Genomic DNA, 57,671 nt, shown 5'->3' with positions numbered 1-57,671 from the left:
TTCTGTGTTTGATCCCTGGTATCTATGAGCAATAGCTGGGCATACCCCATGATGGGAGAAAGGATATTATTAAAATCATGGGCAATGCCTCCGGCAAGAATACCCAATGCTTCCATTTTCTGGGCCTTAAGCAGCTGTTGTTCAAGTTCATGGCGCTGGGCTTCCAGACGAATTCGTTCCGAGATATCGGCAATGACCCATATCTGTTCCCCGGGACGTTCATCTACCGGACAGCACCGGACCGAACAATACAGGATACTTCCGTCTTTGCAGATCCATCGGTCCTGGGAACGGAAGAAGCCCTGGCTTCCCGAGTCATTCCTTTGGTTGCCGGAACGTTCAATGCTATTTTCCCCCGAAAAAAAAAGGGACAAATCCTGATCTCTCAACTCAACAGCTGAATATCCGGTCATTTTTATTAAAGAGGTATTGGCAAAACAGATCACGTGGTCCCGGGTCAGACAGATCCCCACCGGAACAGCATTTGTAATCCCGCCGGTCAGCCCAAGCTCCTCCTGTTCCGCCATGAGCAATCGTTCCCGACCACCGGATTCTTCATTTGAAGAAGTCTTCGACTTCATTGTTTACTTTCCTTTTACATCATTAACCGGTCGCAACCCTGTTCTTTTGACCCTTAAAGAAGCGCGCAAATGGCATGCCGTATTAAATAAGTAATATTTTCAGAATATTATATTTTGGTAAACAATAAAAATCTGTCATTTTTCTTTACAGAGTGTAAAAGATTAACTGTTCAGCCCGCCGGAAAACAGGCGATATTGAACTTTAAACGGTATCTGAAGCTTTTCCCAGAGCCTCATATACCTTTATGGCAAGCTCTTTCATGGAAAACGGCTTCTGAATGAAGCCCACGCCCTTGTCCAACACACCCCTCCGGGTGATCACATCAGAGGTGTAACCGGACATGAACAACAGATTAAGATTCGGTTCACTCAATATCATCGGGTCTGCCAGTTCCCGTCCGTTCATTTCCGGCATGACAACATCGGTGATCAAAAGCTGAATTTCGCCGGTATGGACTTTTGCCAGTTACATGGCTTCACCTGCTGCGCGGGCGGTCAGTACGGTATAACCTATCTTTTCGAGCATGATTTGAGTCATTTTCAAAATTCCGGTTTCATCCTCGACAACCAGGATGGTTTCTCCATGACCGGCCATTATGTTTACTGCTTCCTTGTCCGGCAAATCAACGGCGGAACCCTTATGGCAAGGCAGGTAAATCCGGAAGGATGTACCTTTGCCAGGCTCACTGTACGCATGAATAAACCCCTGGTTCTGTTTGACGATGCCATAGACCGTTGACAGCCCGAGACCTGTGCCCCGGCCCGCACCCTTTGTGGTAAAAAAAGGCTCGAAGTCTGCATGGGTTGGTATGTCATCAAATTTCTGGGGGCACAATGCAATTATTCGCACACAAGCGTTTGCAGAATCCTGTCACCTTCCGATTCTGTCCGGTAAACCGCCTTTTGGCGGCCATGTTTTAAGTCACGACTTTATTGAAGCCGCCATGCTTTGTCGTGCCGGTTGGGGGGTGCGCTTTGATACCGATATTCAGGCTTCATTTGAAGAAGCGCCACCCTCGCTCATTGATATTCTTATTCGCGATCGCAGGTGGTGTCAGGGCAATTTGCAACATTCACGTTTTATATTTGCAAAAGGTTTTGTGCTGCCAACCCGCTTGCATCTTTTTTGCGGGTTAATGTCATACCTGAGCGCAGTTTTCTGGTTATCGTTGATTATTGTGGGGCTTGGATTGCCATTCAGGCGACTTTTGTACGTCCGGAATATTTTGCCAATCCATCCCTGTTTCCCACCTGGCCGGTATTTGATTCAGAACGGGCCTTAAGTTTATTTGTCGTCTCAATGGCAATTGTGCTTGCGCCGAAAGCTTTTGGCTGGTTTGCTGCCATGATTAACATTCCCAGGTATTTACGATTTGGCGGGCCGATTCTGTTAACCCTCAGTGCCTTGTTGGAAATGGTGATGTCAGGTTTATATGCCCCGATTCTGATGGTCTCCCAATTTGGCGTAGTTTTTTCTATATTAAGAGGTAAAGATGGCGGCTCAGCAAAGAACTCTTTTACTGGTTGTTACCGATTTCGGCTGGGTTGATCTTATCGATTCCCCTGTCATGGCTGAGTGGGGGGGGGCGAGACGCACAAATTTGATTAAAAAGATCGGATTGCTGCGTGCACCTGAAGAAAAAGACCCTGTTCAAATTCTGGTTGAATTAAAGCAAAAATTTACTGAAATGCCACAACCACTAAAAATGCACACCCTAAGCAGGCTTGTTAACAACCCACAATTATTTAAATGGCACATATCTCAGCTACGTGATACGAAAGATGAGGAACTGAACTTTCATGAATCCAGCATAATTGCCGAATGGAAATTACATCACGCTGACAACTTGCAGCAATTGGAGTCATGGTTGAAGCCGGTAGAAACCTTGGCATTGTTAAGCCACCCGGATTGTCTGGATCCGTTGCAAAAATTGGGAAAAAAATGAAAAGGGAAAATGGGAGGAATATCATGAAAATCGGTATTGTCGGTCTGGGATCAGTTGGAGCCACAATCGCATATTCAATTGCTGTTTCAGGAATTGCAGAACAGCTTGTACTCGTTGATAAATTTTCAGAGAAGGCGATTGGAGAGGCCATGGACCTTCAGCATTGTGCCTCCTTTATCCCACCTGTTGAGATTTTAGCCGGTGAACCCCATATCTGCAGCAGTATGGACGTTGTTGTTATTACAGCAGGGACAAAGCGGAAGCCCGATGAACAGCGAACTGATCTTATTAAGCGAAATCTTGCTGTGATAAAAGACCTGTCAGAAGGACTGACCCAATCAAATCCGAATGCAATTTTTATTATAGTATCTAATCCCGTTGATCTACTGACCTTGTATTTAACTAAACATTCAAGCCTTGAGCCAAGGCAGATAATAGGGTCCGGTACATTACTGGATACAAGCAGGTTTCGTCACCTCATTTCTAAGAGGATTAATGTTGATCCTCGAAATGTTCATACCTATATCATCGGTGAACATGGGGCGGGATCAATCCCCGTATGGAGTCATGCACAGATAGGGACCTTGCATCTTGATGATTTTGCTGAACAATCAAATATAACGTTTGGGCCTGATGAAAAGAAGCGGGTATTTGAGGACGTACTCTCTGCCGGAAAAGAGGTCATTAAAAGAAAAGGCGCCACTTTTTATGGAATTGCACAAACTGTGCTCAGAATACTGACGGCTATCTTACGGGATGAAAAGAGCATCCTTACTGTTTCAACGAAAGTTCAGGGTTATGCAGGTGTTAATGGTTTGACATTAAGTCTTCCTGTAATTGTCGGACGCAGAGGTGTGGAAAAATCCCCTGTACCTAATCTTAATAGAGAGGAGATTGACGGATTTCAAAAGGCGGCAGAATCCCTGAAGGCCACCGCTATGGATGTGGGAATACTTTAATCCGGAGTTTAACTGGTTTTAGCCTGAAATTTCAGCACATTCCAGCATCTGAGTATCTCCTTCATGTTTTGGTGGGAGGGACTCCCTGGTGCCGATTACCCAGGCCCCCCACGGGTGTCCGCATAAACTTAATCATAAAGGTCTGTACAGGTTACACAGACTTTCATATAACAGCCATGGGCTGTTTATAAGAAACTAGAAACAAGATACAGGAAACAAGAGGGCGAAGCGCCTGGGGCGCTTATTTTAGCCCCGCATTGTCGGTGTTTTTAGTTTCATTGTTCGTTGTGGGCTTGCGGCCCATGTGGGTTATAAAAAAAGTACTGGCGGACAAATGTTTTTTAATAAAATATTCGTGATGATAAAAACAGCAGGAATACTCTGTACAAAGTACGCTGCTTTTCTTCTCCAAACAACCCGGTGTTCATCTTTAAAACAATCCATTAAAAATGAAGAGGCTGCCATGACACACAATCAGGAAACCGATCAGAAAAAACTGGGAAAGCCATTTGAAAAACGGCTGACAACGCCGGAAATAGCGTTGTCCAAAATCAAGCCTGGAGACCACATTTTTGTGGGGTCTGTATGCGCCACTCCCAGGGCGTTGATTCAAGTCCTGGAAACGTTGGAAGGCAATCTGTTCGATGTAGAGCTCTTTCATTTCCTTACAGACGGCGCTGTGGGTAAAAAAGAGGGGGATTTCAGCACCCGGTTCCGGCACCGGGTCTTTTTTGTGGGCACCGATATGCGGGAAGCCATCAAACAGGGCCAGGCCGACTATGTACCGGTTTGCATCAGTCAGGTCCCCCATATGATCAACAGCGGAGGCATGTGTGTGGATGTTGCCCTGATCCAGACATCCCTGCCGGATGAACACGGATTTGTAAGCCTGGGCGTTTCCGTTGATATTGCAAAGGCTGCTGTTAATAAGGCCGGGACCGTTATTGCCGAGATCAATCCCAATATGCCGAACACATTCGGGGACAGCCACATTCATATTGACCAGATCGATCACATGGTCATGGTTGAGACACCGGTGATCGAATACATCCACCCGCCGGCGGATGAGGTCGGTGAGCAGATAGCCAGGTATGTCGCCCGGATTATTGATGACGGCTCTACCCTCCAGGTGGGCTTAGGCCGGATCACCAACGAGATGCTCAAGTATCTGACAAACAGAAAAGATCTGGGATTCCACTCGGATGTCATCACCGAACCCATTGTGGACCTGATTGAAAAAGGTGTTGTCACGGGGAAGGCAAAAACGGTTCACCGGGAAAAGATCGTATGCAGTTACTGCATGGGCACCAGACGGCTGTATAGTCTTATCGACCGCAACCCCATGTTTTCCTTTCATCCCATTGATTATGTCTGCAGCCCTGCAGTTCTTTCGGCTATTCCAAAGTTCATCTCGGTTTCACAGGCATTTGCCGTTGACCTGACAGGCCAGGTCTGCACGGACCAGTTTAAAGGCGAATTCTATGGCGGGGTTTCGACCCAGTCGGAATTTTTAAAGGGGGCTGCCAACTCTCCCGGAGGCAAACCTATCATCTGCCTGTCTTCGACAACCGAAGACGGCAGCGAATCCCGGATCCTCTCCCTGCTCAGGGAAGGCGAGGGCGTAAGCATTCCAAGGTCTGACGTCCATTATGTGGTTACGGAGTACGGGATTGCTTATCTGTTCGGCAAGAGCATCCGCGAGCGAACCCTCTCCCTGATTGAGATTGCCCACCCCAATTTCCGTGAACCGCTTCTGGACGAGGCCAAAGAATTGGGATATGTGCGGGAGGGCCAAACCCTGAAAAGCCGTGTGGCTTATCCGGCTGAGGAGGAGCGGGAAGTCACCTTGAAAAACGGCACAAACGTTCTGATACGCCCATCCAAGGCCAGTGATGTCAAAGGATTGCAGGAAGTTTTTTACGATATGTCGAAAGAAGATATCTATACCCGGTTTTTCTCCCAACTGAAATCTCTTTCCGTATCAGCGGCCGAACATCTGTGCAATGTGGATTATGAAAATGAGATGTCATTTATGGCCATTGCAGGAGACCGGGGGAAAAACCATATTGTGGGCAGTGCCTGCTACTATCTTGACCCGTCCACCAATCTGGCGGAAGTGGCCTATATGATCCTGCCTGAATACCAGAGCGTGGGGTTGGGAGGCGCATTGCAGAAGCGGATGATGGAATATGCCAGGGAAAGAGGCCTCCAGGGATTTACAGCATATATTCTAAAAGAGAACAAAAAAATGATCCGGCTGGCCAGCAGCGGTTTTTCCAATGTGGAGATTGAAAAATCATTCAATGAATATGAAGTGACCATGTTCTTTTAAAACACAGCTGCAATATATGTACATTACAAAACCAAACAGGCTCTAAGGCCTTAATCCCTTATTTTTTCCTTCAATGCCCGGATAATCCCGGAGCAGACTTGGTTGGCATCAGCCACAATGGCCACATCCGCAAGTTTGCACAAAATGGGGGACAGACCATAAACATCTTTCTTCGGCCTGCCAGCTTTTCCCCGAAAGACCCTTCTACCCAGCATCATGCTGATTTCATCCTGAAATTGTTTCCCGCCTAATGCAAAATACCCATTGGTGGCTTTTCTGATCTGATCGAGTTCATCGTCCTCCAATTGATATCGGAATAACTCCCTGTAGGCATACAGTCTTTCTTCTTTCGTTTACCCAGTTCGCCATAAAGCAAATGGGGGGGGGTAATTAATTCTGACGCCTCTCCCTGACCGTTGTGCCGATAACTGGACCATCTGAAACGGAAGCATACTCTTCAAGCCATTGAAGATAACACTGGTAGTCTGGTTTGTCCCCCATTTTTGCTTGTCTAATTTCTAATAGTTTGTCCATTTTCCGGTTCACCTAACGTTTGAATTCACCGGCCTGCACGGCTATTCGAGCAGGTCCGGTGGAATGATGGGTTATGCGGATATTCACCGTCTTGTGCGGCTTTTCGCGTAAGACGGTATTGAAATATAAGTTAACGTTTTTTTTTGGGGGGGGGTAAGTCAGCCCCCCCCAATTAGGAGCGTCAACGAAGCGGAGATGAGTCCTCCGGCAAGGCAATCGTCGAAGTTGCTTCCGCAATCTGTTCTGGGCCTCCCTGAGGCGGCCAGAACCCAGCAGCATAAAACTTCGCGCGGAGCACCGCGCGTTGTTCCAGACTCTCGAAGCCCCCAATATGGGTAATCCGTGGTGGCCCGTCCAACGCGTACATGTTAATAACGAGATGACTGGTGTACTCACGGGCCGGCTTGATTGCCTTTTTCCAACCGGCAAGGGTTGGCGGGCAAGGGTTGGCGGCAAGCCACCTGGTTTCAGACGGTAGGTGCGAAACTCATAGATGCCGCCCATGGACTTGGGTTGAATGGGGGGTAGGAATGGGAAGAGAGCATAACTTTCCATGCTCAACGCGGTTACAATGCCACCCGCGTGGAATGGATCGACACTCAAGAGCGCACGGCGACGCTCGGCTGCCAATTCTTCTGCGGTCTCAAAGCCGCGCAACAGCAACAGTCGTCCGAGTTGACCGATCTCGGTTCGCCAGCTACCGAGAAGCTCGCCTGCCGCATCGTCCTCGCCTATGAAAGCGCGCGCGCCTGCCCATGCCTTAGACAAGGACAAGATCGGCTCTGACAAGAATATTGACTAAAGTCTGCCTTCAGGCTATCCCAATCACGCAGGTCTCATCTCCCTGACCATTTCAGCAGGGCTCTGGCCAAAATAGTGCTTGAATTCCCGGCTGAATTGGGAGGGACTTTCATACCCGACCCTATCGGCTGCCATGTCAGCTTTCATGCGCTGATGAGCCATAAAATACCCGGCCTTATTCAGTCGGATCTTTTTGAGATAGTCAAGGGAGAATCCGAGGTGATCTCCTTAAAGGTGTTATGGAAAGCGGAAGCGCCCCTATTTACGATTTGGGCCAGTTGATCAACCTCAATCTTCTTTGCGTAATCGCTTTGTATGATCCCCATTTTTTATTAACGAACAAGTAAGGCTGTGAAGATTTCCAAATAGTATTACTTGATATTCCCCCCTCTTGAAAGATAAAGTGCAAATATACCGTTTCGACTTTCAAATTTATGGGATCAGGAGATGCTTTCATGGCAAAAAAAGAAAATTTACAAAAAAAACAGGCAGCACATCCTGCCCAGGATAAAAAATTTCCTATTGTTGGAATGGGCGCATCTGCCGGCGGCCTGGAAGCCTTTGAAGCCTTTTTCAGTGCCATGCCAAAGGACAGCGGAATGGCCTTTGTCCTGATTTCTCACCTGGATCCTACCCATATCAGTCTCCTGCCGGACCTGATTCAGAAAAAAACCGAGATGGCGGTTCTGCTGATCGAAGACGGTTTGCAGATTCAACCCAATACCGCATATGTCATCCCGCCGAACAAGGATGTGGCGATTCTAAACGGCGTTCTGCATCTCATGGATCTGCCCCGCCCCAGGGGGTTTAATCTGCCCATTGATAATTTCTTTAAAAGCCTGGCCCTGGATCAGGGGGCCAATGCCGTCTGTATTATCCTGTCCGGCACCGGCAGTGACGGCAGCCTTGGATTAAAACAGATCAAGGGCGAACTCGGCATGGTTATGGTTCAGGATGAAGCTTCTGCCAAGTATGACGGCATGCCCAGAAGCGCCATCGCCACCGGATTTGCAGACTATGTGCTTCCCGTGGAAAAGATGCCGGAAGCACTGATGAAATACGCCCGGCACGCCATTATTGAACCCGGAAACAAAGTGGGTACGGATGAGGAAAAATTTCATAAAGCCCTTCAGAAAATCTATATCCTCCTGCGGTCCCACACCAATCAGGATTTTTCCCTTTATAAGAAAAATACCATCATCCGGCGGATTGAACGACGGATGAATGTCCACCAGATCAGTAATATCAATGACTATGTCACCTATCTTGCAAAAAGCGAGCGAGAAGTTCATATCCTGTTCAAGGATCTTCTAATCGGTGTGACCGGTTTTTTCAGAGACCCCGAGGCCTTTGATGTTCTTCAGGAGACGTTTTTACCAAACCTGCTCGCCGATAAATCCGAAGACGCCGGGGTCAGAATCTGGGTGCCGGGGTGCAGCACTGGCGAAGAAGCCTATTCCCTGGCCATTGTGCTGCAGGAATGCATGGAAAAAATGAACCGGCATTTTACAATCCAGATTTTTGCAACTGATCTGGATGAAGATGCCATCAATGCTGCAAGATCCGGGCTCTATCCCGTCAGTATCGCGTCTGATGTCCATCCGGAAAGAATAAAACGCTTTTTCACCAGAGAGGACAGTTTCTTCAGGGTTAAAAAGGCCATCCGGGAAATGCTGGTGTTTGCACCGCAAAACCTGATTAAGGATCCGCCCTTCACGAAGCTGGATATGCTCAGCTGCCGGAATCTTTTGATTTACCTCGGGCCCGAGTTGCAGAAAAAACTGCTCCCCATGTTTTATTACAGTCTGAAGCCGGATGGGATTTTGTTTTTGGGCTCGGCTGAATCAGTCGGCCAGGAAACCAATCTGTTTGAATGTTCCGACAAGAAATGGAAAATATTCAAACGTCAGCCTCATCAGGAAAATGCCCGTCCGGCGTTAAAATTTCCCATTTCAGCCCCCATGGAGATGGATAACTCCCTGGAGATAAAGATCCCGGAAGCCGTTAAAAGGGCCGAAGAAATAAACGCTTTCATGCTGGTGGAAACCATCCTGCAGCAGAGTGATACCCCGCCCTGTGTGATCATTGATGAAAAATCGGATATCGTTTATGTTCATGGCCGCACGGGAAAATATCTGGAGCCTGCTGCCGGCAGGATGTCCAGTAATATTCTGGAAATGGCAAGACCCGGACTCAAGATTGCATTGACGTCGGCCATCAGAAAGGCTGCCACACTCAGGCATGAAGTGATTCAGAATGGCATCGATATCGAAAACAATGGCGGATTTATCACGATCAATCTGAAGGTAAAACCGATACTGGAATATGGGGCCATTCGCGGCATGCTCATGGTTGTCTTTCATGATGTCGTCAAAACAAAACAAAAGACAACGTCCAGAGTTTCTCAAAAGAACCAGACGGTAATCCATCTTGAACAGGAGCTGCAACATACCCGGGAAAATCTCCAGACCACCATTGAAGAACTGGAAACTTCTAATGAGGAACTCAAATCCACCAATGAAGAACTTCAATCCACCAACGAAGAGCTGCAATCAACCAACGAGGAGCTTGAGACCTCAAAAGAAGAGCTTCAGTCCCTCAACGAGGAATCCGCCACGGTAAATGCCGAACTGCAGAGCCGGATCGATGAATTGTCCGACGCCAATGACGACATGAAAAACCTGCTGAATTCCACCCAGATCGGAACGATATTTTTAAATATGGATCTGAATATCCGGCGCTTCACCGACATGGCCACCCGGCTGATTCCCCTGGCTGTTACGGATATTGGTCGTCCCATCAGTCATTTTGCCTCGGAGCTGAGAGATTTTCAGCTGGCGGATCATGCACGGCAGGTTCTCAAAGATTTGATTACCCAGGAATTTGAAGTGGAAAGCCAGAGCGGCCAGTTCTTCAGGACCCGGATCATGCCCTACCGTACCATGCAGAATGTCATTGACGGGGTGGTTGTGACCTTTGAAGATATTACGGAATTCAAAAAATTCCGCTGGACTGCCCAGCGGTTGTCCGTGATGGTGAATTCATCGGAAGCCGTCATCATCCAGGATGAAGACGGTGCCATTACCTTCTGGAATACTGGGGCTGAAAAATTATATGGATTTACCGAAGCAGAGGCGCTGGCCATGAATTTTTGTCATCTGGTGCCTGAAGAACAGGAAGAATCCTTCCGTTCCTTCATGAAGACCGTAATCTCAGAGGGACGTTCTCCTGTCTTTAAAACCCAGCGACTTTCCAAAAATAAGACACGCATAAGCGTAGGGATTATCGCAGCGGCTCTCAGGGATGAAAAAAGCGGCATCAACAGCATGATCACGATTGAAAGGGATATCAAGGAATGGCCGGCCAATTCGGTGAAAAGATAAAAGCCCCCCCATTTAAAGCCGAAGGTATGCGTATGAAAAAGAACAAAAATGTCCAGGACAAGTTCAATCAACTGCGCCGGCAAGCTGAAGAATTAATCAGAGGCAAAGCGTTTGCCTCTCCGATGGTTGCTGAAGATCCCATAAAACTCATCCACGAACTCCAAACCTATCAGATCGAACTGGAGCTGCAGAATGAAGAACTGAAACGTTCCCAGCAGGACCTGATGGAGAGCCAGGTGAAATATACACGGCTGTATGATTTTTCACCTGTGGGGTATCTGTCCCTGAGTTTAAAGGGAGTGGTTTTAAATGCCAATTTAACGGTTGCCGATATGCTCTCAACCCAGAGGAGTCTCCTGCTGGGAAAGCCGCTGTCAGCCTATATCTTTTTTGAGGATCAGGATATTTTTTACCGGCACTTAAACGAACTTTCCGCGTCCCAAAAAAGACGGTTGTGCGAACTGCACATGAAAAATCCGGAGGGCGGCATATTTGATGTGCAGTTGGAAAGCACGGTTGTTAGGGATGAAGCAAAGGGATCGATTCAGATCCGGACCGTGGTCACAGATATTTGCGAACGCAGGCAGGCAGAAGAAAAACTTCAGCAGTTTAAAAACATCGTGTATAGTTCATTTGACCTGTTGGCCCTGATTGACACCCAGTTCAGATATCTTGCCGTAAATGAAACCTATTTGAATTTTCATGATAAAACCAGAGATGAGGTCATCGGGCATTTGAAATCTGAAGTTTTCAATGAAGCGTTTTTCGTGAAAACGATCAAACCCAATGCTGAAAAATGTATGAACGGATACAATGTCCGCTACAGCGAATGGTTTGAATTCCCCACCATGGGACGCCGATACCTCGATATCGAGTACTCACCGTACAGGGGGAACGACAAAAAGATCAAAGGGTTTGTTGTCAATGCCCGTGACAGTACCGATCTCAAACAGGGCCGCATCTTATTGGAAAAGAACAAGCTTCAATTGGAAACTGTCCTTAACAATATTGAATTGTCCATCTACATTACCGATATAGATTCAAATGAGATCCTTTTTATGAACAAACACCTGAAACAGCATTATCAGAAAGACCTGACCGGCGAAATCTGCTGGAAATCGTTTCATGAAAATCAAGACCGCCCCTGTGACTACTGCAAAAAGGAAAAATTGACAGACTCAGATGGAAAGCCTGTGACACCCTGTATCTCGGAGGTTTACAACAAGGAACAAAACACATGGCAGGAAAAGAGTGATTCGGCTATTCCATGGATAAACGGCACGCTTGTCCATCTCGGTATTGTAACAGACATTACGGAGCGAAAGCGGTTCGAAGAAAAGCAAAAACGGATAAAAAAAATTCTTGAAAAAAAAGTGAAGGTACGGACTGCGGAATTGGAAGATATGAATGCGGCCCTGAAGGTGCTGCTCCAAAAAAGACAGGACGATAAAGAGGAGATGGAAAATAAGATTTTTGCCAATCATAAATTATTAATTTCCCCCCTTCTTGATAATCTGAAAAAAAACCTTTTGCGGGAACACGAAAGGGAAATGATCGATATCCTGGAATCCGAGTTGAAAAACCTGATATCGCCGTTTTCAAAAAAAATGTCTGACCGGATGATAAATTTGACCCCCACGGAAATTCACGTTGCCAGTCTTATTAAAGCTGGAAAAACCAATAAAGAAATTGCATCTTTATTGAACAGCTCCGTTCATACCATCGCCCGGCATCGAGAAAATATCCGCAAAAAAACAGGCTTGAAGAATAAAAAAACAAATCTTCGAACATTTTTGCTCACCATGGAATAAATCAGTTATTCTGATTTTTATCGAATTTTGCCTGACCTGTCGAACTTGCTTTTAATAATAGGGAAGTTTCCAGTACCAGGCATTCCTGGGCCTGCAGAAGTTGTTCCATAATTCACCTCCTTGTCACATTTGAGCAGGCGCAACAGAGATTGCCTTTACCGTGTGTCTAAAATGTGACGGATTGTTTTTGCAAGATCGGATATTTCTACCGGTTTTTCAATATACCCTGCAATTCCAAGTTGCCGGGCCTTGTCTTCATCTATAAGGGAGCTATGGCCCGTGCAGAGAATGATCGGAATATCGGATCGAATATCCTGCAATGCCCGGGCCAGTGAGATGCCCGTCAGGTTCGGCATGGTCATATCGGTTACAACAATATCAAAATATCCCGGGTTCAGCTTGAATATGGCCAGCGCATCTATCGGATCGGTCATGGCTTCAATCCGGTAACCAAAAAGCTTGAAGGTTTCTTCTGCCACCGCTGTAATGTCATTTTCATCATCCACAAAAAGGATGCTCTCCGTACCATGAACAAGGTCATACGGGGGGGCTGCCTTTATTTCAGGTTTCTGGTCAATCACGGGGAAAAATATTGTGAAACAGGCCCCTTGTCCTGGTTTTCCGGTTACCGTAACCGCGCCGTCGTGATTTTTAACAATGCCGTGAACAACGGCCAGGCCTATCCCAGACCCCTTTCCAACGTCCCTGGTTGTAAAATAAGGATCAAATATCTGGCTCATGATTTCAGGATCAATGCCCGGACCAGTGTCACATACCGATATTTTGGCGTAAGCTCCGGCTTTCAGAGCCGGATAGTGTTCCACATCGCCCTGTTCTAAAAATTGAGTTTCCAATTTGATTTCAATGGAGCCTCCGGTTTCTTCCATTGCCTGGGCGGCATTGGTGCACAAGTTTATCAGAATCTGACCGAACTGAATGACGTCTGCCAGGATCATCACATCGGTATCCGGAACAATTGTGCGGATATTTATGGTAGATGGAATCAATGACCGCAATAATTTAAAGGTTTCATTTATTTTAAAGGAAACATCGATCGGTCTTTTTTCCTGATCAGTCTTAAAACTGAAACTGAGGAGCATCTTCACAATGCCTGCGGCCCTTAAGGCGGCGGTTTGAATGGTGTTAAGCTTAGAATATAACGGTTCCCATTCCGGGAGGTCTTCCATGAGAAATTCAACATTCCCGATAATGATGAACAGGATATTATTGAAATCATGGGCAATGCCCCCGGCCATAGTTGCGATGGCTGTCATCTTGTGGACCTGGAAAAGCTGTTTCTGTATGTATTCCTGCTCTTTTTCCATTGTTTTTCGTTCGCTGATGTCAATGACCACGGTTCGATATCGTCCGGGGGTGCCGATCTGATATGACATAACCGTGCTTTCCAGTTGTGCATCAAAGGGGGCGGCGTCTGTTTTTTTCATGCGCAGTTCGCAGACCTGTCTTGTTTTTTCATCGGCAAGGCGTCTTAGGTGCTGATAGAAAATGTCCTGATCTTCAGAAACGATATGGACGGATAACGACTGGTCAATCAGAGAACTCCTTTCGATTGCCAACATATCTGCGAGAGTCAGGTTGGCATTCAGGATCATGCCGTTGACGCCGATGGTAAGGTACCCCACGGGTGCAAAATCATAAAGCCGGGTGTATTTTATCTGGGTTTCCACCAATTCCTGCTGCGACCGTTGCAGCTCTTCATTCTGCAGTTCCAGTTCAATCTGGAAGGTCTGAAGTTCATGGATTAATTTGAGCGGATCATCCACAACAGGTGGCGTGCTGGGAAAAGTCTTATTGGCCATCATGATTTCAGCCTGTTTGCGCAATCGATGAAATTTTTCCTGTGCATTTGTTTTATGATTCATTTAAGATCCCTGAACGGTGGCAGCCCTGTTGCCCCCCGAATGGTCCAAGAGACTTGTGGATACCAATGTGGAGCGCTTGAGCGACACAGACCTTTTATGGGCGGACATCGTATTTATGGGGGGGATGACGGTTCAGCGCGAATCTGCCTGCCGGATTATTGACCGCTGCCTTGCCTTTTCGGTGCCCCTTGTCTGCGGCGGTCCTCTGTTTACGGCGGAACCGGAGCAATTCCGGGCTGTGGATCACCTGGTGCTGGATGAAGCCGAACTGACTCTGCCCCTGTTTTTATCAGATTTGAAAAAAGGGCGGGCAAAAAAAATCTATCGGGCGGGAGGGTTCAGTGATCTTGGTGAGACGCCGGCCCCCTTGTGGCATCTGCTGAATATAAAACGGTATGCCGCCCTGAGCATCCAGTTTTCCAGAGGATGTCCCTTTAACTGCGATTTTTGTAATGTCACCGCATTGTTCGGACACAGGCCCCGGCTAAAAACCCCCGACCAGATCATTGGGGAACTGGACCGTATCTATGATCTTGGCTGGAGAAGCAGCATATTTTTTGTGGATGATAATTTTATCGGCAACAAACGGTTTTTAAAGGACCACCTTCTTCCTGCCCTGATCCAATGGCGCAGGGATAAAAAGGGATGTGTCTTTTTCACGGAAGCTTCCATCAACCTGGCCGATGATCCGGATCTGCTTTCCCTGATGGTAAAAGCGGGATTTGACTCGGTCTTCATCGGCATCGAGTCCCCGGATGAAACCGCCTTGAGCGAATGCCATAAAATCCAGAATAAAAACAGGGATCTGCTTGAAAGCGTGGCCATCATCCACCGCAGCGGCCTGCAGGTGATGGGCGGGTTTATCGTGGGATTTGACAGTGACCCTCCCTCGATTTTTCAACGCCAGATCGATTTTATCCAGAACAGCGGGATCGTCATGGCCATGGTGGGGATGCTTCAGGCCCCTCCCGGAACCCGGCTGTTTGACAGGCTTCAGCGCCAGAGCCGGGTGGTCAGACCCTTTACCGGCGATAATGTGGACGGTACCACCAATATTCTGCCCCAGATGGGAATGGAGGCGCTGTCAAAGGGGTATCAATTGATCATGGAGCAGATATATTCCCCGGCAAACTATTACCGGCGGGTCAGGACCCAGCTGCGGGCCCTCACGCCCCCTGAGGTGTTTGCACCCCTGGACTTCCAGCGGTTTCTCTCTTTTTTCAGGGCCAGTTTCAGGCTCGGGCTCCTGGGAAAAGAGCGGTTTTGCTATTGGAAGCTGATCCTGTGGACCCTTGTTCGAAGACCCAGGCTGATCTCTTTGGCCGTGACCTTATCCATATACGGGTATCATTACCGGAAAATCTGTGAACGTTATATCTATTAACCCATGATGCGTGCCTTCCCTTGGGATGGCATCTCGTAAAGGAGCTGACCTGTGACCGATTACCCAGAATCCCAAATAAGACTTCCGGACAGGATGACAAGAAAGGAGTGAAGATGGTCAATAATATTCAAAAAAAAATCTGTGCCGTACTGAAAGATGCTTCTCCCCAACCCGGTTACGGCCTGGAAGATGAATTTTCAGGGCTGAGGAGCTCAAAGGCGCGGCCGTCAGATCTGGCAGCTAAGTGGAAGGAAAAATATTATTATCTGCTCGCTGACCTGGAAAATACGAAAAAACGCCTGGAACGCGCCTCTGCTCTTGAAATAGAGGGGCAGAGAACAGAACTGCTCAAAGATGTGCTTCAGGTGGCAGACGGACTGGACCTGGCCCTGAATCATTTACCCGGTGAAGATGACAGCCGGAATATTTTTCAGGGAATCCAAGGGCTCAAAGGCATTCTGGATCAGTTTTTTGTCATGTATGAGGTCAAACCAATGGAGGCTCTTGGCGCGGTATTTGACCCGAATGTCCATGAAGCCCTTGGGGTGACCCGAAGCCCGGAAGCTGCGGCTCACACCGTGGTTCGGGTTGAAAGAAAAGGATATTTGTATCGGGATAAACTGCTGCGCCCGGCCCAGGTACTGGTGGCGGCGGGGTAAGGCCAGTCCCGCTTCCGGGGCCGCTTCGCTGCTTCTCCCGGCGGATGAGATCCACCATGGGCTGGATAGTCCACAGATCAATACCCGTATCCGGCTCATCATAGATCGCCAGTTTCGGAGTTCTTGCAATAATGGTGGCTATCTCAATCTTTTTGATCTCTCCGCCCGAAAGTTTTGCATCCACGGGCTTGTCAAGAAAATCCATGGAACATATCCCCACCCGGGAGATAATTCTGGCCAGTGTATCTTCATCGTCCTGTCCCGATGCAATGGCCAGCAGATCCCGGAAGGTGGTGCCCTTGAACCGGGCTGGATGCTGAAAACCATTGCATCCGTGTTTTTTTATATGAAAAAGTTTAACCACGGAAATCACTGAAGATGAAATTCTGTGATTTCCGTGCGTTCCGTGGTTAAAATATTTTTCATGGTTTGTTGTGTCCGCCAGGTCATGGCTGTTATAAAAAGCAAAGTCATCTCAATATGCCGGCATCCGATCAATGCTGTCTTTTAGTTGCGTGATTTCTATCCCCAGACTCAGGCATTGTTTATCGTCGATACACAACTCGGCATCCCCGGTCTCCAGATAGGTTTTCAGCTCCTTGCCGTCCCTTATAAGGCTGACGCACCATTGATTGATCTTGTCATCGTAATTTACATTTAGGTCAATACCGCATCTACCGATACCTGGATAAATCTTCCTGATTTTTTCACAAAGTTCTTCCTTGTTCATAATAACTCCTTGTCATTGATTGTTAAAATTCCCCAGACTCAAAATCCCGGGCAGATTGTTTCGATGTCCGCTATCACGGATCATCAGTTCTTTGTCTCCGTCCTTGACGCCTCTTTCGATGGAAAACCCCGGCTTTTTCCCCCTGGGCTCGCCTGTTTGATATATTGATAAAAGTCGCTGTCCGTGGTGAGAATCAGTACGGAATTCTTATTCGTTTTTTCCTTGTAGCTTTCAAGGGTGCGCAAAAAGGCGTAGAATTCCGGATTTTTATTGTACGCGTGGCCATAGATTTGCGTAGCTTCAGCGTCGGCTTTGCCTTGGACCTCCTGCACCTGGCGGTAAGCTGTTGAGCGAATCTGGCGCAGCTCTTTTTCCATTGTGCCGAGGATCTCGGCGCTGCGTCCCTCGCCTTCGGAACGGAACTGCGCAGCAATGCGCTTGCGCTCGGAAATCATGCGCTCATAGACCTTTTCACGGACGCTTTCAACGTAGTCGAGGCGCTTGATGCGCAAATCCACAAGTTCAATGCCGTATTGCGGGATGATCTTCTGTGCTTCAGTCAGTATTGTTCGGGTGATCTCCTCCCTGCCCCGGGCAATCTCCCTTTTAAGTTCCTCTTCGCGCTCCTTTGGTATCTCCTTCAGGGCCTCGCCCTCGGGCACTTCCCACGATGCGCTGCGCACGAGTTCAACGAGTTCGCTGCTTGACACCTGGTCGCGTACCACTGAATCGAGAATATCATTCAAGCGCGACTGGGCCCCTTTTTCGCTGGCCACATTTTCCAGAAATTTTTTCGCATCGGAAATCCGCCATCGGGCCGTGGTATCCACCCAAATGAACTCGCGCCCCTTGGTGGGAACCTGGTTCGGATCTCCGTCCCAGACCAGCAGACGCTTTTCGAATCGCCGGACCTCCTGCACAAAGGGCAGTTTCATGTGCAGCCCAGCCTCGGTAACCGGTTCCCCAACAGGCCGGCCAAACTGCACGATAATGGCCTGCAGACCCTCTTCCAATGTATATAGACCGCCATAGAGTACGATACCGATCGCCATCGCTATTGCAAGGGCTGCTGCTTTCAAGGTAAACTTCATGGTTTTCCCCCTTGTGCGGATGGTTGCCCACTGGATTCCAATGGGAGCCAGGGCACCATGGCCTTCTGGTCCTTATCCACGATATAAAGTCCTTTCATGTCTGACAGGAAACCGGTCATGGCCTCCAGATACAGCCGCCGGCGCGTCACCTGCGGTGCCTGTTCGTATTGTCCTAAAATGGCCTCAAAACGGTTGGCCTCACCTTTGGCCCGGTTTACGCGTTCCAGTGCGTAACCTTCGGCCTCACTGATGCTTTGGGTCGCCACCCCCCGGGCTTTGGGGATTTCCCGGTTGGCCTGTTCCTGGGCTTTATTGATCGTTTGCTCTTTGTCCTGACGCGACTCATTGACTTCATTAAAGGCCGGTTTTACGGTATCCGGCGGGGTCACATCCTGAAGTTCCACGGTAACCAGACGTACGCCTGACTCATAGGTTGTCAGGATTTTCTGAATTTCGTTTTTGGCTTCACTGGCCACTGCCACCCGTCCGGTGGTCAGTACATCGCTGCCCAGACGGTTGCCGACCGCACGGCGCATGACCGCCTCGGTCGTGTCGCGAATTGTTTTTGAAGTGTCGCGGACCTGGAACAGGTAGCGGATCGGGTCTTCGATGCGGTACTGGACGATCCACCGAACGTCAATGACGTTCAGATCCCCGGTGAGCATCAGTGACTCGTCCTTGTAGTTGCCGCGTGAATCATAACGGGTTTTTTGACCGGGAACGGTGGAAACCGAGACCGTCCGAAACCCGAACTCTTCTTTGAGCACGCGAGCCGTGGGCAGCAGACGGACCGTTTCGATACCATAAGGCAATTTGAAATGCAATCCCGGACCGGCCGTGCGCATGACCTTGCCGAAGCGCTGTACAATCCCTGTTTCCTCAGGTTGGACGGTGAACCATGAAGTCCATAAAACCACCACTATCACGCCAACGACAAGGATGAGGATCGGACCGCCTTTGAATTTATTAAACTGCTGTAGAATTTCCTTCAGCACGCCATTTAACGCCGGTTTGGATCCCCCCGGCGGGGTATTCTCTTCAGTCAAAACTTACCTCCTGTTTTATTTTTGCATTTTTGCATTTTTGATTTATATCGCAACTTGTGTGCCAGGCATCAACTGCCTGGTCTTTCATAACCATCTTCTTGATATATATAGCGAATTCGATTTATAAGACTTGATTTTACAGATTAAGTAAACCGCAGGAAAAGGTCATATCCAACCTTAGGTCATATATGGCCTTTTTTATTCCAGGTGTGTTTTCGGATAAGACATCACAAGCGGAGTGATGATAAACATCAATCAAACTTCCTGGCATAATGTTTTATTTAAATTTTGAAATTGCATTTTTTATACCCTTTGTAAAATCCTCCAAAGCACTTGAAGTTCCTTTACCCAATTCTTTCCAGGCTTCTCCGCTTGCCTGGCGGATATTATTCATCCTTTTATTTAACGTGCGGTAGCGTTCCTCTATCACCTTGCGATCCTCTTCAAACTTTACCCTGAACCCTTTTTCCAGATTTTTACTTTTTTCTGTCATGTCCTCCATAATGGATTTGAGGGATTTGATCTGCTGCTCCAGCTTTTCGATATAAAGCGTCTTGTCACCTTCAGGCCTGCAGGTATCTACAGAAGAGGATTCAATGCTCATTTTATCCATCAGAGACTGATGATATTTTTGTCTTTCAAAAATCTGGTCGGATTTTAGGTTTGTCATGGTTTGCTCCTTCTGTTTTTTTATGAAACAAATTTTCTCTTTGGGTCCAATTCCGTTCTTCTGGCAGATGATAGTGACAGCGAATTTGTTGTCACCTGCATCAACCTTCTTGATTGATGAAGACTTTTGACTCGCTCCAACTAACACCTTCGATCCATTGCGGTGCAATCAGGACCTTTTTTCCCGTCCACCAGTTCTGCGTATCAACGATCAGATACCGAATCGCCCAGTTCTCGTCATCAATGATAAAGTCTTCGACGTGGCCGATCTCGCCATCTGAGGCTTGGATATGATAGCCGGTTACAACTTTGGTACTGCGCAAATGAGGATCCCACCCTTTTTCGTCCATGACGGAGTCTCTCCATTTGTCACGCTCACGTACAAGGTTGGGATGAGCTCCCCACATATATTGGCCGATCCAATAATTCGGCCAGCCATAATACTCGTGGCAGGCTTCCTCGAATTGTCGTGAAACAGGCTTGTCACTGCTTAAGGATGGGCTTCTCTCGATTTGCTGTTGGGTCAAATCAATGGCAATGCGTTGCTCTTCTTTCATTACGGCTACCAGCGCATACGGGGAGATCAACACCTGCCTGCCCATAAGCAGCTTGCTTCCTGCCGTGTCGGCGACCAGATAGCGGATTGCCCAGTGCCGGTCGTCGAAGTAAAATTCTTGGACCTTCCCGGTTTCTCCATCACGATCGGCCAATTTGTAACCGGATAATGTTTTTGCTTTGTTTAGCATGGTTGGTCCTTTCTCTCCTTCCTGGTATCGTTTTCGCTTTTCCCGAAGTTTATTCATTGTTACATTCATATTTCGAGCCAAACATAACAAAATTTAATTTTTCGTCTTGGGATCGCAGATGAAATAAAGAGAATAATGACATCAATGGATTACAGCCGGAGAATAGAATTGCCTTAAAATTAGATCGCATATGGCCATGTGGCCATATAAAACCTATTTCATTCACCTTCATTTCAACTTTGAAAAAGATATTTACTTCCACTGATTTTCTATAGAAAGCGATATTTTCGGCCATGAAAAAGGTGAATTTACCGGCGCAGACCGCAGCCACAAGGGACGATTTGAGATTGCTGACAACGCCACCCTGTTTCTGGATGAAATCGGAGAACTTCCCCTGGAATTGCAGTCAAAGCTGCTCAGGGTAATTCAAGATGGTGAATTTAAGCGGTTGGGCAATTCGCGCACCACCAAGGTGGATGTACGGATTATTGCCGCGACAAACCGAAATCTTGAGGAAGAAGTTAAAAAGGGGCGTTTCCGAAGAGATTTGTGGTACCGGCTCAATGTCTTCCCGATTACCTCCTTTTGATTCCCTATGAGTTTCATTTTTCGCTGTGGCCGATCCTCCTGCGGTCATGCCGGTGATCCAGGACATGGGACTGCAAAAAGGTACGATATGGCCAATTGAACAAATAAAACCGTTTTTGAGCCCCATCCCCCTCTTTGAATAAGCCCTCTCCTTCCGGTGTTTTTCCTTAAAATCCAGTACCATCAAATAATAACTCCCCCTATCAGAATCTTGGCACAATGATTGCTTTATGCTCTATAAGATTCGAACACTCCCATGTCCAGAAAAGACGAAAAAATGGGCAATGGAAAAAGAAAACCAATTTTAAACCAGGAGGGAAAATTATGGGTGACAAAGGAAGACGAGACAAAGGAAGGCGCGAAGAACAGAAAAAAGCCAAACAGACGCCAAAAGAGAAACGCAAAGAAAAAAAGAAAAGTAGCACTCCGGAAACAATTCTGGGGAGAGGCCCAAGTGACGGTTAACCGTCCTGTTTATTTCGATAGTCCAGCATGATTTTAAGAGGTGGTCCGAATGATGATTGTCAGAATGATTCTCAATGCATATCCGGAAAAACATCTGGAAGTGCTGCAAACCCTTCTCTCCCTGATGGAACCGATGAGAAAGGGCCCCGGCTGCAGAAGCTGTTGTGCCTTTTACGACATTGACGATAAAAATCGATTTACACTGCTGGAAGAATGGGAAACCCGAAAAGACATGGACAACCACATTCAATCCCTTCAGTTCGGTGTGCTTCTGGGAACAAAAACACTTTTATCTGAACCGCCCTGGATTCGAATCCATACCGTGTCCCAGACCTGGGGGATGGAGGCTGTCCAGGCGCTCAGGCGAAAAAAAGGGCTGATGGTATAAAATTGTTCGAAAATCCAGGCTGACATCTGTGGCCGTGACTTTATCCATATACGGGTGTCATTAAGTGTTGCGAAATCTTTGGAAGGGATGTCCGGAAATCAGATGTGCTGTGCCGGTATGGCGGGGAAGAATTTGTCATCCTGTTTCCCGACATCCACGCCTCTGCTGTGCCGCGGATGGCTGAGAAAATCCGGAAAGAGGTGGAAGAATCCAGACCGGACGACATTTTTGTGACCATCAGTATCGGGGTTACCCAGGGCCAGGTTAAAAAGAGCTCCCATAACAGTTTTCTTTCCTGGATCTCGAAAGCAGATAAACACTTATACAAGGCCAAGTCCAACGGCAGAAATTGCGTTGTGCATGATTGCTCAAAAAGGATCTCCCTATGTCAAACAAACCAAACCCGTTAAAAGCCATCCAGGAGAAATTGCGCAGCCTGTTTGCCGGAACAGAATCAAAATCAGATAAGAAACCTGGGGCTCCAAAACCGTTCTTAAACATCTGGACCGTTATGATTATTTTTTGTGGGCTTGTCTTTCTGCAGCAGCCTTTTTTTGCTCCCAAGAGACAAACGATCCCCTACAGTCAGTTCAAGCAGTCCATGGCTGAGGGCAATGTGGATGACATCGTAATCAGTCCTGAGACGATTGAAGGCATGCTCCGGGGAACACCGGGACAAAAATTTGTTACCGTCCGGGTGAATGATCCGGGCCTAGCAAAAGAGATGGATGAACGCAATATCCGTTATGCCGGCCGAACGGAGAACCGATTCTGGGGTTACCTTCTATCCTGGGTTCTGCCCCTCGGGTTTTTTTTCCTGATCTGGCGGTTTACCGCAAAAAATATGGGCGGCGGCATGGGGGTGATGTCCTTTGGTAAAAATAAGGCCAAGATTTTTGCAGAAAGTGACACCAAGATCTCTTTTGAAGATGTGGCCGGCATTGACGAAGCCCGTGAGGAGCTCGAAGAGGTGGTTGATTTTTTAACCACACCGGAAAAATTTCAGAAACTGGGCGGAAGAATCCCCAAAGGCGTCCTTCTGGTGGGACCGCCGGGAACCGGCAAAACGTTGCTGGCAAAGGCGGTGGCCGGTGAAGCAAAGGTGCCGTTTTTCAGCATCAACGGATCAGAGTTTGTGGAGATGTTTGTGGGGGTCGGCGCGGCAAGGGTTCGCGATCTTTTCTCCCAGGCAGCCGGCCAGGCCCCATGTATCATCTTTATCGACGAACTGGATGCCCTGGGCAAAGCCCGGGGAATGAATGCCATGGGAGGCCATGACGAACGGGAGCAGACATTGAACCAGCTTTTGGTGGAGATGGATGGTTTTGGTACCAATAAAGGGGTCATTATCATGGCTGCCACCAACCGGCCCGAAATTTTGGATCCGGCACTCTTAAGACCGGGCCGCCTGGACCGGCAGGTCCTGGTGGATCGTCCGGATATCAACGGCCGGGAAGCGATTCTGAAAATCCATTCCAGACATGTGGTGCTGGGTGATGATGTGGACTTAGGAAAAATTGCCGGCCGAACGCCCGGTTTTGTGGGTGCGGATCTTGCGAATATTGTCAATGAGAGTGCCCTGCTGGCGGCCAGAAGCAACAAGGAAGTCGTGGAATCCAGCGATTTTGACGAGGCCATCGACCGGGTGATCGGGGGGCTTCAAAAAAAGAACCGGGTGATGAATGCCCATGAAAAAGAGATTGTTACATTTCATGAGTCCGGCCATGCCATTGTCGCTGAATCGGTTAACCTTGCCGATCCTGTCCATAAAATATCCATTCTTCCCAGGGGGATCGCAGCGCTGGGATACACACAGCAGCAGCCTACGGAAGACAGATATTTGATGACACGTTCTGAATTGCTCGATCGGCTGGCAGTACTTCTGGGGGGCAGAGTGGCAGAGGAACTGGTATTTAATGAAATATCCACCGGTGCCCAGAACGACCTCCAGCGGGCAACAGATATTATCCGGTCCATGGTGGCGGAATACGGCATGAGTGACCGGATAGGTCTTGTGAGTTATGAGCGGCAGCGAACCCCCATGTTTCTGCCCCAGGGCTATTCTTCCGAAAAAAATTACAGTGATGAAAGCTCTGCCCGGATTGATGAAGAGGTCTCCTTGATGATGGAAGAAGCCCATCGGCGGGTACACAAGATCCTTTCAAACAAAAGGGCGTTGCTGGATAAGCTGGCGGCACTTCTCTCCAAACAGGAAACCGTCCGGGGGGACGAGCTTAGAGCAATGATGAACTCATGACCGAACAATACGGAACGGAGTAGCTATGATGGACCTTGCACAGTTTGCAATCATTTTAATCTTTGTCGGATTTCTGTTCTGGATGGCCAACAATTACATTCCCATGGACAGGAGAATACGGTGGATTCTTAACATTCTCGCGGTTATCTCCGTTGTCTTGTGGTTGGGCAATCTGTTTGGGACATTCGATTCCTTTCACATCGGTAATTGGATGAATTGACCAGGCCGCAGCAGACCGCCACTTGTTGGCGTGGCCATTCCCTTGAGACTTCCTGATCATTCCCACCACTTGGAAAGCGGTCAAATATGACCGCTTGGATACATATGATCTTTTTTATCCGGTCATTAAGTACATCCCATTCTATTTGCTGATTTTATTTTATTTATTAATCAACACGTTACATAGCTGACGCTGGTGTTTTTTGTCCTGGCACGTAATGTGAAGTGTGAAATGTGAAATGTGAAATATGAGTTTAAAGAAGCCATCCTAAAAAGGAAAAAAACGATATGAAAAATGCATCTAAAGAAACAGTGTATCCTCCCGGATATTACGGCAAGAAAATGATGAGCGCCTCAGATTGGGCCGGTACGCAAGTCAGAAAATGGGAACGGGCCCAGGCTCAAATAAAAACAGCCAGCCATTTTTCACAAAAGCATTGTATTTGTTTATCCCGCGGGATAGGGGCAGGCGCCATGGATGTGGCCGATTTTCTATCGGAAATAACAGGCTATCGTGTGATCGATAAAGAAATTATAGAACACATGGCAAAAGATTCTTCTCTCACAGAAAAGATCATCACGTCTTTTGATGAGCGGTTTCCAGGAAAGATGAGTGAACTGCTTGTTGCACTCTCTGTGGAAAAAAAATTTTTCAAAAACGATTATGTCAAACAGCTGGCAAAAACGGTTACCGCATTAGCACATACCGAACCCACGATATTTATCGGCCGGGGAACCCATTTGATTCTGCCCCGCCATACCATTCTATCTGTACAATTGGTATGCAGCAAAAAGCACCGGATTAAAAAACTGGCGAAGATGCTGGGTATCGGGAACAGTGAAGCAGAAGCAAAATTAAACATCATTGATGATGACCATCATGAATTTTTTCAAAAGGTTTTTCTCAGGGAAAAAACATCCCCGGATGAATTTGATCTGGTCATTCATATGGATCACATTACCCAAGAACATCAGGTTGCCCATATCATTGCGTGTGCCTTTGAACAAAAATTTCAGGTAAATTTCAAACACAGGAAATAACTCCGTTTGACTGTTGAAAAAAAGTTTCACAAGAAAAAACGGATTGGGGCAGCAAAAGGGAAAATGATGTCACCCTGCTGCCCACAACCGGAACAGGGAGAGAATATGATACCGAAAGAACGCCCCGTTAAGGGGATCAACTCCATTGCCGTCATCGGCAATTACCTGCCCAGACAATGCGGCATCGCAACGTTTACAAGAGATCTGGTTGAAGGTTTGTCTGACCGGGCCAGGGATATCCATTGCTGGGCCGTTGCCATGAACGACAGAATAAAAGGATATGCCTATCCTGAAAAAGTCCGCTTTGAGATCAATCAGAATAAATTGGCTGATTACGGTATTGCCGCCCAATTTTTGAATATCAGTCACACCGATATTGTCTGTCTCCAGCATGAATTCGGTATTTTCGGGGGACCGGCCGGCAGCCATCTTCTCAAGCTGCTGTCAGATCTGCAGATGCCGGTGGTGACAACACTGCATACCGTGCTGAAAGATCCTTCTTCCGAATATCGTAACGTCATGATCAAACTGGGGGAATTGTCAGACAAACTGGTGGTCATGAGTAGAAAAGCAGAACAATTTCTCCAGGAGATATATGGTATTCCCCGGGAGAAAATCGCTTTTATACACCATGGCATTCCGGATATGCCTTTTATCGATTCAAGTTTTCATAAAGACAAATTCGACGTGGAAGGAAAAAAGGTCTTACTCACCTTTGGCCTGCTCTCACCCAACAAAGGAATTGAAACCGTTCTGCAGGCACTTCCGGCTGTGATCGACAGATACCCCGAAGTGATGTATATCATCCTTGGCACCACCCATCCCCATGTGCTGAAAACCAGAGGGGAAGCCTACCGGATAATGCTCCAGCAAATTGTTCACAATCTGAATCTCAGCGACCATGTTATATTCCGGAATAATTTTGTCCCGTTGAAAGAGCTGTGTGAATTTCTGGGCATTGCAGATATTTACATCACCCCGTATCTTGAAAAGGCACAGATTACTTCAGGAACCCTTGCCTATGCCATGGGAACAGGTAAAGCTGTTATTTCAACCCCTTACTGGTATGCAGAGGAAATGCTGGCACACGGCAGGGGTAAAATCGTACCGTTCAACAATCCCAGTGCCATGGCAGAACAGATCAATGCACTTTTATGCGATGATACCCAGCGGCATGCCATCCGCAAAAAAGCATACACCTTCACAAGGGAAGCTGTGTGGGAAAAAGTCTGCCAGAACTATCTTGACCTCTTCAATGAGGTCCGTCAGAAGCGAATCCGGCATCCAAGACCCAGACATTCCTATGTGGAAAACATCAAAGCCATTACCCGCTTTGACCTGCCCGAGATCAAGCTGGATCACCTGAAATCCATGACCGATGACACCGGCATGCTACAGCATGCAGATCATACCATTCCCAACCGATTGCATGGATACTGCACGGATGATAATGCCAGAGCCCTGCTGGCGGCGGCCATGGGACAAAGATATCTGCCGACCAACGGCCTTGGACTGGATGCCTTAAGCGGCCATTATCTGGGATTTCTTTTATACGCATACAATGAAACAAACGGCCGGTTTCGTAATTTTATGACCTATGCAAGAGTGTGGGCTGAGGAGACCGGGTCCGAGGATTCCCACGGACGGGCCGTCTGGTGCCTGGGAAAAACCGTGGCGTTTCTGGAAAATTCAGATCACCTGGCCATGAGCACCATCCTTTTTAAAAAGGCATTGATTGCCGCAGAAAATTTCAGATCGCCCCGGGCCATCTCATTCTGTCTGGTGGGCCTGGATGCCTACCTGGAAAAATTTTCCGGTGACAGTGATGCCAAACGGATCAGAGATGTTCTGGCAGAACGATTGTTCAATCAGTTTTGCGAAAATAAAACAGATGAGTGGCCATGGATAGAGGAGACCCTGAGCTATGCCAATGCCAAACTGCCCCATGCCCTTCTGGTATCCGGCCATCGCATGGAAAATCACGAGATGGTGAAGATGGGTTTGGACAGTCTTTCATGGCTGTTTTCCATCCAGACGGCAGATCACCATTTTGCCCCCATCGGCTGTAACGGCTGGTATAAAAAAAAGGGGGAAAGATCCAGGTTTGATCAGCAGCCAATAGAAGCCAAAACCATGGTTGAAGCATGTGCCGCAGCCTACAGCATTTCCCATGACCGGCAATGGTTTGAAAATACCGTGATGTGTTTTAACTGGTTTCTGGGGCACAATGATCTGAACATGCCGCTGTATGACCCGAAAACCGGCGGATGCCGGGACGGACTCATGGTGGACGGCATCAACCAGAACCAGGGAGCTGAATCAACGCTTGCCTGGCTGTTATCGTTAATGACACTGCAAAAACTCTATGCCGATGAACTGCTGCATCAGTCTTCACCCTGATCAACAGGGTAAATATAAAGGAAAATTTTATGCGTATTGCCATGTTGTCCCCCATTGCCTGGCGCACCCCGCCACGGCACTACGGCCCCTGGGAAAAAGTCGCCTCATTGCTGACCGAAGCCCTGGTGGGACTTGGCCATGACGTCACGCTGTTTGCGACAGGAGATTCGATTACACACAGCACCCTGCGTGCCGTGTGCACCCGGGGATATGAAGAGGATTCAAAGATCATTCCCAAAGTATATGAATGCCTCCACATCTCTGAGTTATTTGATCATGCAGAAGAGTTTGATATCATTCACAATAACTTTGATTTTCTCCCCCTAACCTATACCGGCCTTACCAGGACGCCTGTGGTGACAACCATCCACGGTTTTTCATCCCCCGGAATTTTACCGGTGTATCGCAAATACAATAAAAAAACATTCTATGTTTCCATCAGTGATGCTGACCGGGCAGAGGGCCTCAATTATATTGACACCATTCACCACGGCATAGATATAAAAGAATTTCAGTTTCATACGGACCCGGAAGATTATCTGTTGTTTTTCGGTCGTTTCCACCCGGATAAAGGCGCTAAAGAGGCCATTGAAATCGCCCGGGCATGTCACAGAAGACTGATCATGGCAGGAATTATTCAGGACAGTGCCTATTTTAAAGACTATATCCAGCCGTTCATTGACGATGCCAATGTGGTTTATCTTGGCAGTGTTGAACCTGAAAAAAGGAATAAACTTCTGGGCAAAGCCCATGCACTGCTCCACCCCATCAATTTCAACGAACCTTTTGGCCTTTCCGTTATCGAAGCCATGGCCTGCGGCACCCCGGTGATCGCAAACAACCGGGGCAGTATGCCCGAGCTTATCCAGGACAATAAAAACGGATTTCTTGTTTCCGGCACCCATGAGGCCATCAGCGCGGTGGAACGTATCAGGGACATTGACCGGGAATTCTGCCGGCGAACAGTGGAGGATCGTTTTACCATCGACTGCATGGTCAAAAACTATATCCGGGTGTATGAGCAGATCATGGAGACAACCAAACGTGAAGATCATCGCCCCTGGGGGTTTTATAGAATACTTTCCGATGAGAATACCGTTAAGAATAAAAAAATTGTGGTGTATCCGGGAAAGCGCCTGAGTCTCCAGCGTCACCAGTATCGCGATGAGCACTGGTATATCGTCAGCGGTAACGGCATGTGGACACTCGGCGATAAAACGGTTCCGGTGATTGCCGGGCAATCCGTTGATATTCCGAGAAAATCCATCCACAGAATTGAAAACAGCGGCCAGGACAACCTGGTATTTATGGAGATTCAAACGGGAGATTATTTTGGCGAAGATGATATTGAACGTCTGGCCGATGATTTCGGAAGAATCTGACCCATGAGAAAGGACCCAAATGAACACGATCCAGGATATTGTCATGCGTTACCTGAAGAACCCCATTCTGACCCGGGAGGATGTACCGTATCCCGTTGCAACGGTTCACAATGCCGGGGTAATCAAATATAAGAACCGCTATATCATGCTTTTCCGGGCCCACTTGAAAAACGGGCGGTCCATTATCGGAAGAGCGGACAGTCCGGATGGGTTTACTTTCAAAGTTTTGCCGGAACCTTTTTTGACTCCGGCATCCCAAGGCCCTTTTGCCGAATATGAAGCCTTTGGGGTTGAAGACCTGCGCATCAACCCGGTTGAAGGATCATACCTTCTCACTTACAGTGCCTATTCCCGCCACGGGGTTCGCATTGCCCTGGCCCGTACATATGATTTTAAAAAAATTGAACGCATTGCCTTGATCACCCAGGCAGATCTGCGTAATGTGGTTATTTTTCCTGAAAAAATTAATGGCAGGTATGTCCGTCTGGATCGTCCGCACTCGGAAATTTCTCCCTGGTCCATCTGGATTTCCTATTCCCCGGACCTGATTTACTGGGGGGACTCACAAGTTGTCATCAAACCGTTATCCTACCACTGGGATGAGATGAAAATCGGTCCGGGCACCCCGCCCTTTAAAACCGATGATGGCTGGCTTCATATCTTTCATGGTGTTTTCAAAACCATGTCCGGAACCGTATACCGGCTTGGGGTAGCGCTGCATGATCTTGCCGACCCGGCCAGGGTGCTCGGGGTGTCTGATCAATGGATCCTGCAGCCGGAAGATGTCTGGGAACAGACCGGCTATGTCCCCAATGTGGTATTTAGCTGCGGTGCTGTTGCCGAAGATGACGGGACTGTGAAAATCTACTGGGGGGGAGCGGATACGGTGATGTGCATGGGTACTGCAAAAATCTGTGACCTTGTCTCTCTATGTCTTCAATCGGGTCGTCCACCCATGTAGCCCCCAATTAAATTGAGGAAATACACCTGTGCAAAAAAAAAGCTATGGCAAACTTATCGTGACAAGAAAACCCAATAAAATTGTCGGGGATACCTCCCGTGTAATTACAAGGCCCCATATTCCCGATGATACCAGACGCATCACTTTGATCATCGAACGAATCCGCGGGCTGACTGCAAGCGAACAACAAAAATTATTAACACAAATCATGAAAAATTTTTCCAGGCGACATGAAGACCTGGCTTACATTTTCGAACGACACTTCAGCCTGGTAAAAAAACATATTAAGAAAGGCACCCTGTTCAGTGAGCCTGAAAGCGCATTGATCGGCGCTTATTTTACAAAGGAGTATGCCATTGAGTCTGCTGCTTTGTTCAATCCATCCATTGTTCCGCATCCCATCCAAGACAATCTTGAAAAGGACAGCATCCGGTTTGTCATGAGTTTGCGGGCCACCGGAGAGGGCCATATTTCCTCCATTGTTTTCAGAAGCGGCGTGCTGAACCGGTACAACACCTTCCGGTTTGATCATATCAGTGAGTTTGTGGAAACACCGGATCTGAAGTTAAACCCTTTCTACAAGCGCAAAATTTTTCAGCACAAGCTCAAGGAAATGAACGCGGATAATGATATCTGCACCCATGTTCTCAATGCCCTTCCCGAAGAATTCAGCAAGGCGCAATTGGTCAGTGAGATGGGAAAGCTTCATAAACATCCTCATTTTACCCAAAACAAGCAGAATAAAACATTTGAGATCATCAACTGGCTTTCTGATTCAAATTATGAGGTGGATTTCCATTCAGATCACCGCATATCCGAGCGGGTTATCTTTCCTGTTTCTAAAAATGAGAGCCGCGGGATAGAAGATGCACGGTTTGTTCAGTTTGTTGATGATAATGGTGAAACAACCTATTATGCAACCTATACGGCGTACAATGGGGTTTCCATTCTCCCTCAACTGATCGAAACTAAAGACTTTATCAGTTTTAAAATTACCATACTGAACGGAAAAGCGGCACAAGATAAAGGGTTTGCGCTGTTTCCCCGGAAAATTAACGGCCAATTTGCCATGCTGTCCCGACAGGATGGCGAAAACAACCATATTATGTTTTCAAAACACCTGCACTTCTGGAGGACCTCTCATATTATCCAGCGACCCGAGTATCCCTGGGAATTTATCCAGATCGGCAACTGCGGCTCTCCCATAGAGACCGAGAAAGGCTGGATCGTTCTTACCCATGGTGTCGGTCCCATGCGGGAATACTGTATTGGTGCAATGCTTCTTGATCTTGAAAATCCGCGCAAGGTCATTGCACAGCTTGAACAACCGCTTTTGGCTCCCACAGAGGAAGAGCGAGAAGGGTATGTTCCAAACGTTGTCTACTCCTGCGGTTCAATCATCCATAGTAATGAACTGGTCATTCCCTATGCCATGTCGGATATTAATTCGGGTATTGCAACGGTTTCGGTAAATAATCTGATTAACAGCATGCGCAAGGTAACTGCGTAAAATTCTACCGCTTGTAAAACAGTCTAAAGCAGGCGGCTGGCAAAGGGCCGCTTGACAAAACAGCATGCCGGGGGGCTCAAAAAGACCACGGCTGCCTAGGCCCGATGCCGGGCTTGATCCGGCTGATGTCTGTTTTTGATTATGGGTATCGGTAATATTTTTTGACCATTAATAAATCTTCCTGTATAATTTTTTACACTCTTGAATTCCTTTATTAATCCGTTTTTTTTTTGCCGGCGGTAACAGCATCGACGAAAATTCTTTTTACACAAAAGGCAATCAGAACTGACGGATAAGCAAAAAATTAACACATTAATATTGAACCAGGACACTTTTTAAAAAAGTGGCATCCCCCTAAAACCCTGGCGGACACTAACCGCTGAATCAACGGCAAAGGAGACGGTATGAAGGAGCAGCAATCTCAGATTTTTTTGCAGCGAGCCCGATTTTTTACCATGATGAGAAGGCTGGCATTTTTACTGGTCAGCCTCACCCTGATTTATTCTTTGGCCGCTGTGGTCTATTCCACCCAGGTGATCTACAAGGTCAAATTCAACTATGCTGTTATTCTCGAACAATTTGGCGGAAAAAGGCAGGCTGTCACCGATTTGGGCTGGCACTTCAGGCTTCCTTTCTTTACCCGGCTGGAAAAAGAGGTTCCCTTAATGAACCAGAACATGTACATCGGCGGTGCCGCTGAACCCATTAAAATTATTTCCCGGGAAAACGTGGCCCTGTGGACATCTGCCTTGATGACGTTCAGGATAAAAGATTTGAAAGTCTGGGGCATTGAAAACCTGTCTCCTGAAATCCTGCTTCAGGGGGATTACGACGGAATTGCCAAGGATATCCTGCAGGGCAAAGAGGTCAACAAGTTGATCTCGGAAAGGGAGAGCATAAAAGAAGAGATCTTTCATGCATTGAAAAACCGGCCCATCAATAAAAACGGCCCCACCCTTGAAGTAAAGTACGGCATTGAGGTGGTCAGTTTTGTTCTCAACGAAACAAGGTTCGGCGACACGCTGGTGAAGGCCACGGAAGAGAAAAAGCGGCGACAGCTCATCGCAGAGGCAGACAACTATGCCGCTGATCAGGAAGCCCAGAGGATTAAAAAACTTTACAAAGCCTACCTTGACGGCATTCAATCACTCCATATTGCATTGGGCGGCCGGGACGGTCAACGGGTCAACCCGGATTTGTTTGAATTTCTTACCCAGCAAAAATGGGCCACCGCCTACGAAAAGAACGAATCAAACCAGAAAACCTTTGTACTCCATGACGGCGGAAAGCCCCCTGCAATCACCCTGCCCTCCCCGGCAGACAGCACAGTTTCAGATTAGACTTATATCCTGCAAAGGGGGTATAAATAAAGTAGCCTGGACAGTTCTCAATGAACATCTAACCCATGCGTAAGGATGAATAAATGGCCAAACGACATACCAAAGAAAAAAAATATATTGCCCTGCCCGAAGAGGCCATTCATAAAATTGAATCCATGGTGGAAACCTGGACCTATGACACCAAGGCCTTTGTCAGGTCCCGGCTCAACCAGTACAGACCGCCCAACGCTTTGGTCTCTTTGCTGAAAAATTTTTTCTTTTTTGCCTTTTTCATGAAAAGAAAACAAAAACGGATGAATGTCCTCAATAACCCCCAGATTCTGACAGACTGGAAAAAAAGATTTTTATATTCAGGGGAAACCAATCCTGCGGCCTCCTGGAACAGGATCATTGAAAAAGAACTTTCAAAGGCTGAATACCATTACCTTATCGCAGTTCTGGACAGAGAACTGACCGACCTTCATGTCCCCGTGGAGTTAGAAACAATCTTTGAAAAAATTTACAAAGCTCATATCAGAAAAGAACACCTGGAAGACCCGGATGTTCCTAAAGCCCCCATCGTGCTCATTGAAGGGACTTCGGGTTCGGGGAAAAGCGCTACGGCAAGAGAAGCCCTTGAAAAAGTGGTATTTAGAAACGAAGTGATTCCCACGGTGGACTGGCGAAAAAAGAAGAACGAAATTTTAGGTGAATACAGCCTGTTTACCCAGCTTGAGGATGTGGACCCTGAGTTTGCCATGCAGATCGCAAAAAAAAAGAAAACCGACTTTTATCTGCGTCTGGCAAAAATCCCCATTCTTAAACGGATCTTTAGAAAACGGATCATGAACAATCTGACGGATTTTGAAGAGTTAGGTATTTTAGTGGACATGTCCGTTATCACGCCCAATGATTACCAGACCGCCCTGTCAGGAGAACCGGGCAACTATTTTAAGCGGGCCATGGGCCATCCCAGGGTCACGTCAATCCGGCACATTGAAGAGGCCCATTCGGCATTTGGAAAATCAGGGTCCGGGTCCGGAGGCGGAAGTGATGGCGTGGAAAAACAGCAAAGGACCCTGATTGACACCTCCAACATTATCCTGGACGAAATCATTGACGGAAGACGGGACTGCTTTATTATTGCCACCAGTGACCAGACCCACCGGTTTGACGCGGCCATCTACCGCAGATTTGTTGAAAAAGGCGTGATCATCGACATTTCAAAATACTGGATGAACCGGGAAAACTTAAAAAAAATCATCATCCTTGAAATCCGGCGCTACCAGATTCCCACCAGATTTAAGCCGGACTCGGAACAACTGGACCATGCCGCAGATAAAATTTATGCCATTTTCAGGGAAAGAAGCCTGAAAATTACCCCGGCTTACGTTAGAAAGCTCATTGAATCAATCATCAACATACAGGGGGATTTTGTCCTTCAATTTCTGGATGATGCCGTCCTGATCCGGCAGGCTTTCCAGCTGGTGGCCAAAAATGTGTATGGCGAACTTTACGACAAAGTGGTTGACCAGATGGACCGGAACCTGAACTGGGAGGCGTATGTGGGCGATATCAAGGATAAGTTCTCCGAGATGGCCAACAACTGTTTTCATTACGGGGTCAGCGAAGACAAAGGCGTGGTCCTCACAGGCCCGCCGGGATCGGGTAAAACCTATCTGGTCAGAACCTGGCTTTCTTCCAATCCCCAGGTCCATGATATTGCAACAAGCCCCTCGGCTCTCCAGGATCCGTCAAGTCCTGTGCACGGCGCCGTATCCAATCTTGAAAAAGTGTATGATATCGCAAAAATGATCGCCCCCACGGTGATCTTTTTTGACGAGGGAGATGCGCTTGCCCCCAAACGAAGCGCTACCGGAGGCCACCCTTCGGATGCCCTGACCAACAAATTTTTAAATATCATTGACGGAGAAATCCCTTTGAATAAGGTATTTACCGTCTTAACCACCAACCGTCTGGATATCCTGGACCCTGCCCTGATCCGGTCTAAAAGATTGAAAACGCTTGAAATATCAGGACACATGCGGCAAAAGGATGTTTTTGAAATCATCAAAAAGCAGTTTGAACATGTTCCCCACCAACGAAAATTTGAGGTGGAAAAAATTATAGAGACAGCCCAGGGGATCTGCAATACCCCGGCAGACTACACATCATTTACCCAAAAGGCCATTGCCCTTTGCAGCACCGAGTTTAAAGTGCTGCTCAAACTTCGGGATCTCAAATCCTCAACCCGGGATGAAAAATATAACTTTGTCAAACTTAATTTCAAAACCGTCCTGGGGATTCTTGATGCCCTTAAAGCCCCGCCCCTGATCAAATCCAAAATCAAAAACGATCTGAAAAATTTTGTGGAGCATTACGACAAGATCCTGGAAAGTGTGAACCATATTACCCGGGAACAGGATTATCCCATTGTTGTGGCCCACCTGGAATCCGCCAGAAGGGAAATTTCCCAAAGTCCCACGCGCAAAGGATCCATCCAGCTCAACGAATTTTTACAAACCGAACTGAGCCAGGAACCCCAGGTCGGTTTTATTATTGGCGTGGGAGCCAATGACATGACCGGAATGCTGTTGCCCATTGCCACCAGCCTGACCGGCAGGGTTGAAAACGCGCCGATCATTGTAACCGGGGCCGTGGCCACGCCTTCGGCCCAGACCGCCCAGATGGACATGGCCGTAAAAATGACCAATCAGTCGGCCCAGGAGGCCCTGACCATGGTGAAAAACTATATCCAGAACCTGTGCCCGGATATCAGCATCCCCTGGCTGTTCGGGGATTTCCTCCAGCGGTATTCCATCCATCACCAGCTGTTATCCGCATCTTACAACGTGGGCGGACCGTCAGCAGGGTATGCCCTGGCCCTGAACACCATGTCGGTCTTGCTTCAGATTCCCCTTTGCATTGACTTTGGCATCACCGGGGCCCCCTGGACCAAAGGGGTTAAAAAGGACGAAATCGGCGGTTCGGTTATCATCGGCGGGCATCGGAAAAAAACGGAAAAAGTGCTGCTGTATCTTAGGCGGATGTACATGCCGCTGCAGAACTATGAGGATCTTGAGCCTGAATTTCTTATCGGCTACTGGCAGCGTGACAAGGATATTATTGCCGTAACCCATTTTGCCGACCTCATGCCAGAGGTTCTGTTCCTGGATGAGGCCCATAATAAGATGCGCGAAGACTTAATTGAAAAGAGAATAAAATACAAGACGGAAAGATACTATGACGCTGAAAACACGGATAATCTGAAAGAAAATATTATCCAGACCAAAAAGATGATGAGAATACGGGCCGAAAACGAAATTCTCAAACGGGTCAACGCCATCGGGTTTTATCTCCAGGATCCTGGCCGGGAAAAATATATTTCCCATGAAAAAATATTTCAAACCTATATTAAAACAAATTAAGGGAATCCCCAATGTTCGGCCCGGAAGTTTTTTTGAAAATACGGTACAATCATATTTCAACTTACTAATTTTATTTAGTATTTTTCAGGAAACGGGCAAATCCCTTTAAGTTGCGTTCATATCGGGCGATGTCATTGGGCGAATCGGAAAATTTTCTTTTAAATTCAATCGTCCAAGGTGGCTCAGAAAAAAAATTGAGTATTTCTTTCGCCTTTGCTTGCGTGGGATAGTCGTAGCCTATGACCAACATACCGGCGGCTTCCAAATCGCTATAAACACCCGAAAGCGTACGAGATGATTTTCCATCAGATCGAAGATAAAGTATATAACGAGCCATGGCATCCACAATAATATTGACGATATCTTTACTGATGTCATAATCCTGGTGCCAATCATCTACCAAATGACTCAATTTGGCACGAACCATGGGAGTCCCTGAGCTTTCCTCACCAATACTGAAAATATACTCCTTGAGTTTATCAACTGCCTCATCAAAAGAACTGCCTACCAATATCAGGACTTCATCGGCAACATTATCCAATTTGCGAAATTCACGACATCCAGTGCCGTTACGCCCAAAGCCACCCTTGGTTTTGATTCTTGGCGAAGGGGTAAAAAGAAGATCCGGATGACCTGACCGGGCCTGCATATCAAGCGGATGCGCCCATAAAAGTAACAACACCCCGGAACGTCGGGCTAATTTTTGTACTTTTTTGTCTTCTTGAAGTGACCAAGGCAGAGCGATTACATCCGCAGATTGTTTCTTAATAACCTCCGTAAGGATTTCCTTTTGCGACAACAACGATTGGTCGTTAATTTCGGGACTGGACAAATCGACAAACCGCAACTCAAGATTTTGACATGCTTTTTTGCCTAGGCTGCTTTTTCCAGATCCGGGAGGGCCGATTAAGAAAATCAGCGGAATTTCTCCTTCAGAATCATGTTTCATAGACTTTTATTCCATAAGCAATTTTAATTATTAATAAACATTGTACTTTCAAGCAACCAAACATACAAAAAAAACACCACAGAGGCTTTATGAACAGAAAAAATATCAGGCGGCCCATCACAAAGCAATTAAAAAAAAATGTCTCGAGGTTGAAATTCATTCCCTCTGATTTCAAGCGCCGATTAAATTAATATCCAATAAAGGCGTGGCTTGAAAAAAAGATAAGATTCTGGTAATTCCATTTTTTGCATAACACTAATTCATTCTTTAGGAATATAAATGAAAAACGCAGACTTTTTAACCGGTATTACCACCTCGGGCACGCCCCACCTTGGCAATTATGTGGGTGCCATCCGTCCGGCTGTTGAATCCAGCAAAAATCCGGACCTGACCTCCTATTATTTTCTGGCAGATTACCACTCCCTGATAAAAAATCATGATCCGGAAAAACGAAAGGTATCCACCCTTGAAATTGCAGCGGCCTGGATTGCCCTGGGGTTGGATTACAATAATTGTGTATTTTACCGGCAGTCTGATATTCCGGAAATTCCGGAACTTACCTGGATTCTGACCTGTTCAACGGCCAAGGGACTGATGAACCGTGCCCATGCATACAAGGCGGCTGTCCAGGAAAACGAGGAACAGGAGAGAAAAGATCCGGACCAGGGCGTCACCATGGGCCTTTTTTCCTATCCCATTCTCATGGCAGCAGACATTCTCATGTTCAATGCCGCCAAGGTGCCCGTGGGCAAGGATCAGATCCAGCACCTTGAAATGACAAGGGATATTGCCGCAAGATTCAATCATATGTACACGGAGTTATTTGTGCTGCCCGAGGTGGTTGTGGATGAAACCGCAGCCGTGCTTTCAGGCCTTGACGGACGCAAAATGAGCAAAAGCTACAACAACTTTATTCCGCTGTTTGATACGGAAAAGCGGCTGCGCAAAATGATCATGAAGATCCAGACCAATTCCCTGGGGCCCGATGAACCCAAAGATCCTGATACTTGTACCCTGTTTTCAATTTACCGGGCCTTTGCCACACAGGAACAGACAAAAGACCTGGCCCGGCGGTACAGGGAGGGCATTGCCTGGGGGACCATGAAACAGGAGTTGTTTGAATACATCAATGATATTTTAAAGGAACCCAGACAGCGGTACCAAGAGCTGATGGCGAATCCCAAAGAGATTGAAGATATTTTGAAAAAAGGGGCGGTTCGGGCCAGGGAATATTCCGTACCCTTCCTGGATAAAGTTAGAAAGAGTGTTGGTATTCAATCACTGTGTTAGTTTTTTCACCTCTTTTTCGGTGAGATATCGCCACTTGCCCGGGGGCAGACTGCCAAGGTGGATATTGGCCATGCGAATCCGTTTGAGCATGGCCACCTGATTGCCGGTTTTGCCCACCATTTTCCTGATCTGGCGGTTTAACCCCTGCTTTAAAACAATTTTAAATCCGTTTTCAGAAACCCTGCAGACCCTGGCCTGCCGGGTTTTTTTTCCGTCTATAACCATGCCCTGGGCCATGGCAGAAAGATCCGGGTCACTGACAGGCTGTACCGTAAACACCAGATACTCTTTTTCATGGTCATGGGAGGGATGGGATAACCGGTTGTGCAGGTCACCGTCATCTGTCAGCAAAACAAGACCCACTGAATCTTTATCCAGCCGCCCCACGGGATAGACTCTTTTTTTTACCGGCACAAGGTCCAGGATAATTTTTGCATTTTTCTGGGCACAGGTTGTAACCACCCCTTTGGGTTTGTTTACGGCAATATAGGTATGGCTGACGTCTTCATTTTTATTGAATTGAACAGATTTACCGTCAACACAGATGCGGTCCTTTGCCGGATCACCCCGTGTGCCAAGCGAGTTTACAACGCTTCCGTTCACAGTGACCCTGCCGTCAAGGATAAGCGTCTCGGCCTTCCTGCGCGAACAAACCCCGCAATGGGCTAAAATTTTCTGCAGGCGGATACCCTGGGCTGTTTCAGGATCTGTAATCTGCGTTGATTTTGACATAGTTTTCACTGAAGTCGCAGAACAGGAACTGGTCCTGGCCGTCTCCGAGATTGAGATCCAAAACAATGCTGATTTCATCCTGCTTCATGATGTCCGCAGCTTTCTTTTCCGACGCTTTGCCCTGCCACTGTCCGTTTTGAACCAGCAGGACATCATCAAAATACAAATCCATTTTATTCTGGTCCACCGTGGCCCCGGATCTTCCGGCTGCCGCCGTGATCCGGCCCCAGTTGGGGTCCTGGCCGTAAATGGCGGTTTTGACAAGGGGGGAATGGGCAATGGCTTCGGCCGCTGCAAACGCATCCTGCCGGGTCAGTGCCCCCTGGACCGTGATTGAAGCAAGCTTTGTGGCACCCTCCCCGTCTTTGACAATCATTTTGGCAAGCGCATAGCAAACCTCATCTAAAACAGCCTGGAAGGCCCCAAAGGCGCCATCATTGTCGATCACTGCCTGCCCGGCCCCGTTAGCCATACACACGAGGGTGTCATTGGTGCTGGTATCTCCGTCAACCGTAATCCGGTTAAAGGAGCGGGAGGCGGCATGGGTCAAAGCCTGTTTGAGCAGGCTGCTTGAAATATCTGCATCGGTAAATACATAGGCCAGCATGGTGGCCATGTCCGGCCTGATCATACCGGAACCTTTGGCTACCCCTGTAATGGTAAAGCTTTTTTCATCCCCGGATGTGATGGTTTTTCCCTGACAGGATACAATTTTGGTGCAGGTATCTGTGGTGAGTATGGCTTTGGCAAAATCTTCAAGGGTACCAGAATCAAGGCACGCCACAGCTTCGGGGATCCCTGTCTCAAATTTGTCCATGGGCAGCGGCGCGCCGATCACCCCGGTGGAAGAGGCAATAACATGGTCAGGATCAATGTTAAGGGCTTTGGCCACAAGTTCAACGCATTGTTTTGCATCGGCCACCCCCTGTTCGCCGGTAAAGCAGTTGGCATTACCTGAATTGACCAGCACGGCCTGGAGCAGGCCCTTTTCCATAATTTTCCTGCCAAGAATAACAGGGGCGGCAACCACCTGGTTCCGCGTAAACAATGCGGCGGCAAAAACAGGCTTTTCAGCATAAATCAGCCCGAGATCCCTGGCTTTGCTTTTTTTGATCCCGGCACGGATTCCGGCAAATTTAAAGCCTTTCATTTTTGTTTCCTTTTTATTTTTTTATCATGAAACATCTTAACTTTATCACATTGAATTCAAACCCATTCTGAAAATTTGAGCGCTGATTATAATTGGGTTTCACCCCTGTGTAAACATGGATTTTTTAGCGGTCTTATTCATTGGCAGCCATTTATGTTCTTTTTGAGCCCGATTTTTATGTCAAGCACATAAAATCTCGTTCTTAATTGAACAGGAATTTCCTAAAACATAAAACTTAAAACTTAAAACCCCACCCGAATGTCAACAATTTGTTGTACTTTGAAACACCTTCATTGCACATTGAAACGCTTGAATTTTAAGAGAATTTCGTCATTTAAATGCATAATTTGCTGATGTTTCAACGTGTTGCATGTCATCAACGCGCTTAAAAAAAATTAGAAAATGGTTAAAATTTATTTGACACGAGCAGGTCAACTGAGTATACACTCAAATAAAATGAGTAGTCACTCAAATTTTAGAGGTGTTATGTCAAAAAAAGATGCCATACTGCAGGCGGCCACTGTGCTGTTTTCCAAAAACGGGTTCAAAGAAACCTCCACCGCTGATCTGGCAAAAATGATCAATGTGGCGGAAGGAACCATTTTTTATCATTTCAAAACCAAAGAAAAATTGTTTTTAGCGGTTCTTGAAAAAACCAAAAAAATGATTCTGGAAGAATTTGACGCCTATATGGGAAATCAGCATTTTGACAGCGGCATGGGCATGATTGAACGTGCGGTATCCTTTCACTTATTTTTAGCCGGCAAAATGGAAAACGAATTTCTCCTTTTGCACCGGTACTACCCCTACCAGATGGCAGAGGCTGTACCGGAATGCCGCAATTATCTGGAAGCCATTTACGATTGTCTTGTTTCAATCTATGAAGACGGCATCGAAATGGGGCAGAAAGACGGATCCATAGATCTGCTGCCTGCCAGGAAAATCGCCCTGATTATCTTTTCCATGGTGGACGGGGTTGTCAGGTTTAAAACGTACAATCTATATAATGCCAATGCACTGTTCAATGAATTGGTAAGCGCCTGCAAACGCATACTAAAGACTTAGACAATCAACTTAGAAAGGTGTTCGACATGTTAACCAAAATACTGCCGTTCATAGAGTGGTTCAAGGATTACTCCCTGGCCAAATTCAGAATCGATTTTGTGGCCGGGCTTACTGTGGCCCTGGTACTTATTCCCCAGTCCATGGCCTATGCCCAGTTGGCTGGCCTGCCGGCCTACTACGGCCTTTATGCGGCATTTCTGCCCCCCATGATCGCTTCTTTGTTCGGATCCAGCCGCCAGCTGGCAACCGGTCCTGTGGCTGTGGTCTCTTTGATGACCGCAGCAAGTCTTGAACCTTTGGCATCAGCCGGAAGTGAAGCCTTTATTGCCTATGCAATTATCCTGGCTTTGACCGTGGGGGTATTCCAGCTGCTGCTCGGGATTCTGCGCCTGGGCCTGATTGTTAATTTTCTGTCCCATCCTGTTGTTAACGGGTTTACCAACGCGGCAGCAATTATCATTGCCACCTCCCAGCTGTCCAAACTGTTCGGCGTATATGTGGACAAGGCCCATCACCACTATGAAACCATTATCCGGGTGATTGAAAGTGCCTTTCATTACACCCATCTGCCCACCCTTGCCATGGGGCTTTTATCCATTGCCATCATGGTGGTGTTGAAACGCCTGAATCCAAGAATCCCTTACGTGCTTGTGGCGGTTGCCTTCACCACGATCATTTCCTGGGCCACCGGATTCCAGCATAATGCCTCTGTGGCCATTGACCAGATCATGGATAAGCCGGTTCAGGAAGATATTCAATCGTTTAACCATGCTGTTGAATCCATTGCCGCGTTAAGTATTGAACGCACAAAGCTTACATCCAAAATAGAAAGCAGCCATGATGCTTCTCCCCTTGACCGGCTGGATCTCGACTATCAGTCCAGGGTATTTACAGCTAAAATAAATGCTGCCAAAAGCCAGGCGTCTCAGATTCGTACCCGGCTTCGGGAAATGAAGTTCAGCGCGGTTGAGGACACAAATAAAGGGGTTCTGTTTTACCCCAAAGAGGGGCAGATGCCCGATGCCAGGGTGGATGGCCGGGTATACCGTATCCGGGTGGGTAATAAAATCCTGAATACACAATCTTTGCTGTTGACCGGTGGCGGGGCCGTGGTGGGTGAGGTCCCCAAAGGACTGCCAAAACTTGGCATACCGCCAATTACCATTCCCGTGTTCCTGCAGCTTTTGCCCTATGCCGTTATCATCTCCCTGCTCGGTTTCATGGAAGCCATTGCCATTGCCAAGGCCATGGCAGCCAAAACCGGACAGCGGCTTGATCCCAACCAGGAGCTTATCGGCCAGGGCCTTTCCAATATCCTGGGGTCTTTTGGCAAAAGTTATCCGGTATCCGGTTCTTTTTCCAGAAGTGCTGTGAATCTTCAGGCCGGCGCGGTTTCCGGTCTTTCCAGTGTCATTACAAGTCTTGTGGTCATCATTGCTTTGCTGTTTTTTACCCCCCTGCTTTACCATCTGCCCCAGGCAGTCCTTGCTTCGGTTATCATGATGGCGGTTATCGGGCTTGTGAACATTTCCGGTTTTGTTCATGCCTGGAAAGCACAGTGGTATGACGGCCTGATTTCCATTATTACCTTTGTTGTCACCCTGGCTGTGGCACCTCATCTGGAAAATGGCATCTACATTGGCGTGGGCCTGTCTTTGGGCGTGTTTCTGTATAAATGCATGCGCCCCAGAATCAGTTCTCTGTCCCGGGGCGAGGATCATTCCTTAAAAGACTCCTGTGTCCATGAGCTTGCCACATGTGAACACATTGAATTGATCCGCTTTGAAGGTCCGCTGTTTTTTGCCAATGCCAGCTACCTTGAAGATGAAATAAACAACCGGATTCAGAAAGAATCCGATCTAAGACATTTTATTATCGCCTGCAACGGTGTCAACGACATAGATGCCTCGGGCCAGGAAACGCTGGCCCTTATTATCCAGCGGTTAAGAAGCGCCGGATACGGCGTATCGTTAAGCGGTGTCAATGATGCGGTTTACAAGGTACTTGCACGTACGCACCTGCTTGAAGAGATCGGGGTTCACAATATTTACCCCACCATGGAAAAAGCACTGTCAATTGTTCATGCACAGACCCATGTTAATACCAAGGAAAATCAGTGCCCATTACTCGTAAACTGCCTGGGAACCCAATCAACTAAATAAAGGAGATATCCATGTCTATACTGACATTTTTCAGCGGTTCATATTGCGGCAAAAAATCAATCATTTCAGATGTTATTGATCAAAGCGGATTTAAACTGCTGTCAGACAATGATCTGGTGGCCTCGGCCAGCCGGCTGTCCGGAATGCCCGAAAATAAAATTGCCCGGTCTTTCCTTGAAAAAACATCGGTGTTCAATAAGTTCACCCATGAAAAAGAGCGCGCCATTGCTTACCTGCGCCTTGCCATGGCTGAATGCATGTCCCTGGACGATTGCGTGATTGAAGGATTTACAAGCCTTTTGATCCCTGCATCCATAAGCCACGTATTAAGAATCTGCCTGATTGCAGACAAGGCATTTCGAATTGAACAGGCCATGAAATCTCATAACTTAAGTGAAAAAGATGCTGTCAGCCTGATATCAAAAAATGACGAATCTTACAGTGCATGGTCTAATACGCTTTATAAAATTACCGATCCATGGGATGCTTCCCTTTACGACATGATTCTGCCCACGGACAAGATGGCCAAAGATGAAGCCGTGTCCCTGATTCTTGAAAATTTAAAAAATGAAGTGATTCAGCCCACCAAGGCATCAAGAAAGGCTGCCGATGATTTTGCCCTGGCCGCCCGGGTGGAAGTGGCATTGTCCAAGGAAGGCCATGCTGTGGGCGTCACAGCCCGGGACGGGCTGGTTACATTGACCATCAATACCAATGTTCTTCTTTTGGGAAGACTTGAAGAAGAGCTTAAAAAAATAGTACAACAGGTTCAAGGGGTTTCGTCCGTTGAAACCCGGATCGGAAAAGGTTTTTACCAGGCAGATATCTATCGCAGGTTCGATTTTCAGGTACCGTCAAAGGTTCTTCTAGTGGATGACGAGCGTGAATTTGTGCAGACACTTTCCGAAAGGCTGCAGATGCGGGACGTGGGATCTGCCATTGCCTATGATGGAGAATCTGCGTTGAACCTGATGGAAGCGGATGAACCGGATGTGATGATCCTGGATTTAAAAATGCCGGGTATTGACGGTATTGAAGTGCTTAAAAAGGTCAAGGCATCCAGGCCCCAAATTGAAGTCATCATTCTAACAGGCCATGGCTCGGAGGCTGACAGGGAGATCTGCATGAAGCTTGGGGCCTTTGCCTATCTTCAGAAACCTGTGGATATAGAAGAGTTAAGCCGGAATTTGAAGGCTGCCAATGAAAAGATCCGGCACAAAGAACAAAACTAACTGAAAAATTGCAGGGACAGGATAATCATTATGGTGCTGGAAACCAATAATACAGAAAAAAAAGCAGACAGCACAGGCCCAGGTACCAAACTGCTTAAAGGGGAGTTCCTTAATTATCAGAGGATATGGCTGATCTCCTTTGTGCTGACCGCCGCATTTGCCATTATGCCTGTTATTTTTTTTGCCGTCCTGGATTATAACCTGACCCGGCGGTCTCTGGAAAATGATGCCGAGGCCAGGGCTTCCCGCCTGGCCTCCAATACCTGGCGTTCACTTTCCTTTTTTTTAGATGAGCGCAAAAATGCATTAAGCTACGTGGTGCGGTTCAATTCCTTTGAGCAGCTTGGGAACACACAGCAACTGGCAAACATTTTAGATTTTTTGCACCAAAGCTTTGGGGGATTTACCGATATCGGCATTATTGACGCCACCGGTGTTCAACGTGCCTATGCAGGCCCCCATGGCCTTGCAGGTAAAAATTACAAGGATCAGCAATGGTTTAAGGACACCATATCCCATGGAACTTCTGTGAGTGATGTGTTTCTGGGATTCAGAAATGTTCCCCATATTTCCATTGCCCTGCGTCATATGGCCCCGGATAATACCTATTTCATAATCCGGGCCACCATTGAGCACCAGTTGCCCAAAATTTTATCCGAAGTCAAAACATCGGGCAACGGGGATGCCTTTTTAATCAATGCAAAGGGCGTGCTTCAAACACCTTCACACTATTTCGGGGATGTGCTTGAAAAAACAAACATTGCCTTACCCCCGGCCATGGCCCAGACCCGGACCATGACCATTACCCTGGAAAATGGACAGGATATGATCGCAGCGTTCAGGCACATACCCAATACGTCCTTTATCCTGGTGGTGCTGAAATCCAAACAGGTCATCATGTCCCCCTGGCATGACAGCCAGGTGGCATTGATCAAGTATCTGGGCATCAGCATATCTGTCATTCTTTTATGGATCTGGGCCGTAACCGGATATTTTGTCCGGCGTTTGAAAATTTTAGACCGTAATCGTCATAAATATTTTCATATGGCTGAATATGAAAACAAGATGGCTTCCATCGGCCGGCTTGCCGCAGGCGTGGCCCATGAAATCAACAATCCTCTGGCCATTATTAATGAAAAGGCAGGACTCATAAAAGATATGGTCTATTTCAAGCAGGAGTTGAAAAGAGATCCAAGACTTCTTGAGATTGTGGATGTGATCCTTGCTTCGGTGAAGCGATGCAGCAGGATCACACGTCAACTGCTCAGTTTCGGCCGCCAGACCCAGACCGTTCCCGTGCCCTTAACCCTTAAAACTGTCCTTGATGAGGTGCTGGTTTTTCTGGTAAAAGAGGCTCAGTTAAAAAATATTTTTATTGATATTGATGTGCCAGATACCCTGCCCCAGGTCATTGGCAACCCGGGTAAACTGCAGCAGATTTTTTTAAACATAATTAATAACGCATTTGCTGCCATGCCCCGGGACGGCAGGCTGTCCATCAGCGCACAAAAAACGGACGAACCATTTGTCCGCCTTAATATAAGTGATAGTGGGTGTGGTATTCCCCCTGAAAATCTCAATCACATTTTTGAACCGTTTTTTTCCACAAAGACCAATCAGGGCGGTACCGGTTTAGGATTATCCATCACCTATGGCCTTGTCCAGGAACTGGGCGGGCGGATTGAAGCAAAAAGCAAAATTAATGAGGGCACCACATTTATAATCTATCTGCCCACAACCACAACACAGAAAGAAGGGTGAACTATGCAGATACTTCTGGTCGACGATGAGAAGGAACTGGTTTCTACCCTGGCAGAACGCCTTGGGTACAGAGGCATTGATGCACACTGGGCTGTCACGCCCAATGATGCCGTTGCCATGCTGTCAGAACAAAGCTATGACATTGCGGTACTGGATGTTCAGATGCCGGAGATGAACGGCTTTGAGCTCAAGGAGCGGATGGAGGCCATATCTCCTGAACTCAAATTTATTTTCATGACCGGCCACGGGTCTGAAGAATGCTACCATGAAGGGTGTTCCCAGACCGGAGAGGCTTTTTATCTTGTTAAACCTGTGGAAATTGACAGTCTGATTGAAAAGCTTAACCAGGTTATGCACAATGGAGGAAAACCTTGAAACACACGGTTCAGGAAATTACAGATCAATACGGCCCGGCCTATTTCGGCCGGATGGGGGCAACCATCTCCCATGATATTAAAAACTGCCTGGCCATCATGAACGAAAATACAGGACTGATGTCCGATCATCTTATGATGGCCCAAAAAAATGGCGTTCCACCCGATATCGAGCGTTTTTCAGGGATTGTCCAGCGCATTGAAAAGCAGATCGGCCGGGCTGATGGTATCGTAAAATCCCTTAGTACCTTTTCCCACAGTATGGACAAGCCCGAACAGCAGATAGACCTGGATGAGGCGGTTACCCTTGCCCTTGCCCTTGGTGCCAGGATCATTGCCAACAAAGGCATCAAGGTGAATCATACCGGGGCTGCAGGCAAATTTTATGTCAACGGATCACTTTTCTTTTTATTGTCTCTGATCTGGTCAATTTTAGAAAATGCAACGGAAACCCTTGCATCAGGTGCCGTTCTCAATATATCCTCTATGAAAGATGAGAAAAGCCGGATTTGTTTAAGTTTTCAGTGCGAACAGCCTTTTGTATCGGATTCTGGCTGGCAGACAAGCGGTCTGGCACTGGATCTGTTCCAGGCAGAAATTGTATTAGATGATCAGCACACCAGGGTTGACCTGGTATTTGGCAAATAAAAAAATATTTTTAATAGATAACAGCTTCTTTAATATCAACTAGTTAAAAGGAGACCCCGGCAATGACTGAAAAAGTTTTAATCATAGATGACGAACAGGAGTTCACACAAGCCCTGGCAGAGAGGATGACGAACCGGGGAATGACGGTGAGTACTTCGAGTTCCGCCATTGAAGGCCTGCAAAGCGTTGAAGAACATACCTTTGACGTGGTGGTTCTTGATCTGCAGATGCCGGAAATGGATGGTATCGAAACTTTAAAAATTCTGAAAAAGAAAAATCCCGAACTTCAGGTCATTCTTTTAACCGGACATGCCACGGTTGAAAAAGGAATAGAGGCCATGAAGCTGGGTGCCATGGATCTGCTTGAAAAGCCGGCTGACATGACGACCCTGACAGAAAAGATCAAAAAAGCCCAGGCCAAAAAGATGATCCTGGTGGAGAAAAAAACAGAGGAAAGAATCCGGGATATTATGGAAACCCGCGGATGGTAGCACCTTAAGACTCAGGCGTTTGGTTGATTTATTCAACGGACAAAAAAAGGGATAAAGGCGTGAAGACCGGCCTTTATCCCTTTTCGTTTGGATTCAAACAAGGACTGTTGAAGTGGACCCCATGTCAAGACTGTTATTTGAGAGTGTTGAGGCTGAATTGTCAAGAACAAAGACCCTATGCTTCAGGAGCGCTTTGCCGGAAGAGCGCCTCCCGGCAAGGCGCTCTTGAAAGGAGATTTAAGCATCCTAATTATCAATAGATTGTATCAGTTCAGGAACCGATTTTGCTGACATAATTTTACCCTTCAAAGCTCTCAAAAGGTTGATATCCTGAATCGTTCTGATTTTTGTTATAATCGTTTTGCAGTCTTCGCCGTCACCAAACTTAATATTCACTGCCAGTTCAATGCCCTCCCGGGCCAATTCAAGCCCCTGCTCAAGCCCCTGAGCATGTCCTTCCTTTATTAATTTTTCAGCCAATGTCATGATGATACCTCCTTTTTCCTCAGACAACGTATTTGATACGAGAATATGAAATTTTTCTGTTGTAATATCTTCAACGTTGCTGAATACATATTTTATCAGGGATTCAAAATATTGCAATCCTGTTTCCTGTTCGGACAAATCCTTTAACAGCATAAAAATATTGGGCAAAAAATCTGCTATGTCCGGTTCAAATATGTGTTTGAGCAACAGCATGGCCACCTTGGCCATTATTGTTCCCTTGATCTGATCGTCTGTATATTGACTCAAATCATACAGAATAAACTCAAAATCCGGGGTGTAGCCTGCGAGCTTGTCAACCGGCCCCTCAAAAAGAGATGAAAAGCGTCTGTCCACCGTCCATTTTGGGGTGCCGTGATATAAAACCAAAGGGATTACAATGGGCAATTTTCGGGCTTTGGACTGTTTAAACCCGAGTCGCCAGATTTTGATCATATACTCAAGGAGTTGGAGATGAATCAGTCTGTCCAAATAGCTTTTATGTTCAAAAAGAAAGTATATATACCCTGTTGCCTCCTTTATTCTGACTTTATAAAGCATGTCAGAATAAAAATTTTTCAGATCCTTTTCAATAAATGAGTCCTTGCAGATTTCAAGGGTGTCCAGCCGTACAATCTCAATGACATGTGCTGGTAGGTAATTTTCTAAAAATGATCTGGCATTGTCCCGATCGCTCCAGGTTTCGCGGAACAGCTTGTCATGGGAATGATGCAGTTTGTTTTCTATATTTTCCATGCTGGATTTTTACCATGGCGGATAAGGAGCCACAAGATATAATCTGTTTAAACTGACTTTGGAACGGTTCTCGAGAGCGTTAACAGAAGGCATAGAGTCGTCATAGGGTCGGACCAATAACAATTCGAAATAAAAACAAATAGCCTTTATATACACCCTATATAGCAACTGCCAGTTTCCGGTGCCGGTCAGCAAAAAGGGCTGTGCTGAAATACCTTTCCGCGCCGTCGGGGAAAATGGTGGCGATATTTTTATCCTTTCCAAACAGATGCCGCATTTCAAGGGCTGCACATACGTTGGCACCGGAAGAAATTCCTACGAGGAAGCCTTGCTTACTTGCAAGCCAGCGGGTCATTTCCACCGCGCTGTCATCGTCAACTTCAATGACATTGTCGATCAGACTGGTATCCACAATGGAGGGAACAAATCCATCGCCTATGCCTTCTATTTTGTGGAGTCCCGGTTCATGGCCCAGAAGTGCAGAGGCATTTTTCGGCTCAACCGCAACAATCATGATTTCAGGATTCTTTTCCTTCAGGTATTTCCCTGTTCCCATGAGTGTGCCGCCGCTGCCAAGGCCTGACACAAAAATATCCACATGGCCGTTCATGTTTTTCCATATCTCAGGACCTGTGGAGAGATAATGGGACATACTGTTGTCATGATTTTCAAACTGGTCAGGGACAAAAATGTTGTCATCTTCAGCCATAATCTCTTTAAGCTTTTCAACAGCGCCTGCCACATTTTTTTCAGGAGGCGTTAAAATTAATTCAGCATTCAGAGCCCGGATCATTTTTTTTCTCTCATCACTCATATTTTCCGGCATGATGATCCTGACATCATACCCTTTGACCAAACCAACCATGGCCACTGCAATGCCTGTATTTCCGCTGGTTGCTTCTACGATGGACATTCCTTTTTTTAATCTGCCCTTTTTTTCAGCCTGTTCGATAATAAAAAGCGCAACGCGATCTTTGATTGAACCTCCCGGATTCAGGTATTCTGCTTTTGCGTAAATGTTCATGTCGTCATTTCCCCCAAGCCCGATCCGAAACATGGGGGTCGCTCCTATCTGATTCAAAATTTCGTTTGAATTCATTTTAAAATTACCTCCACTTTTAAAAAGGATACATTTATATTTTAAGTGCCGACTGCACAATTTACTGAAAAAAATCTGTTATCCGGGAAAGGCAGGATAAAAAAGCCGACCGGGCGGTATTGATGAAAAAATGCCCGCCTTGCAGGCCGATCAATTCAAAGGAATCCGTGGTATATCGTTTCCATGGTGCCATAACTGACTTGGGGGCCTCATCATCCTCAATACCGTAAATGGCAGTTATCGGTATATTCATGGGTGCTTCCTTTTTTAGGGTATACTTCTCCTCAATGGCAAGGTCCGCTCTGAGAATGGGTATATAGATTTCCATAAGTTCACTGTTTTCCAGCACAGTCTCAGGCGTACCGGAAAACCGGCGCAATTGCTGTATGAACGCCTCTCTTGGCAAATTGTGCAAAGGAGAAGGTTCGGGAATATGGGGAGCCCTTGCCCCCGAGACAACCAGATGGAGGGGAAGGGGCATTTGCTGCCGGCGCAGTTCCCGGATCATCTCAAAGGCAACCAGCCCCCCTGTGCTGTGGCCGTAAAAAACAAAAGGCTTGTCAAACCATGGTGCCAACGACGGTAAAAGCCGGGCCACCAGATCATGAACATCGGCAATGGGTGCTTCGCCGATGCGGTTTTCCCTGCCCGGCGGCTGAACTCCGCACACTTCCACGGTATCCGGTAAAAACGCCGGCCACATTCTAAAAGCTGCGGCACCGCCTCCGGCGTAGGGAAAACAAAACAGCCGCAGGATCGTCCTATTATTTTTATACACCATCAAAGCGGGAGTTTCCCGAACATCTCCAACTACCTTAGACATATACATGCTCTTCTCCTATTTTGATTCAGGGTTAAACCCAAATGTTGCGACCACTCTTTCATATACTGCAGGAGTGTTGGAAATATTTTTTCAGAATTGAGTGCAGTGAAAGATCTCTGCTTTAAAGCTTACCAATAAACTTTAAAGCCTCACGAATTTCGGTTTGCATGGTTGAATTCAATGGCATCAACGGTTTGCGGACAGTTGGTGTTGTAATAATTCCCATGAAATACAAGGCCATTTTATAACAGGCTATAAAATCCAATACGCTGTACACAGCAATATTAGTTAAAGGGCAAACTGTTTTCAGGTATATTTCACGGGCTTTTTCAATTTCACCGGCCTGAATATAATCAACTATATTTGTGATTTCGCCAGGCACAATGCAGCTGCAGGCAGAAGTCATACCGGAAGCACCATACAAAAGCATCTGATAAAAGCATCGGTCATGTCCTGCCCACGGAATGATCTTTCCCTGGGTAGCCTCTGTTATCATAGGTATTTTTCCCGGCTTCTCCACAAATATTTTAGAATATTTTATATTTTGCAGATTTTCACTTATTTTTGCATAAAGATCCAACCCAAACTCAATGCCAGCCCCGCCGTCATATATTAAAATTGGCAGGTTAACGGCATCATTGATCGCTTTAAAATGTTCATATATACCAGCACCCGTATGCGGAACCCGATAAGGTGCCGTTGTAAAAAGATAGTCAGCACCAGCTTTTTCAGCGTATTTTGCCAAATCCACCGAAATTGCAGTGGAGGGGGATTCAACGGTAAAGCCAACTGGCGTACGGCCATCAACGTATTCCAGGGCTAAATCAAGACATGTTTTTCTCTCATCTGTGTCAAATAAAAAAGCCTCGCCGGTGGTACTCTGGGCCAGAACACCATGAACTCCGTTGGTAATAACATAATCAATAAGTCTTTTTGTGCTCTGTTTATCAATAGTTTCATCTTCGTTCAAAGGTGTCAGCAAAACACACTGACTCCCATAAATTTTTTTTGGCATGATAGATTCCTTTATTTTAAAACCGTTTCATAGAACTGGGGTCACCCAGTTGAATTTATCTTCACGGTTTCCAAGCTTGATTCCGGTAAGTTCCTCATCGAATTTTACAGCCAGCTCACCGGGTTTATTCCCGTTTATAGTCAGCTCTGTGTCATCAAGGCCTATTTTTCCGACAGGGGAAATACCAACGCCGGTCCCTGAACCAAAAACTTCTTTAAGATCGCCGCTGTCGTGCGCTTCCAGAATTTCATCTATGGAGATCCTGCGCTCGGATATTTTAAAGCCCCAGTTGTTTGAAAGATCAATAACCGAGGACCTTGTTATGCCGGGAAGAATACTTCCGGTAAGCTTGGGGGTTACTATCTCATCACCTATAACAAAAAATATATTCATAGACCCGACCTCTTCTATATATTTTTTCTCGACCGCATCAAGCCAGAGTACCTGGTTATAGCCGTTTTCTGCCGCCTCTGTTGCTGCAAATAAACTTGCAGCATAATTGCCGGCTGTCTTAAACTCCCCCACACCTCCGGGAATAGCCCTTGTATAATCTTTAGAAACCCATATGTTAACAGGTTTAAAGCCTTCATAATATGCGCCGACAGGAGAGAGTATGACAAAATATCTGTAAGTTTCAGATGGTCTTAAATCAATAGAAGGATCTGTGGCAATTATCGCAGGCCTTATATAAAGTGATGTTCCCGGAGCTTCGGGAACCCAGTCTTTTTCAAGCTTTAGAAGTTTGTGCAACGCTTTTATAAGAAAGTCGCTGTCAAGTTCAGGAATACACAGTCCTTTTGCAGAGTTGTTAAGTCGTTTGAAATTATCTTTTACCCTGAAAAGAAGGATATCTTTTTTATCATTTTTATATGCTTTTAGTCCCTCAAATATCGCCTGCCCATAGTGCAGGACCATAGTTGCCGGAGAAAATTCAAATTTTTGAAAAGGTTCAATTCTGGCATTGTGCCAACCTTTTTCAGGGTTATAGTCAAGGTTAAACATATGATCTGTAAAAATATTACCAAAACCCAGAGTTGAACCATCGGGTTTCTTACCTATAGGATTTTTTTTTATTACTTTTATCTCCATAATGCCTTCCAGTTCCATATGAAAGTCCCAATAAATTGTTAAATCACTTTCATGTGTTGTTGTGTGACGGTTTGGGTGAAAAATCAGATCAGCCTGTGGCTGTTATATAAAAACAATCATTTTTACTCTGTCTGTCTTTTGCGAGATCATTTGCCACATTAATTATCATATCTTCCTGCCCCGCAAGAATTTTTCGTTTGCCTAATTCAAAAAAGATATCTTTGGGATCAACCTCAAATTCTTCAGAAATTCTTACAACATGTTTTTCAAAACCTGAGAACACACCGGCCAGACCGCTGGCAATATTGATTGAGCTGGTATGCGGCATGCTATTGATAATAAATTTTTCAGCGATATCAGCAGCGTCTAATAATTCGTACAAATTCAGACTGCTATTTATTTCTTTTCTGCGTTGAAAAACAGCAGCAAGAGCTTCAATTTGGGCATTTCCTGCTCCAGCGCCAAAACCCCTTGCAGTTGCATCAATTATTAATGCCCCGGATTTTACTGCCTCCAAAGAGTTTGCAATTGCCATCCCTAGATTATTATGCGCGTGAAAACCAACAGGAACAGACAAATTCTCAACCAAATATGAAACTTTTGTTTTGACGTCCTCGGGTAGAGAATATCCCGCAGAATCCATCAAAATAATACCTTCAGCTCCATAATCCTGCATTTTTAATGCCTCTTGACAAAGAGGTTCTGCCTCCAGCATGTGACACATCAACAACACACCAAAAACGGTTTTACCATTTTTTTTACAGAATTTTATATGAGGTTCTGTTGTATCTGCCTCCGTGCAATGTGAGACGATTCTAAAAACATCCGCCCCAATATCAATGGCGGGTTTCAGATCTTTTTCAATGGTAGCAAAGCCAGGAACAACAAAAACCCCCAACTTTGAATTTTTGAGGCTTTTTCTGGCTGCCTGAAGAAGTACTCTGTCCGGAGTTAAAGATTCTCCAACCTGTAAAGAAGAGGCCCCAAGTCCATTCCCGTGACCGACTTCAACAATATCCACCCCCGACTTATCAATCTTGTTACAATACAATTCCACCTGTTCAGATGTCAGTTGGTGAAGGAGCGCATGGCTGCCATCCCTTAATGTTGCATCATTTATAATTAACTTTTCGTTCATTTCCTTTTATCTCCTTTGCATATTCCTCTGCTATCGTAACAGCAGCACAATTTATAATATCCAGATTGCCTGCAAATTTAGGGAGATAATCCCCAAGCCCTTTAACTTTGACGATAACAACTATCCGGTTTCCTTCCCATATAGGGCCAATTTCAATTCTATATCCTGGCACATAGGATTGAACTTCTTTAACAATTGTATCCAAAAAAGAACTGAGTTTTTCCAGATTATGATTTTTTACCTTTGCAAAAATGGTTGTTTGCATATCCACACCCGGGACAGCAGGATTAAGAACCAACAGTGTTTTTACCTTCTTTACACCCGTAAAATATTTCAGCGCTCTTTCTGTAGTTGTAATGTACTCATCCACGTTGGCTCTTGAGGCTGGACCGGCACTTTTCGAAGATGCACTGACAACAACCTCCAGATACTCTATATCGTCATGGGTTTGACTTATTGAGTAGGCAACCGGAAGGGAGGCCTGTCCCCCGCACGTAATCAGATTAGACTCTTTATGTTTTAAAGACGCTTTGATGTTTATGGAAGGAACACACATCATACCGTTGTTGGAAGGGGTCAGGTCTATTACCTTCTTCCCCATTTTTTTTAGCGAGAATAAATTTTTTAAATGAGATTCTGCCGAAGTTGCATCAAAAACAAGATCAAATTGATCTTTGTTTTTTAGTAAGTAATCTATCCCTTTATCAGAGCATGGGACATCAAGTGTTCTGGCTTTCTGCATTCCGGCAGATTTATAATTTCTTCCTGCAAAAATTGAGCAGTCAAGGAATTCGGAGCGCAACACCTTGATCAAAAGATCCGTTCCTATATTGCCTGTACCTAAAATAGCAACATGCATAAGATACCTCACGAAATTGTAATGATTTTTATTAAATTTTATAAGAGACTAGAGACAAGATCCTGGAAAAAGAGGGTGAAGCGCCTGGGGGCGCCCATTTTAGCCCCTCATTGTCGGCGTCTTTAGTTTCGTTGTTCGTTGTGGATTTGCGGCCCATGGGGGGGACAATGCCATAAACTTAAGCATTGAGATTTTATTTTACCACGAAGTCCACGAAGATATTAGAGTACTAAACTTCGTGTTCTTCGTGAACTTCGTGGTTTTAATCTGAAAAGTTTCTTAACTTTATGACATTGATGAGGGGAATACAGAAAGTTCCAACAACATCATTCGCCAATGTGCCATTCCTTGCTGCTTAACTGTGCTTGCCATAGCGCATTGTATTTACCTTGTTTTTCGAGCAAGTCTGAGTGGGTACCTTTTTCAACTAACTCCCCGTCATCAATGACGAGGATCTGGTCCGCACCTGTAATTGTAGAGAGACGATGTGCGATAACAATAATAGTTTTATCCTTGACCAGTGTGTCGATGGCCTTTTGTACGGCGACCTCACTTTGTGTATCAAGGGCTGCAGTCGGTTCATCCAGAATGACGACAGGTGCATCTTTCAGGATGGCGCGAGCGATACTGATTCGTTGACGTTCTCCTCCTGAAAGACTGCCTCCGATATCGCCCACAGTGGTATGATATCCATTGGGCAGATCTTTTATAAACTCGTGACAACAGGCGGCTTTTGCGGCCTGGATAACCTCTTCATCCGTTGCGTCGGATTTAGCCATTCGGATATTCTCAATAATGGTTTCATCAAAGAGGTATACATCTTGAAAAACAACGGCAAAGTAGCTCATAAGCTCTTCCTGGCTTATCTGCCGGATATCGATTCCGCCGATGAAAACCGCTCCTGCCTGGGGATCAGCATAACGCATCATCAGTCTGGCAATCGTTGTCTTGCCTGACCCGGACGGTCCAACCACAGCCGTCATGGCCTGTCCGGGGATCGTGAATGTGCATTTTTTGAGGGCCTTCTCTTCCTGTCCGTGGTAGGTAAAATCCACATGACTGAAACGGATTTCAAAGTTATTTGCCTTGCCTTGAGGACTTATCACCTCAAGCGGTTGTGTTTTCAGAATCTCTTTGACACGCGCAAAGCCGGCATTCATGATATCCAGTACGGAGGTCGTCGCCAAAAAAAGTGATAACGGCTCCATCAAGCGTGAAACAATGACAAGCAACGCGGCGATAACAGCGATATTCATCGTCCCGTTGCCGACCCAAATACTTCCCCATATGGCGATCATAATAAGTGCCAACAGGATCAGCATGTCACCCATGACCAGATTGACAATAGTACCCCACACCGAAGCCCGTTGAAGATCTCTGACATGAATAATCCCTTCATGAAGGTGTTTCGCATTTTTTCCGGTCTGATTCGTGGCGCGTAAAACAGGAAGGCCCTGAATGTACTCTATGATATCCGACTCCAGAACACTGTTGGCCTTGGTCATTTCCGTTTTTTCATGGGCGCCGCTCTTTCGTTTTTTGCGATACAGAGGAATGGCAAGGGGCATGATCAGCAGCAGCAGCACCGCCATCTGCCAGTCGATAAAAAACATGCCAACAATCACCACGACCGGGGTGAGAAAGTTCTCGATAAGCATGCCTGACACCATCCCCAGCAGCATCACGCTCTCATCGACATTACTGGACAAACTGGAGTTAACCCATCTTTTCGAAAATTCTAAGACAAACATAAAATTTCACCTATTTTTTATGGCACTATGAATTTATTTCATAATGTTTTAAGTGTGTTGCATGCGGCTCCTTCAATATTCTCCAATGTAGTGCCATAAAATTATAAAGTTGTTGATTTTTCCATTGACATGTGTATATAGTGGCCCCATGTATATTCGAAGAACTACGATTAAAAGCCGAAAAGATGGCCGCCAGTATTACACCTACAGGTTGGTTGAATCAGAACGAACTGAGAAGGGTGTGCGCCAGCGTACAATACTCAATTTGGGTACAGGTTTTTCTCTACCACG

Annotated in this window: 51 protein-coding genes and 5 pseudogenes (1 of these 56 running past the window's edge); 30 read left to right on the top strand and 26 right to left on the bottom strand. The window is 46.5% G+C overall.

Going from position 1 to position 57,671, the window contains the following annotated elements; translation table 11 throughout:
- From Q366_RS10930 to Q366_RS22160, 3 genes are all read right to left on the bottom strand, one after another.
- Positions 1-581 carry the 5' portion of an ATP-binding protein gene (locus tag Q366_RS10930; protein ID WP_051957993.1) on the bottom strand. Its footprint begins 988 nt before the window's first position, so 581 of the gene's 1,569 nt are visible here — the first part of the coding sequence; it begins with the start codon at positions 579-581; its stop codon lies off the left edge, out of view.
- Positions 582-783: 202 nt separating this feature from the next.
- Positions 784-1,047, bottom strand: a complete 264-nt coding sequence (locus tag Q366_RS20310) for a response regulator (protein WP_084691795.1) — start codon at positions 1,045-1,047, stop codon at positions 784-786.
- Complete coding sequence (locus Q366_RS22160; protein ID WP_281175486.1) at positions 1,048-1,176, bottom strand: hybrid sensor histidine kinase/response regulator; 129 nt, start codon at positions 1,174-1,176, stop codon at positions 1,048-1,050.
- Between Q366_RS22160 and Q366_RS21970 the strand changes: the two genes are divergently transcribed.
- Positions 1,165-1,320, top strand: coding sequence for a hypothetical protein (locus tag Q366_RS21970; RefSeq protein WP_245619938.1), 156 nt, complete (start codon positions 1,165-1,167; stop codon positions 1,318-1,320). The two genes, Q366_RS22160 and Q366_RS21970, sit on opposite strands and share 12 nt — an antisense overlap.
- Here the strand turns inward: Q366_RS21970 and Q366_RS22355 are convergent.
- Positions 1,285-1,431 (bottom strand): annotated as a pseudogene (locus Q366_RS22355) (hypothetical protein); the annotation flags it as partial. The gene Q366_RS21970 and the pseudogene Q366_RS22355 overlap by 36 nt on opposite strands.
- Between Q366_RS22355 and Q366_RS21715 the strand changes: the two are divergent.
- The 4 genes from Q366_RS21715 (at position 1,391) to Q366_RS10910 (ending at position 5,818) form a co-directional block, all read left to right on the top strand.
- Positions 1,391-1,864 carry a glycosyltransferase family 2 protein gene (locus Q366_RS21715; protein ID WP_211251886.1) on the top strand — a complete coding sequence of 158 codons (474 nt, stop codon included), beginning with the start codon at positions 1,391-1,393 and terminating at the stop codon, positions 1,862-1,864. The pseudogene Q366_RS22355 and the gene Q366_RS21715 sit on opposite strands and share 41 nt — an antisense overlap.
- A 210-nt stretch (positions 1,865-2,074) precedes the next feature.
- Positions 2,075-2,527 carry a hypothetical protein gene (locus Q366_RS21710; protein WP_051957990.1) on the top strand — a complete coding sequence of 151 codons (453 nt, stop codon included), beginning with the start codon at positions 2,075-2,077 and terminating at the stop codon, positions 2,525-2,527.
- Entirely contained in the window at positions 2,446-3,486 is a 1,041-nt protein-coding gene (locus Q366_RS10915) for an L-lactate dehydrogenase (protein WP_084691793.1), read from the top strand. The genes Q366_RS21710 and Q366_RS10915 overlap by 82 nt, the downstream gene beginning before the upstream one ends.
- 463 nt (positions 3,487-3,949) lie before the next feature.
- Entirely contained in the window at positions 3,950-5,818 is a 1,869-nt protein-coding gene (locus Q366_RS10910) for a bifunctional acetyl-CoA hydrolase/transferase family protein/GNAT family N-acetyltransferase (RefSeq protein WP_035238914.1), read from the top strand.
- 50 nt (positions 5,819-5,868) lie between these two features.
- Here Q366_RS10910 and Q366_RS21705 read toward each other — a convergent pair whose 3' ends face one another.
- From Q366_RS21705 to Q366_RS21960, 4 genes and pseudogenes are all read right to left on the bottom strand, one after another.
- On the bottom strand, positions 5,869-6,123 hold the full coding sequence (locus Q366_RS21705) for a hypothetical protein (RefSeq protein WP_051957987.1): 255 nt from the start codon (positions 6,121-6,123) through the stop codon (positions 5,869-5,871).
- Positions 6,124-6,208: 85 nt separating this feature from the next.
- Positions 6,209-6,352 (bottom strand): hypothetical protein, encoded by a 144-nt coding sequence (locus Q366_RS21295; RefSeq protein WP_156968156.1) that lies wholly within the window; start codon positions 6,350-6,352, stop codon positions 6,209-6,211.
- A gap of 181 nt (positions 6,353-6,533) precedes the next feature.
- A pseudogene (locus Q366_RS22350) lies at positions 6,534-6,776 on the bottom strand (NIPSNAP family protein); the annotation flags it as partial.
- A gap of 401 nt (positions 6,777-7,177) precedes the next feature.
- Positions 7,178-7,345, bottom strand: a pseudogene (locus tag Q366_RS21960) (helix-turn-helix domain-containing protein); the annotation flags it as partial.
- A 263-nt stretch (positions 7,346-7,608) separates the two neighbouring features.
- On the opposite strand from Q366_RS21960, the gene Q366_RS10895 reads away from it, so the two are divergent.
- Both Q366_RS10895 and Q366_RS21290 read left to right on the top strand, forming a co-directional pair.
- Positions 7,609-10,536 carry a chemotaxis protein CheB gene (locus tag Q366_RS10895; protein ID WP_051957986.1) on the top strand — a complete coding sequence of 976 codons (2,928 nt, stop codon included), beginning with the start codon at positions 7,609-7,611 and terminating at the stop codon, positions 10,534-10,536.
- Positions 10,509-12,347 (top strand): PAS domain S-box protein, encoded by a 1,839-nt coding sequence (locus Q366_RS21290; protein ID WP_051957985.1) that lies wholly within the window; start codon positions 10,509-10,511, stop codon positions 12,345-12,347. The genes Q366_RS10895 and Q366_RS21290 overlap by 28 nt, the downstream gene beginning before the upstream one ends.
- A 155-nt stretch (positions 12,348-12,502) precedes the next feature.
- On the opposite strand, the gene Q366_RS10885 is transcribed toward Q366_RS21290, so the two are convergent.
- Positions 12,503-14,230, bottom strand: a complete 1,728-nt coding sequence (locus tag Q366_RS10885; RefSeq protein ID WP_051957984.1) for a hybrid sensor histidine kinase/response regulator — start codon at positions 14,228-14,230, stop codon at positions 12,503-12,505.
- A 28-nt stretch (positions 14,231-14,258) separates the two neighbouring features.
- Here Q366_RS10885 and Q366_RS10880 point away from each other — a divergent pair, with 28 nt between their 5' ends.
- Together Q366_RS10880 and Q366_RS10875 are read left to right on the top strand one after the other, a co-directional pair.
- Positions 14,259-15,614, top strand: a complete 1,356-nt coding sequence (locus tag Q366_RS10880; RefSeq protein WP_245619933.1) for a B12-binding domain-containing radical SAM protein — start codon at positions 14,259-14,261, stop codon at positions 15,612-15,614.
- 113 nt (positions 15,615-15,727) lie between these two features.
- Positions 15,728-16,273: a nucleotide exchange factor GrpE gene (locus Q366_RS10875; protein WP_035238842.1), complete on the top strand. Its 546-nt coding sequence runs from the start codon at positions 15,728-15,730 to the stop codon at positions 16,271-16,273.
- A 151-nt stretch (positions 16,274-16,424) separates the two neighbouring features.
- Here the strand turns inward: Q366_RS10875 and Q366_RS21955 are convergent.
- The 6 genes and pseudogenes from Q366_RS21955 to Q366_RS10845 form a co-directional block, all read right to left on the bottom strand.
- A pseudogene (locus Q366_RS21955) lies at positions 16,425-16,637 on the bottom strand (hypothetical protein); the annotation flags it as partial.
- Between the two features lie 111 nt (positions 16,638-16,748).
- Positions 16,749-17,003, bottom strand: a complete 255-nt coding sequence (locus Q366_RS10865) for a hypothetical protein (RefSeq protein WP_035238838.1) — start codon at positions 17,001-17,003, stop codon at positions 16,749-16,751.
- Positions 17,004-17,086: 83 nt separating this feature from the next.
- Complete coding sequence (gene hflC, locus Q366_RS10860) at positions 17,087-18,094, bottom strand: protease modulator HflC (RefSeq protein WP_084691791.1); 1,008 nt, start codon at positions 18,092-18,094, stop codon at positions 17,087-17,089.
- On the bottom strand, positions 18,091-19,014 hold the full coding sequence (hflK, locus tag Q366_RS10855) for an FtsH protease activity modulator HflK (RefSeq protein ID WP_211251885.1): 924 nt from the start codon (positions 19,012-19,014) through the stop codon (positions 18,091-18,093). Before hflK ends, hflC begins: the two co-directional genes overlap by 4 nt.
- Before the next feature lie 403 nt (positions 19,015-19,417).
- Entirely contained in the window at positions 19,418-19,810 is a 393-nt protein-coding gene (locus Q366_RS10850) for a sll1863 family stress response protein (RefSeq protein WP_035238837.1), read from the bottom strand.
- 100 nt (positions 19,811-19,910) lie between these two features.
- Complete coding sequence (locus Q366_RS10845) at positions 19,911-20,555, bottom strand: PRC-barrel domain-containing protein (RefSeq protein ID WP_051957982.1); 645 nt, start codon at positions 20,553-20,555, stop codon at positions 19,911-19,913.
- A gap of 271 nt (positions 20,556-20,826) precedes the next feature.
- On the opposite strand from Q366_RS10845, the pseudogene Q366_RS20840 reads away from it, so the two are divergent.
- From Q366_RS20840 to Q366_RS10780, 13 genes and pseudogenes are all read left to right on the top strand, one after another.
- Positions 20,827-21,135 (top strand): annotated as a pseudogene (locus Q366_RS20840) (sigma-54 factor interaction domain-containing protein); the annotation flags it as partial.
- A 332-nt stretch (positions 21,136-21,467) separates the two neighbouring features.
- A complete protein-coding gene (locus Q366_RS21555; protein ID WP_169742954.1) occupies positions 21,468-21,608 on the top strand; it encodes a hypothetical protein in 141 nt (46 codons plus the stop codon).
- A gap of 49 nt (positions 21,609-21,657) precedes the next feature.
- On the top strand, positions 21,658-21,996 hold the full coding sequence (locus Q366_RS10830; RefSeq protein ID WP_035238831.1) for a putative quinol monooxygenase: 339 nt from the start codon (positions 21,658-21,660) through the stop codon (positions 21,994-21,996).
- Between the two features lie 59 nt (positions 21,997-22,055).
- The gene (locus Q366_RS10825; RefSeq protein ID WP_084691790.1) at positions 22,056-22,406 is read left to right on the top strand and encodes a diguanylate cyclase; all 351 of its coding nucleotides are present in this window, start codon (positions 22,056-22,058) and stop codon (positions 22,404-22,406) included.
- A complete protein-coding gene (gene ftsH, locus Q366_RS10820) occupies positions 22,382-24,253 on the top strand; it encodes an ATP-dependent zinc metalloprotease FtsH (protein ID WP_051957980.1) in 1,872 nt (623 codons plus the stop codon). The genes Q366_RS10825 and ftsH overlap by 25 nt, the downstream gene beginning before the upstream one ends.
- Positions 24,254-24,278: 25 nt before the next feature.
- Positions 24,279-24,473 (top strand): Thivi_2564 family membrane protein, encoded by a 195-nt coding sequence (locus Q366_RS22275; protein ID WP_084691789.1) that lies wholly within the window; start codon positions 24,279-24,281, stop codon positions 24,471-24,473.
- A gap of 287 nt (positions 24,474-24,760) precedes the next feature.
- Positions 24,761-25,513: a cytidylate kinase-like family protein gene (locus tag Q366_RS10810; RefSeq protein WP_035238829.1), complete on the top strand. Its 753-nt coding sequence runs from the start codon at positions 24,761-24,763 to the stop codon at positions 25,511-25,513.
- A gap of 105 nt (positions 25,514-25,618) precedes the next feature.
- Entirely contained in the window at positions 25,619-27,913 is a 2,295-nt protein-coding gene (locus Q366_RS10805) for a glycosyltransferase family 4 protein (RefSeq protein ID WP_035238898.1), read from the top strand.
- 29 nt (positions 27,914-27,942) lie between these two features.
- Entirely contained in the window at positions 27,943-29,295 is a 1,353-nt protein-coding gene (locus Q366_RS10800) for a glycosyltransferase (RefSeq protein ID WP_035238827.1), read from the top strand.
- A 19-nt stretch (positions 29,296-29,314) separates the two neighbouring features.
- Positions 29,315-30,256, top strand: coding sequence for a glycoside hydrolase family 130 protein (locus tag Q366_RS10795; protein WP_035238825.1), 942 nt, complete (start codon positions 29,315-29,317; stop codon positions 30,254-30,256).
- Positions 30,257-30,284: 28 nt separating this feature from the next.
- A complete protein-coding gene (locus Q366_RS10790; RefSeq protein ID WP_035238824.1) occupies positions 30,285-31,766 on the top strand; it encodes a glycoside hydrolase family 130 protein in 1,482 nt (493 codons plus the stop codon).
- 404 nt (positions 31,767-32,170) lie between these two features.
- Positions 32,171-33,106 carry an SPFH domain-containing protein gene (locus Q366_RS10785; RefSeq protein ID WP_035238822.1) on the top strand — a complete coding sequence of 312 codons (936 nt, stop codon included), beginning with the start codon at positions 32,171-32,173 and terminating at the stop codon, positions 33,104-33,106.
- A gap of 83 nt (positions 33,107-33,189) precedes the next feature.
- Entirely contained in the window at positions 33,190-36,513 is a 3,324-nt protein-coding gene (locus tag Q366_RS10780) for an AAA family ATPase (RefSeq protein ID WP_035238820.1), read from the top strand.
- Between the two features lie 70 nt (positions 36,514-36,583).
- On the opposite strand, the gene Q366_RS10775 is transcribed toward Q366_RS10780, so the two are convergent.
- On the bottom strand, positions 36,584-37,462 hold the full coding sequence (locus tag Q366_RS10775; RefSeq protein ID WP_035238818.1) for an AAA family ATPase: 879 nt from the start codon (positions 37,460-37,462) through the stop codon (positions 36,584-36,586).
- A gap of 279 nt (positions 37,463-37,741) precedes the next feature.
- Here Q366_RS10775 and Q366_RS10770 point away from each other — a divergent pair, with 279 nt between their 5' ends.
- A complete protein-coding gene (locus Q366_RS10770; protein ID WP_035238816.1) occupies positions 37,742-38,752 on the top strand; it encodes a tryptophan--tRNA ligase in 1,011 nt (336 codons plus the stop codon).
- On the opposite strand, the gene Q366_RS10765 is transcribed toward Q366_RS10770, so the two are convergent.
- On the bottom strand, positions 38,741-39,484 hold the full coding sequence (locus Q366_RS10765; protein WP_084691788.1) for a pseudouridine synthase: 744 nt from the start codon (positions 39,482-39,484) through the stop codon (positions 38,741-38,743). The two genes, Q366_RS10770 and Q366_RS10765, sit on opposite strands and share 12 nt — an antisense overlap.
- On the bottom strand, positions 39,453-40,634 hold the full coding sequence (gene argJ / locus Q366_RS10760; RefSeq protein ID WP_035238814.1) for a bifunctional glutamate N-acetyltransferase/amino-acid acetyltransferase ArgJ: 1,182 nt from the start codon (positions 40,632-40,634) through the stop codon (positions 39,453-39,455). Before argJ ends, Q366_RS10765 begins: the two co-directional genes overlap by 32 nt.
- A 486-nt stretch (positions 40,635-41,120) precedes the next feature.
- Here argJ and Q366_RS10755 point away from each other — a divergent pair, with 486 nt between their 5' ends.
- From Q366_RS10755 to Q366_RS10725, 7 genes are all read left to right on the top strand, one after another.
- A complete protein-coding gene (locus tag Q366_RS10755; protein ID WP_035238812.1) occupies positions 41,121-41,699 on the top strand; it encodes a TetR/AcrR family transcriptional regulator in 579 nt (192 codons plus the stop codon).
- 26 nt (positions 41,700-41,725) lie between these two features.
- Positions 41,726-43,861 (top strand): SulP family inorganic anion transporter, encoded by a 2,136-nt coding sequence (locus tag Q366_RS10750; protein ID WP_035238811.1) that lies wholly within the window; start codon positions 41,726-41,728, stop codon positions 43,859-43,861.
- Between the two features lie 11 nt (positions 43,862-43,872).
- Positions 43,873-45,093, top strand: coding sequence for a response regulator (locus tag Q366_RS10745; protein WP_035238809.1), 1,221 nt, complete (start codon positions 43,873-43,875; stop codon positions 45,091-45,093).
- A gap of 30 nt (positions 45,094-45,123) precedes the next feature.
- Positions 45,124-46,854, top strand: coding sequence for a sensor histidine kinase (locus Q366_RS10740; protein WP_035238807.1), 1,731 nt, complete (start codon positions 45,124-45,126; stop codon positions 46,852-46,854).
- A gap of 3 nt (positions 46,855-46,857) precedes the next feature.
- Positions 46,858-47,229 (top strand): response regulator, encoded by a 372-nt coding sequence (locus tag Q366_RS10735; protein WP_035238805.1) that lies wholly within the window; start codon positions 46,858-46,860, stop codon positions 47,227-47,229.
- On the top strand, positions 47,226-47,876 hold the full coding sequence (locus Q366_RS10730; RefSeq protein ID WP_035238803.1) for a sensor histidine kinase: 651 nt from the start codon (positions 47,226-47,228) through the stop codon (positions 47,874-47,876). Before Q366_RS10735 ends, Q366_RS10730 begins: the two co-directional genes overlap by 4 nt.
- Before the next feature lie 62 nt (positions 47,877-47,938).
- Positions 47,939-48,367: a response regulator gene (locus Q366_RS10725; protein ID WP_035238801.1), complete on the top strand. Its 429-nt coding sequence runs from the start codon at positions 47,939-47,941 to the stop codon at positions 48,365-48,367.
- 246 nt (positions 48,368-48,613) lie between these two features.
- Here the strand turns inward: Q366_RS10725 and Q366_RS10720 are convergent, their stop codons facing one another.
- The 8 genes from Q366_RS10720 to Q366_RS10685 all read right to left on the bottom strand — a co-directional run bounded on the left by Q366_RS10720 (position 48,614) and on the right by Q366_RS10685 (position 57,380).
- The gene (locus Q366_RS10720) at positions 48,614-49,606 is read right to left on the bottom strand and encodes an Rpn family recombination-promoting nuclease/putative transposase (protein ID WP_035238799.1); all 993 of its coding nucleotides are present in this window, start codon (positions 49,604-49,606) and stop codon (positions 48,614-48,616) included.
- A gap of 157 nt (positions 49,607-49,763) precedes the next feature.
- A complete protein-coding gene (cysK, locus tag Q366_RS10715; protein ID WP_035238797.1) occupies positions 49,764-50,705 on the bottom strand; it encodes a cysteine synthase A in 942 nt (313 codons plus the stop codon).
- Between the two features lie 61 nt (positions 50,706-50,766).
- On the bottom strand, positions 50,767-51,528 hold the full coding sequence (locus Q366_RS10710) for a thioesterase II family protein (protein WP_169742953.1): 762 nt from the start codon (positions 51,526-51,528) through the stop codon (positions 50,767-50,769).
- Positions 51,529-51,649: 121 nt separating this feature from the next.
- Complete coding sequence (locus Q366_RS10705; RefSeq protein WP_035238795.1) at positions 51,650-52,543, bottom strand: dihydrodipicolinate synthase family protein; 894 nt, start codon at positions 52,541-52,543, stop codon at positions 51,650-51,652.
- A gap of 27 nt (positions 52,544-52,570) precedes the next feature.
- Positions 52,571-53,650, bottom strand: coding sequence for a branched-chain amino acid aminotransferase (locus tag Q366_RS10700; RefSeq protein WP_342668590.1), 1,080 nt, complete (start codon positions 53,648-53,650; stop codon positions 52,571-52,573).
- Positions 53,651-53,720: 70 nt separating this feature from the next.
- Positions 53,721-54,770, bottom strand: coding sequence for a 4-hydroxy-2-oxovalerate aldolase (gene dmpG / locus Q366_RS10695; RefSeq protein WP_035238792.1), 1,050 nt, complete (start codon positions 54,768-54,770; stop codon positions 53,721-53,723).
- Positions 54,745-55,629 (bottom strand): acetaldehyde dehydrogenase (acetylating), encoded by an 885-nt coding sequence (locus Q366_RS10690; protein WP_035238790.1) that lies wholly within the window; start codon positions 55,627-55,629, stop codon positions 54,745-54,747. Before Q366_RS10690 ends, dmpG begins: the two co-directional genes overlap by 26 nt.
- A 326-nt stretch (positions 55,630-55,955) precedes the next feature.
- Positions 55,956-57,380 (bottom strand): ABC transporter ATP-binding protein, encoded by a 1,425-nt coding sequence (locus Q366_RS10685; protein ID WP_245619932.1) that lies wholly within the window; start codon positions 57,378-57,380, stop codon positions 55,956-55,958.
- Positions 57,381-57,671 lie beyond the last annotated feature (291 nt).

The sequence above is a fragment of the Desulfobacter vibrioformis DSM 8776 genome, from assembly GCF_000745975.1.
GTDB lineage: Bacteria > Desulfobacterota > Desulfobacteria > Desulfobacterales > Desulfobacteraceae > Desulfobacter > Desulfobacter vibrioformis.
Note: the sequence above shows the minus strand (reverse complement) of the source record. Positions and strands in the feature narration are given on the sequence as shown.

What these genes read in the sequence shown, in the direction of transcription:
- Q366_RS21970 (WP_245619938.1), top strand. Translation starts at nt 1,165, where the DNA reads ATGACCGGCCATTATGTTTACTGCTTCCTTGTCCGGCAAATCAACGGC.
- Q366_RS22160 (WP_281175486.1), bottom strand. Translation starts at nt 1,176, where the DNA reads ATGGCCGGTCATGGAGAAACCATCCTGGTTGTCGAGGATGAAACCGGA.
- Q366_RS21715 (WP_211251886.1), top strand. Translation starts at nt 1,391, where the DNA reads ATGTCATCAAATTTCTGGGGGCACAATGCAATTATTCGCACACAAGCG.
- Q366_RS21710 (WP_051957990.1), top strand. Translation starts at nt 2,075, where the DNA reads ATGGCGGCTCAGCAAAGAACTCTTTTACTGGTTGTTACCGATTTCGGC.
- Q366_RS10915 (WP_084691793.1), top strand. Translation starts at nt 2,446, where the DNA reads ATGGTTGAAGCCGGTAGAAACCTTGGCATTGTTAAGCCACCCGGATTG.
- Q366_RS10910 (WP_035238914.1), top strand. Translation starts at nt 3,950, where the DNA reads ATGACACACAATCAGGAAACCGATCAGAAAAAACTGGGAAAGCCATTT.
- Q366_RS21295 (WP_156968156.1), bottom strand. Translation starts at nt 6,352, where the DNA reads ATGGACAAACTATTAGAAATTAGACAAGCAAAAATGGGGGACAAACCA.
- Q366_RS10895 (WP_051957986.1), top strand. Translation starts at nt 7,609, where the DNA reads ATGGCAAAAAAAGAAAATTTACAAAAAAAACAGGCAGCACATCCTGCC.
- Q366_RS21290 (WP_051957985.1), top strand. Translation starts at nt 10,509, where the DNA reads ATGGCCGGCCAATTCGGTGAAAAGATAAAAGCCCCCCCATTTAAAGCC.
- Q366_RS10885 (WP_051957984.1), bottom strand. Translation starts at nt 14,230, where the DNA reads ATGAATCATAAAACAAATGCACAGGAAAAATTTCATCGATTGCGCAAA.
- Q366_RS10875 (WP_035238842.1), top strand. Translation starts at nt 15,728, where the DNA reads ATGGTCAATAATATTCAAAAAAAAATCTGTGCCGTACTGAAAGATGCT.
- Q366_RS10865 (WP_035238838.1), bottom strand. Translation starts at nt 17,003, where the DNA reads ATGAACAAGGAAGAACTTTGTGAAAAAATCAGGAAGATTTATCCAGGT.
- hflC (WP_084691791.1), bottom strand. Translation starts at nt 18,094, where the DNA reads ATGAAGTTTACCTTGAAAGCAGCAGCCCTTGCAATAGCGATGGCGATC.
- Q366_RS10850 (WP_035238837.1), bottom strand. Translation starts at nt 19,810, where the DNA reads ATGACAAACCTAAAATCCGACCAGATTTTTGAAAGACAAAAATATCAT.
- Q366_RS10845 (WP_051957982.1), bottom strand. Translation starts at nt 20,555, where the DNA reads ATGCTAAACAAAGCAAAAACATTATCCGGTTACAAATTGGCCGATCGT.
- Q366_RS21555 (WP_169742954.1), top strand. Translation starts at nt 21,468, where the DNA reads ATGGGTGACAAAGGAAGACGAGACAAAGGAAGGCGCGAAGAACAGAAA.
- Q366_RS10830 (WP_035238831.1), top strand. Translation starts at nt 21,658, where the DNA reads ATGATGATTGTCAGAATGATTCTCAATGCATATCCGGAAAAACATCTG.
- ftsH (WP_051957980.1), top strand. Translation starts at nt 22,382, where the DNA reads ATGTCAAACAAACCAAACCCGTTAAAAGCCATCCAGGAGAAATTGCGC.
- Q366_RS22275 (WP_084691789.1), top strand. Translation starts at nt 24,279, where the DNA reads ATGATGGACCTTGCACAGTTTGCAATCATTTTAATCTTTGTCGGATTT.
- Q366_RS10810 (WP_035238829.1), top strand. Translation starts at nt 24,761, where the DNA reads ATGAAAAATGCATCTAAAGAAACAGTGTATCCTCCCGGATATTACGGC.
- Q366_RS10805 (WP_035238898.1), top strand. Translation starts at nt 25,619, where the DNA reads ATGATACCGAAAGAACGCCCCGTTAAGGGGATCAACTCCATTGCCGTC.
- Q366_RS10800 (WP_035238827.1), top strand. Translation starts at nt 27,943, where the DNA reads ATGCGTATTGCCATGTTGTCCCCCATTGCCTGGCGCACCCCGCCACGG.
- Q366_RS10795 (WP_035238825.1), top strand. Translation starts at nt 29,315, where the DNA reads ATGAACACGATCCAGGATATTGTCATGCGTTACCTGAAGAACCCCATT.
- Q366_RS10785 (WP_035238822.1), top strand. Translation starts at nt 32,171, where the DNA reads ATGAAGGAGCAGCAATCTCAGATTTTTTTGCAGCGAGCCCGATTTTTT.
- Q366_RS10780 (WP_035238820.1), top strand. Translation starts at nt 33,190, where the DNA reads ATGGCCAAACGACATACCAAAGAAAAAAAATATATTGCCCTGCCCGAA.
- Q366_RS10775 (WP_035238818.1), bottom strand. Translation starts at nt 37,462, where the DNA reads ATGAAACATGATTCTGAAGGAGAAATTCCGCTGATTTTCTTAATCGGC.
- Q366_RS10770 (WP_035238816.1), top strand. Translation starts at nt 37,742, where the DNA reads ATGAAAAACGCAGACTTTTTAACCGGTATTACCACCTCGGGCACGCCC.
- Q366_RS10765 (WP_084691788.1), bottom strand. Translation starts at nt 39,484, where the DNA reads ATGTCAAAATCAACGCAGATTACAGATCCTGAAACAGCCCAGGGTATC.
- argJ (WP_035238814.1), bottom strand. Translation starts at nt 40,634, where the DNA reads ATGAAAGGCTTTAAATTTGCCGGAATCCGTGCCGGGATCAAAAAAAGC.
- Q366_RS10755 (WP_035238812.1), top strand. Translation starts at nt 41,121, where the DNA reads ATGTCAAAAAAAGATGCCATACTGCAGGCGGCCACTGTGCTGTTTTCC.
- Q366_RS10750 (WP_035238811.1), top strand. Translation starts at nt 41,726, where the DNA reads ATGTTAACCAAAATACTGCCGTTCATAGAGTGGTTCAAGGATTACTCC.
- Q366_RS10745 (WP_035238809.1), top strand. Translation starts at nt 43,873, where the DNA reads ATGTCTATACTGACATTTTTCAGCGGTTCATATTGCGGCAAAAAATCA.
- Q366_RS10740 (WP_035238807.1), top strand. Translation starts at nt 45,124, where the DNA reads ATGGTGCTGGAAACCAATAATACAGAAAAAAAAGCAGACAGCACAGGC.
- Q366_RS10735 (WP_035238805.1), top strand. Translation starts at nt 46,858, where the DNA reads ATGCAGATACTTCTGGTCGACGATGAGAAGGAACTGGTTTCTACCCTG.
- Q366_RS10725 (WP_035238801.1), top strand. Translation starts at nt 47,939, where the DNA reads ATGACTGAAAAAGTTTTAATCATAGATGACGAACAGGAGTTCACACAA.
- Q366_RS10720 (WP_035238799.1), bottom strand. Translation starts at nt 49,606, where the DNA reads ATGGAAAATATAGAAAACAAACTGCATCATTCCCATGACAAGCTGTTC.
- cysK (WP_035238797.1), bottom strand. Translation starts at nt 50,705, where the DNA reads ATGAATTCAAACGAAATTTTGAATCAGATAGGAGCGACCCCCATGTTT.
- Q366_RS10710 (WP_169742953.1), bottom strand. Translation starts at nt 51,528, where the DNA reads ATGTCTAAGGTAGTTGGAGATGTTCGGGAAACTCCCGCTTTGATGGTG.
- Q366_RS10705 (WP_035238795.1), bottom strand. Translation starts at nt 52,543, where the DNA reads ATGCCAAAAAAAATTTATGGGAGTCAGTGTGTTTTGCTGACACCTTTG.
- Q366_RS10700 (WP_342668590.1), bottom strand. Translation starts at nt 53,650, where the DNA reads ATGGAACTGGAAGGCATTATGGAGATAAAAGTAATAAAAAAAAATCCT.
- dmpG (WP_035238792.1), bottom strand. Translation starts at nt 54,770, where the DNA reads ATGAACGAAAAGTTAATTATAAATGATGCAACATTAAGGGATGGCAGC.
- Q366_RS10690 (WP_035238790.1), bottom strand. Translation starts at nt 55,629, where the DNA reads ATGCATGTTGCTATTTTAGGTACAGGCAATATAGGAACGGATCTTTTG.
- Q366_RS10685 (WP_245619932.1), bottom strand. Translation starts at nt 57,380, where the DNA reads ATGTTTGTCTTAGAATTTTCGAAAAGATGGGTTAACTCCAGTTTGTCC.